This is a genomic window from Geobacillus sp. Manikaran-105 (genome assembly GCF_002809955.1).
Classification (GTDB): Bacteria; Bacillota; Bacilli; order Bacillales; family Anoxybacillaceae; genus Geobacillus; species Geobacillus thermophilus.
Genome location: NZ_PIJG01000020.1, coordinates 1 through 44,518 on the forward strand (window position 1 = coordinate 1; position 44,518 = coordinate 44,518).

The 44,518-nt window shown below is 54.1% G+C and carries 46 protein-coding genes and 1 pseudogene; 33 read left to right on the plus strand and 14 right to left on the minus strand.

Going from position 1 to position 44,518, the window contains the following annotated elements:
- Both CV945_RS07575 and CV945_RS07580 read left to right on the plus strand, forming a co-directional pair.
- A pseudogene (locus tag CV945_RS07575) lies at window positions 1-494 on the plus strand (hypothetical protein); the annotation flags it as partial.
- A 151-nt stretch (window positions 495-645) separates the two neighbouring features.
- Window positions 646-2,739 (plus strand): GDYXXLXY domain-containing protein, encoded by a 2,094-nt coding sequence (locus CV945_RS07580; RefSeq protein ID WP_100659494.1) that lies wholly within the window; start codon window positions 646-648, stop codon window positions 2,737-2,739.
- A 26-nt stretch (window positions 2,740-2,765) separates the two neighbouring features.
- On the opposite strand, the gene CV945_RS07585 is transcribed toward CV945_RS07580, so the two are convergent.
- Window positions 2,766-3,638, minus strand: coding sequence for a fructosamine kinase family protein (locus tag CV945_RS07585; RefSeq protein WP_100659495.1), 873 nt, complete (start codon window positions 3,636-3,638; stop codon window positions 2,766-2,768).
- Complete coding sequence (locus CV945_RS07590) at window positions 3,635-4,363, minus strand: NAD-dependent deacylase (RefSeq protein ID WP_050368602.1); 729 nt, start codon at window positions 4,361-4,363, stop codon at window positions 3,635-3,637. The genes CV945_RS07585 and CV945_RS07590 overlap by 4 nt, the downstream gene beginning before the upstream one ends.
- 144 nt (window positions 4,364-4,507) lie before the next feature.
- On the opposite strand from CV945_RS07590, the gene CV945_RS07595 reads away from it, so the two are divergent.
- The gene (locus CV945_RS07595) at window positions 4,508-5,059 is read left to right on the plus strand and encodes a DJ-1/PfpI family protein (RefSeq protein WP_023634140.1); all 552 of its coding nucleotides are present in this window, start codon (window positions 4,508-4,510) and stop codon (window positions 5,057-5,059) included.
- A 155-nt stretch (window positions 5,060-5,214) separates the two neighbouring features.
- Here CV945_RS07595 and CV945_RS07600 read toward each other — a convergent pair whose 3' ends face one another.
- On the minus strand, window positions 5,215-6,108 hold the full coding sequence (locus CV945_RS07600; protein WP_023634139.1) for a DMT family transporter: 894 nt from the start codon (window positions 6,106-6,108) through the stop codon (window positions 5,215-5,217).
- 313 nt (window positions 6,109-6,421) lie between these two features.
- Between CV945_RS07600 and CV945_RS07605 the strand changes: the two genes are divergently transcribed.
- The 5 genes from CV945_RS07605 to CV945_RS07625 all read left to right on the plus strand — a co-directional run bounded on the left by CV945_RS07605 (window position 6,422) and on the right by CV945_RS07625 (window position 12,061).
- Window positions 6,422-7,858 carry an NAD-dependent malic enzyme gene (locus CV945_RS07605; RefSeq protein ID WP_100659496.1) on the plus strand — a complete coding sequence of 479 codons (1,437 nt, stop codon included), beginning with the start codon at window positions 6,422-6,424 and terminating at the stop codon, window positions 7,856-7,858.
- 212 nt (window positions 7,859-8,070) lie between these two features.
- Window positions 8,071-8,562: a glycosyl hydrolase-related protein gene (locus CV945_RS17485; RefSeq protein WP_232722057.1), complete on the plus strand. Its 492-nt coding sequence runs from the start codon at window positions 8,071-8,073 to the stop codon at window positions 8,560-8,562.
- A 463-nt stretch (window positions 8,563-9,025) separates the two neighbouring features.
- Window positions 9,026-9,769 carry a CAP domain-containing protein gene (locus CV945_RS07615; RefSeq protein ID WP_100659497.1) on the plus strand — a complete coding sequence of 248 codons (744 nt, stop codon included), beginning with the start codon at window positions 9,026-9,028 and terminating at the stop codon, window positions 9,767-9,769.
- A 142-nt stretch (window positions 9,770-9,911) separates the two neighbouring features.
- A complete protein-coding gene (locus CV945_RS07620; protein WP_094238588.1) occupies window positions 9,912-11,177 on the plus strand; it encodes an MDR family MFS transporter in 1,266 nt (421 codons plus the stop codon).
- Window positions 11,178-11,314: 137 nt separating this feature from the next.
- Window positions 11,315-12,061 carry a TcaA second domain-containing protein gene (locus CV945_RS07625; protein ID WP_100659498.1) on the plus strand — a complete coding sequence of 249 codons (747 nt, stop codon included), beginning with the start codon at window positions 11,315-11,317 and terminating at the stop codon, window positions 12,059-12,061.
- Here the strand turns inward: CV945_RS07625 and CV945_RS07630 are convergent.
- Window positions 12,051-12,713 (minus strand): SIMPL domain-containing protein, encoded by a 663-nt coding sequence (locus CV945_RS07630; protein ID WP_047818251.1) that lies wholly within the window; start codon window positions 12,711-12,713, stop codon window positions 12,051-12,053. The genes CV945_RS07625 and CV945_RS07630 overlap by 11 nt on opposite strands.
- Window positions 12,714-12,733: 20 nt before the next feature.
- Window positions 12,734-12,862 (minus strand): hypothetical protein, encoded by a 129-nt coding sequence (locus CV945_RS17760; RefSeq protein WP_255350121.1) that lies wholly within the window; start codon window positions 12,860-12,862, stop codon window positions 12,734-12,736.
- 157 nt (window positions 12,863-13,019) lie between these two features.
- Here CV945_RS17760 and CV945_RS07635 point away from each other — a divergent pair, with 157 nt between their 5' ends.
- Together CV945_RS07635 and CV945_RS07640 are read left to right on the plus strand one after the other, a co-directional pair.
- Window positions 13,020-13,667: a 5-bromo-4-chloroindolyl phosphate hydrolysis family protein gene (locus tag CV945_RS07635; protein WP_100659499.1), complete on the plus strand. Its 648-nt coding sequence runs from the start codon at window positions 13,020-13,022 to the stop codon at window positions 13,665-13,667.
- Complete coding sequence (locus tag CV945_RS07640) at window positions 13,664-14,860, plus strand: toxic anion resistance protein (protein ID WP_100659500.1); 1,197 nt, start codon at window positions 13,664-13,666, stop codon at window positions 14,858-14,860. Before CV945_RS07635 ends, CV945_RS07640 begins: the two co-directional genes overlap by 4 nt.
- Window positions 14,861-15,086: 226 nt before the next feature.
- On the opposite strand, the gene CV945_RS07645 is transcribed toward CV945_RS07640, so the two are convergent.
- Both CV945_RS07645 and CV945_RS17765 read right to left on the minus strand, forming a co-directional pair.
- A complete protein-coding gene (locus CV945_RS07645; protein WP_063166132.1) occupies window positions 15,087-15,599 on the minus strand; it encodes a YndM family protein in 513 nt (170 codons plus the stop codon).
- Window positions 15,600-15,614: 15 nt separating this feature from the next.
- Window positions 15,615-15,743 (minus strand): hypothetical protein, encoded by a 129-nt coding sequence (locus CV945_RS17765; protein WP_255396856.1) that lies wholly within the window; start codon window positions 15,741-15,743, stop codon window positions 15,615-15,617.
- A gap of 148 nt (window positions 15,744-15,891) precedes the next feature.
- On the opposite strand from CV945_RS17765, the gene CV945_RS07650 reads away from it, so the two are divergent.
- The 5 genes from CV945_RS07650 to CV945_RS07670 all read left to right on the plus strand — a co-directional run bounded on the left by CV945_RS07650 (window position 15,892) and on the right by CV945_RS07670 (window position 19,927).
- The gene (locus CV945_RS07650; RefSeq protein WP_011230946.1) at window positions 15,892-16,086 is read left to right on the plus strand and encodes a YozQ family protein; all 195 of its coding nucleotides are present in this window, start codon (window positions 15,892-15,894) and stop codon (window positions 16,084-16,086) included.
- 166 nt (window positions 16,087-16,252) lie between these two features.
- Window positions 16,253-16,660, plus strand: a complete 408-nt coding sequence (locus CV945_RS07655) for a vWA domain-containing protein (RefSeq protein ID WP_063211820.1) — start codon at window positions 16,253-16,255, stop codon at window positions 16,658-16,660.
- 174 nt (window positions 16,661-16,834) lie between these two features.
- The gene (locus CV945_RS07660; RefSeq protein ID WP_100659501.1) at window positions 16,835-18,136 is read left to right on the plus strand and encodes an ammonium transporter; all 1,302 of its coding nucleotides are present in this window, start codon (window positions 16,835-16,837) and stop codon (window positions 18,134-18,136) included.
- A 17-nt stretch (window positions 18,137-18,153) separates the two neighbouring features.
- Window positions 18,154-19,206 carry a putative nucleotidyltransferase substrate binding domain-containing protein gene (locus tag CV945_RS07665; protein ID WP_047818254.1) on the plus strand — a complete coding sequence of 351 codons (1,053 nt, stop codon included), beginning with the start codon at window positions 18,154-18,156 and terminating at the stop codon, window positions 19,204-19,206.
- Entirely contained in the window at window positions 19,199-19,927 is a 729-nt protein-coding gene (locus tag CV945_RS07670) for a 3'-5' exonuclease (protein ID WP_050368609.1), read from the plus strand. The genes CV945_RS07665 and CV945_RS07670 overlap by 8 nt, the downstream gene beginning before the upstream one ends.
- 171 nt (window positions 19,928-20,098) lie before the next feature.
- Here CV945_RS07670 and CV945_RS07675 read toward each other — a convergent pair whose 3' ends face one another.
- Entirely contained in the window at window positions 20,099-20,569 is a 471-nt protein-coding gene (locus tag CV945_RS07675) for a PCYCGC motif-containing (lipo)protein (protein WP_369806429.1), read from the minus strand.
- Between the two features lie 231 nt (window positions 20,570-20,800).
- On the minus strand, window positions 20,801-21,772 hold the full coding sequence (locus tag CV945_RS07680; protein ID WP_033008723.1) for an ABC transporter substrate-binding protein: 972 nt from the start codon (window positions 21,770-21,772) through the stop codon (window positions 20,801-20,803).
- Window positions 21,773-21,974: 202 nt separating this feature from the next.
- Here CV945_RS07680 and CV945_RS07685 point away from each other — a divergent pair, with 202 nt between their 5' ends.
- The 8 genes from CV945_RS07685 to CV945_RS07720 all read left to right on the plus strand — a co-directional run bounded on the left by CV945_RS07685 (window position 21,975) and on the right by CV945_RS07720 (window position 29,362).
- Complete coding sequence (locus tag CV945_RS07685) at window positions 21,975-22,976, plus strand: FecCD family ABC transporter permease (RefSeq protein WP_100659502.1); 1,002 nt, start codon at window positions 21,975-21,977, stop codon at window positions 22,974-22,976.
- Entirely contained in the window at window positions 22,973-24,025 is a 1,053-nt protein-coding gene (locus CV945_RS07690; RefSeq protein ID WP_100659503.1) for a FecCD family ABC transporter permease, read from the plus strand. Before CV945_RS07685 ends, CV945_RS07690 begins: the two co-directional genes overlap by 4 nt.
- An 18-nt stretch (window positions 24,026-24,043) precedes the next feature.
- Entirely contained in the window at window positions 24,044-24,856 is an 813-nt protein-coding gene (locus CV945_RS07695) for an ABC transporter ATP-binding protein (protein WP_100659504.1), read from the plus strand.
- Window positions 24,856-25,593: an IucA/IucC family C-terminal-domain containing protein gene (locus tag CV945_RS07700; RefSeq protein WP_044743913.1), complete on the plus strand. Its 738-nt coding sequence runs from the start codon at window positions 24,856-24,858 to the stop codon at window positions 25,591-25,593. Before CV945_RS07695 ends, CV945_RS07700 begins: the two co-directional genes overlap by 1 nt.
- A 134-nt stretch (window positions 25,594-25,727) precedes the next feature.
- A complete protein-coding gene (locus tag CV945_RS07705) occupies window positions 25,728-27,707 on the plus strand; it encodes a putative bifunctional diguanylate cyclase/phosphodiesterase (RefSeq protein ID WP_100659517.1) in 1,980 nt (659 codons plus the stop codon).
- 77 nt (window positions 27,708-27,784) lie between these two features.
- A complete protein-coding gene (locus CV945_RS07710; protein WP_100659505.1) occupies window positions 27,785-28,084 on the plus strand; it encodes a DUF5634 family protein in 300 nt (99 codons plus the stop codon).
- 54 nt (window positions 28,085-28,138) lie between these two features.
- Window positions 28,139-28,600, plus strand: coding sequence for a GNAT family N-acetyltransferase (locus CV945_RS07715; RefSeq protein WP_100659506.1), 462 nt, complete (start codon window positions 28,139-28,141; stop codon window positions 28,598-28,600).
- A gap of 135 nt (window positions 28,601-28,735) precedes the next feature.
- On the plus strand, window positions 28,736-29,362 hold the full coding sequence (locus CV945_RS07720; RefSeq protein ID WP_100659507.1) for a histidine phosphatase family protein: 627 nt from the start codon (window positions 28,736-28,738) through the stop codon (window positions 29,360-29,362).
- Between the two features lie 249 nt (window positions 29,363-29,611).
- On the opposite strand, the gene CV945_RS07725 is transcribed toward CV945_RS07720, so the two are convergent.
- The 3 genes from CV945_RS07725 to CV945_RS07735 are packed head-to-tail and all read right to left on the minus strand — an operon-like array spanning window position 29,612 to window position 31,956.
- On the minus strand, window positions 29,612-31,006 hold the full coding sequence (locus tag CV945_RS07725; protein ID WP_094238593.1) for a nucleoside recognition domain-containing protein: 1,395 nt from the start codon (window positions 31,004-31,006) through the stop codon (window positions 29,612-29,614).
- The gene (locus tag CV945_RS07730; protein WP_100659508.1) at window positions 30,975-31,709 is read right to left on the minus strand and encodes a FeoB small GTPase domain-containing protein; all 735 of its coding nucleotides are present in this window, start codon (window positions 31,707-31,709) and stop codon (window positions 30,975-30,977) included. The genes CV945_RS07725 and CV945_RS07730 overlap by 32 nt, the downstream gene beginning before the upstream one ends.
- Window positions 31,702-31,956, minus strand: coding sequence for a FeoA family protein (locus tag CV945_RS07735; protein WP_044744400.1), 255 nt, complete (start codon window positions 31,954-31,956; stop codon window positions 31,702-31,704). The genes CV945_RS07730 and CV945_RS07735 overlap by 8 nt, the downstream gene beginning before the upstream one ends.
- A gap of 237 nt (window positions 31,957-32,193) precedes the next feature.
- Between CV945_RS07735 and CV945_RS07740 the strand changes: the two genes are divergently transcribed.
- Window positions 32,194-34,182 (plus strand): acetoacetate--CoA ligase, encoded by a 1,989-nt coding sequence (locus CV945_RS07740; RefSeq protein WP_198518489.1) that lies wholly within the window; start codon window positions 32,194-32,196, stop codon window positions 34,180-34,182.
- 376 nt (window positions 34,183-34,558) lie between these two features.
- On the opposite strand, the gene CV945_RS07745 is transcribed toward CV945_RS07740, so the two are convergent.
- Window positions 34,559-34,987, minus strand: coding sequence for a hypothetical protein (locus CV945_RS07745; protein WP_033016597.1), 429 nt, complete (start codon window positions 34,985-34,987; stop codon window positions 34,559-34,561).
- Between the two features lie 158 nt (window positions 34,988-35,145).
- On the opposite strand from CV945_RS07745, the gene CV945_RS07750 reads away from it, so the two are divergent.
- The 8 genes from CV945_RS07750 to CV945_RS07790 all read left to right on the plus strand — a co-directional run bounded on the left by CV945_RS07750 (window position 35,146) and on the right by CV945_RS07790 (window position 41,911).
- Window positions 35,146-36,117, plus strand: coding sequence for an ABC transporter ATP-binding protein (locus CV945_RS07750; protein WP_063330227.1), 972 nt, complete (start codon window positions 35,146-35,148; stop codon window positions 36,115-36,117).
- Entirely contained in the window at window positions 36,114-36,887 is a 774-nt protein-coding gene (locus CV945_RS07755) for an ABC transporter permease (protein ID WP_100659510.1), read from the plus strand. The genes CV945_RS07750 and CV945_RS07755 overlap by 4 nt, the downstream gene beginning before the upstream one ends.
- Before the next feature lie 2 nt (window positions 36,888-36,889).
- Window positions 36,890-37,678, plus strand: coding sequence for an ABC transporter permease (locus CV945_RS07760; protein WP_100659511.1), 789 nt, complete (start codon window positions 36,890-36,892; stop codon window positions 37,676-37,678).
- A gap of 364 nt (window positions 37,679-38,042) precedes the next feature.
- Window positions 38,043-39,212: an acyl-CoA dehydrogenase family protein gene (locus tag CV945_RS07770; RefSeq protein WP_082825829.1), complete on the plus strand. Its 1,170-nt coding sequence runs from the start codon at window positions 38,043-38,045 to the stop codon at window positions 39,210-39,212.
- 122 nt (window positions 39,213-39,334) lie between these two features.
- The gene (locus tag CV945_RS07775; RefSeq protein WP_063330230.1) at window positions 39,335-40,270 is read left to right on the plus strand and encodes an alpha/beta hydrolase; all 936 of its coding nucleotides are present in this window, start codon (window positions 39,335-39,337) and stop codon (window positions 40,268-40,270) included.
- Between the two features lie 95 nt (window positions 40,271-40,365).
- Window positions 40,366-41,049, plus strand: coding sequence for an SOS response-associated peptidase (locus tag CV945_RS07780; protein ID WP_011230990.1), 684 nt, complete (start codon window positions 40,366-40,368; stop codon window positions 41,047-41,049).
- The gene (locus tag CV945_RS07785) at window positions 41,049-41,453 is read left to right on the plus strand and encodes a thiol-disulfide oxidoreductase DCC family protein (RefSeq protein WP_100659512.1); all 405 of its coding nucleotides are present in this window, start codon (window positions 41,049-41,051) and stop codon (window positions 41,451-41,453) included. Before CV945_RS07780 ends, CV945_RS07785 begins: the two co-directional genes overlap by 1 nt.
- Before the next feature lie 62 nt (window positions 41,454-41,515).
- Window positions 41,516-41,911: a hypothetical protein gene (locus CV945_RS07790; RefSeq protein WP_100659513.1), complete on the plus strand. Its 396-nt coding sequence runs from the start codon at window positions 41,516-41,518 to the stop codon at window positions 41,909-41,911.
- A gap of 12 nt (window positions 41,912-41,923) precedes the next feature.
- Here the strand turns inward: CV945_RS07790 and CV945_RS07795 are convergent, their stop codons facing one another.
- A complete protein-coding gene (locus CV945_RS07795; protein WP_232722058.1) occupies window positions 41,924-42,493 on the minus strand; it encodes an MFS transporter in 570 nt (189 codons plus the stop codon).
- Window positions 42,494-42,768: 275 nt separating this feature from the next.
- On the opposite strand from CV945_RS07795, the gene CV945_RS07805 reads away from it, so the two are divergent.
- Complete coding sequence (locus CV945_RS07805; protein WP_100659515.1) at window positions 42,769-44,289, plus strand: NAD(P)H-hydrate dehydratase; 1,521 nt, start codon at window positions 42,769-42,771, stop codon at window positions 44,287-44,289.
- Window positions 44,290-44,518: the final 229 nt, after the last annotated feature.

Genomic DNA, 44,518 nt, shown 5'->3' on the forward strand with positions numbered 1-44,518 from the left:
AAGGCGAGGTGCAAGCGCTCAAGGAAGGGCAAGCGCGCCTCGAAGGCGAGGTGCAAGCGCTCAAGGAAGGGCAAGCGCGCCTCGAAGGCGAGGTGCAAGYGCTCAAGGAAGGCCAGGCGCGTTTGGTAGATGAAGTGCAGTTGTTACAGGAGGGACAAGCCCGCTTGGACCAACGGCTTCACCGGGTTGAGGAGGATGTGCGCACATTAAAGGTGGATATGAACGCGGTCAAAGGCGATGTGCAAACATTGAAAGAAGGACAGCAACGGCTTGAAGGGAAAGTTGAACGGGTCGAAGAAAAAGTTGACAACCTCACACTAGAAATGCGGAGCCACTTTCGCTATATCGAGAACATGCTCCATAAGCATCAGGCCGCTCTTGACATGGCTTCGCGGCAGTTCTCTTCGCAACAGTCATCGATCAACTATTTGATCAAAAAAGTGGCAGAGCATGATATGGACATTTTCCACTTAAAAAATGATCTCCAACCATAGTGTCCTGTACTGCAATAAAGAAAACAGTCTAAAGGGTGAGCGGCAACTAGGAAAATACGATGGAATAAGGCGTGTTTTCACTGGTCTTCTAGACAGCTTTTTCAGCATATTTTATAGAGAGAAAGATCCGAGTCACAAGGGAGGAAGCGATATGGCGGCCCGCGTCGTGAAAACGGGGTATGCGTTGGCGTTTTTGTGCATGATTGCCGGGATGGTGTATTTTTTTGCCGCCAATTGGCCGGAGATGGGGCGAGAGGTGAAAGTCGGGATCAGCATCGGCATGATGGCGGTGTTTTACATCGCAAGCGCGGCGCTTTGGGGCCGCCGTCGTTTCTTAGGGCGTTGGATGTTGATCAGCGGAGTGTTGTCATTTGGCATTGCGTTGGCGTTGGTCGGTCAAATGTACAACTCGCATGCGGACAGTTATTGGCTGTTTCTTGTCTGGCTTGCGCCAACCGCTTTGTTGGCGCTGCTGACAAAAGAACGGGCTCTGTCGGTGATCGCGCTTGTGTTGTTGCAGCTTGCGTGCTGGTTTTATTATTTTCCGTCCGCTTATCGGATTGAGTGGACGGAATGGTCTTCGTTTGGCGTGCTGTCGTTATTTGTGATCGTAAACGGTGCGCTCGTTGTGTTTGCTCGGACACCGCTCATCCGTTGTTTCGCTTACCTAGCCATGCAAGGTTGGCTGCTTGTGATGGACATAACCGGGTTTTCCTATGGGCGCGACGCATGGTGGCCATACGTGTATGCCGTGTTGCTCGCTGTGTTGCTTTATTATTTTCTTGTCATCGCCAAGCAGCGGTTGTATGTGTTGTTGACGAGTTTGTTTGCTGGACTGTTTTTGTTCATTCAATACATTCGCTTGCTCGCTGATCATTATGGAACATGGTTGCTTCTCATTGGGCTCGTGGCGGCTGCTGCCGTGTTGTACGGGGGCGTTGTGCTATTGCGGCGCACGGGGCTGTTTTCAGCAAAGACGAAAGCCGGGAAATGGTTTTTGGCGGCGTTTCAGGCGATTGTCACACTTGCGGCTTCCGCGTTGGCCATCCAAAGCCTGCTTGGCTTGTATTTTCTTTGGACAGAGTCATGGTCGCCTTATGTGCTCTTTTTCATTTCCATCTTTGGATTTGTCGTTCCCGCCTCATTGGGCCGGCATTGGAATGCGGTCGTTCGTTATACTCTGCTGGCTGTTGGTTATGGGCTCGGGGTGGCGATGGCGGGGGAGGTCTCGCGGCTGGCTCTGTTCCTCTATGCCATTGGGCTTGCGATTGGCATCATCCGGTCATCAGACAGCGGAGTGCGCCGGTTGACGACGGCGGCGCTGACGGTCTATTTCGGGATCGCCTTAAGTTCGGCGATGGATGACGGCCGGACGGTGTTGCTCACCTTGGCTTTGGTGAACGTTTGTTTGTATGCGTATGGCCGCTTTCGCGGAACGCCGTTTCTCACTCCGCTTGTCTTGGCGTTCGGAGCGCTAGGGGGTGCGACGAGCGCCGATGTATTTGCGGCTGATGGACTGTACGTGGCGTTGAATATCGTCATGGTCTTGGCGCTTGCCTTCTTTCTTTTCCGCGGTCGGCAACTGGAGCGGAAGACCGCTTGGGTGTACACGGCGCTTTATCTCGTGCTGAAATATTACGAGTTCGCCTGGAATTTGCTTCATAAATCGATCAGCTTGCTGGCGGCAGGCGTGGCGTTGCTTGCATGGACATTGTGGCTCGAGAAACGGAATGGCTTCACATGGGCCAAGGGAGTGCGCTGGGGGCGGCGCGTTTCATTGTGGACGCTCATAGTCGTGATCGCTCAATTTTCATTTTTAGGTTATACCGTGTGGCAAAAAGAGCGATTGCTGCGATATGGTGATGTCGTAAAGCTGGAGCTTGAGCCGGTGGATCCGCGTTCCATGCTGCAAGGGGATTATATTCAGCTTCGGTACGATATTTCCACCATTCCGTCGCTTGATGGAAGCGGACGGGTGCAAGTTGGGCTGCGAAAAGGAGCGGATGGGGTGCATCGTTTGGCTGGCGTATATATGGTGAATGGAAACAAAAGGCCGGGATACACGCCGCAGCCTGGGGATGTGATCATCACCGGCACGTTCCACGGCCCGCAAGTCGTGTATGGCATTGAATCGTATTTCATTCCGGAAAAAACGGGGATGACACGGCAAGAGAATGTTCGGTTTGCCTATGTGCGCGTGAGCGAAAGCGGGGATGCGCTGCTCGAAGCGATCCGTGCTGAATAAAGATGGTGCGGGGAAAGCAGGAGAAACTACTCCCCCGCATACCGTTCTAACACGCGGTCGACCGCGTTGCCGTATGTTTCGCCGAATAAATGGAGATGAACGAGCAAGTAAAACAGCTGGTAGAGTGGTTTTCGGTCATGATAATCAGCCGAGAGCGGCATAAGCTCGCGATAGCTTTCATAAAACCGGATCGGAAAGCCGCCAAACAGCTCGGTAAACGCGATCTCAAACTCATGATGGCCATATAAAACAGACGGATCGATCAAATACGGCACTCCGTCTGGCCCCGGAATCCAGTTGCCGCTCCATAAATCGCCGTGCAACAGCGACGGGAAACAGTCATCCGGAAGCCATTGGTCAAGCCGCTCGAGCAGCCATTCGAGACGTTTGTGCCGCTTGGCGGGCAGGAGGCCTCTCTCCGCCGCCCGCGTCATTTGTGGTCTAAGGCGGGCGGCGCGGTAATAGTCGGGCCAGCGGCCGTACCAGCCGTTGCGCTGCGGCAGCGTCCCGATGTACGTATCGCGGTCAAGGCCAAACGCCGGGCCGCGGCATTGATGGAGGCGGGCAAGGCCGTGTCCGAGCTGTTCGGCCGTCCGTTCCGTTTCTGCTCCTTCGACCCATTCCAAGACGAGCCAGCCCCAGCCGTTCGCTTCCCCGAAGCCGAAGGTATGCGGAACGTTGATGGCGCGTGCTTGCCTGATCAGCTCGAGGCCCATCTGTTCGGCAGCGAAAAATCCACTCGGCGGGAAACGTTGCATTTTGATAAAGTACGTTTGCTTGCCGCTTTGGACGCGATAGGCGTCATTGATGTCCCCGCCTGAGACGCGGCGCCAATGGCGGATGCGGGAGTGATCGCCGATCGATTCGAGCGCCATTTGCAACATCGTTTCTTTGTTCATTCCGCCGCCTCCGTCAACTGCCGCTCCAGCTCGTTCAGCACCTCACCGATTTTCCGGCCGTGAATGACAGCGTCGGCGAGATCGTCCAAGTCAGTCGGCTCCCAATTGATGATGACAAGCTTCGCACCGTTTCGTTTGGCGAAAAGCGGCAGTTGATTGGCCGGCGACACTTGCAGGGAGGAGCCAAGCACGAGGAATAGATCAGCCTGTTGGGCAGCCTCCCATGCTTCCGTGATGGCTTTCTCCGGCAGCGGCTCGCCAAACAACACGACCGACGGGCGCAAAACTCCGCCGCATTCGCACGTCAACACACCGTGCAAATAGACAAAGCTTGGCTTTGTTTGCCCGCACCGCTGACAATGGACGGTGCGGAGCGAGCCGTGAAGTTCGATGACGCGTCGGCTTCCCGCTTCTTGGTGAAAGCCATCGACATTTTGCGTCACAATCGTCTGCACGATCCCGCGCCGCTCCCAATCGGCCAACAAGCGGTGTCCGTCATGCGGTTGGCACTGTTGCAATGTGCGAATGCGATATTGGTAAAACTCGACGAACGATTCACGGCGATGATGCAATGCATCGATGGTCGCGAGTTCGCTCGGATTGAAACGCGCCCACAGCCCGGTGCGCGGCGAACGGAAATCGGGCAGCCCGCTTTCCGTTGACATGCCGGCGCCGGTCAGCACGACGGTTCGGCGCGAGGCGGCCAGCCATGAGGTGATGGTCATTCCGTTTCCCTCCTTACTGTCGCAACCATAGCGACTCTCATTTCTGATGCTTCATCTCTTTCCACCAATCATTTTACTTTTCCTTTTCACTCGTTTCCAGTATGATAGAAATGAAAGAAAAAATGGACAAGGAGGCGGAAATCCATGAGCAAAAAAGTGCTGATCATCACGGGTGATGCTGTTGAGGCGCTTGAAGTATACTATCCGTATTACCGCTTGCTTGAAGAAGGTTATGAAGCGACGATTGCCGCGCCGAAGAAAAAGAAACTGCATACGGTCGTTCACGATTTTGCCGACTGGGATACGTACGTGGAAAAGCAAGGCTATTTGATCGACGCCCATGCGTCGTTCGCCGAAGTCGATCCGGCGCAATACGACGGATTGGTCATTCCGGGCGGGCGCGCTCCGGAGTACATTCGCCTTGATGAGAACGTGCAGCGCATCGTTCGCCATTTCTTTGAGGCGAATAAGCCGATTGCCGCCATTTGCCACGCCTCGCTCATTTTTGAAACAATGCCGGATTTGCTGAAAGGACGGAGTTTGACAGCGTATATTGCCTGCAAGCCGGGGGTTGAGGCGCTAGGAGCGACGTATGTGTCTGACCATACAGTCCACGTTGACGGCAACCTCGTCTCCGCCCATGCGTGGCCGGATTTGCCGGCATTTATGCGTGAGTTCCTTCGATTGCTCCAATAGCCAAAAAGCGGTCTCCCTTTGGGTGAGGGGAGACCGCTTGTGCATGCAACAGGGTTTTGGGTGCGGCGGGCGGCGCTGTTTTTCATGGCTAAAGGTTCCCGCTTGTGATGGCGGGTTTTATTTTTGATGATGCTGTCCGCCAAACGGCCCGGCCGTCATCCTGCGATATCCACTTGTTCCGTCTTCACTTTCGGCGCTTTTGTCGCCAAATAGACGCCGAACAAGACGATTGCGCCGCCGGCCAGCTGCAGGACGGATAGAGCACCGCCAAGCAAAAACGTGATCACAGCGGTAAATACGGCAATTAAGTTTAAATATACACCGGCATGGCTCGGACCGACTTTTTGCACTGAGATGTTCCAAAATAAGAAGGAAAGAATGGACGGAAACAAGCAAATATAGACCAATCCGGCGAGCCCAGCTGCACTTATGTGATCAGCTGGAAACGGATAAAAGAATGCGAACGGCCACAGCAGCAGCAAGCTGAAAAAAACGGAGCACGTTGTTGCTGTAATCGGTGGGACGGGTAGTTTTTTGCCGATGATCGAATAAAGCGCCCAGACGACACCGGCGGCGAGCATCATCAAATCACCGCGGTTGTAGTTCATTCGGAAGACGTGTGCTATATGCCCATCCGTTAAAATAAACAATACACCGGCCAGCGACAACAAAAAGCCGGCAATATTGGTTTTTGACAGCCGCTCCCGCAGCAGCGCATACGACAACACGACGATGATCGCCGGATTGAGCGAATTGACGATCGCTGCGTTCATCGGCGATGTATAGGCGAGCGCGCCGTATAAAAGCAAATTATAGCCGATGACGCCAAGAATTCCGGCTGCAGCGAGCGGCAGCCAATATTGTTTGATGATGTCCTGGTAGCGCGGCCGCTCAAGCCAGTACGATACGGGCGCCAACACGATAAAAGCGGCGCACCAACGGATCAACGTCAGCCAAAATGGGCCCGTTTCCGCAATGATGGACTTCCCGATGACGTAATTGCCGGCCCAAAACAAGTTGGCCAGCACGAGAAACAGCTTTTCTCTCATTCTTTTTCGCTCCTGTCTAGTTTTTCCTTTCTTTTACGTTTACTTCATTGCTGCTCTGATTTCCTTCTTGCATGTTGTTTTTCTGCCGTCAGCCACCCCTGTTGCTGTTTTGCCAACAGCGGAACATGAACGGTGGGAAGAAGGCTGCGCTGGCTCAGGACGCATGCTGTTTCACGTTCGGCGGAAAGATGCATGCGTTTGCCGAAAGGGGTGTACAATAAGGGTTGTCTTTTTCCGGTTCATAGGATAACATTTGTACCGTAAGATGATTTACTGATTTAAACAAAAATAGAGAAAAGGAAGGACGATTGTTATGGCATTACCAGGCGGGGCAGCGATGAACATTACGATTCGTCTCCAGTTCGAAAAAGATATCGTCTCGTTCAGCGATATCGCCGCCGCAATCGGCAAAACGGGCGGGGACATTGTCGGAATTGACGTCATTTCATCAAGCAAAGTTCACACGGTGCGCGACATCACCGTCAGCGCCCTCGACACGAAGCAGTGCGATTTGATCATTGAGGCGTTGAAAAAAATTCGCGGCGTCAAAATCATCAACGTTTCTGACCGTACGTTTTTAATGCACATCGGGGGGAAAATTGAAACGAATTCGAAAATTCCGGTGAAAACGCGCGACGACTTGTCGCGGGTATACACGCCGGGTGTAGCGCGCGTTTGCACGGCCATCGCTGAGGATCCGCGCAAGGCGTATTCGCTGACGATTAAACGGAATACGGTCGCCGTTGTCTCGGACGGCACGGCGGTGCTTGGGCTTGGCGACATCGGTCCGTATGCGGCGATGCCGGTCATGGAAGGGAAAGCGATGCTGTTTAAGGAATTTGCCGGAGTGGACGCGTTCCCGATTTGTTTGGATACGAAAGACACGGAAGAAATCATTCAAATTGTGAAAGCGATCGCCCCGGCGTTTGGCGGCATCAACTTGGAAGACATTTCGGCGCCGCGCTGTTTTGAAATTGAAGCGCGTTTGAAAGAAGAGCTCGACATCCCGGTGTTCCATGACGACCAACACGGCACGGCGGTCGTGCTCTTGGCCGGGCTGCTCAACGCGCTGAAAATCGTCGACAAAAAGCTCGAGGACATTAAAGTGGTTCTCACCGGCATTGGCGCCGCTGGCATCGCCTGCACGAAAATTTTGCTTGCGGCCGGCGTGCGCAACATTATCGGGGTCGACCGCCATGGTGCCATCCATCGCGATGAAACGTATGAAAATCCGTATTGGCAAGAATATGCGCAACTCACGAACCCGGATAATCTGAAAGGAAGCTTGTCCGATGTCATCGCCGGCGCAGATGTGTTTATTGGCGTCTCAGCTCCCGGCATTTTAAAAGTGGAAGATGTGAAAAAAATGGCGCGCGATCCGATCGTGTTTGCGATGGCCAACCCGATTCCGGAAATTGATCCGGAGCTGGCCGAACCGTACGTGCGCGTCATGGCGACTGGGCGTTCCGACTATCCGAACCAAATCAACAACGTCCTTTGCTTCCCGGGCATTTTCCGCGGGGCGCTCGACTGCCGGGCGAGAGAAATTAACGAGGAAATGAAGCTCGCTGCCGCGAAGGCGATTGCCTCTGTCGTGACGGAGGATGAATTGAACGAAACATACATCATCCCGAGCGTCTTCAACAGCAAAGTCGTCGAACGCGTCAGACAAGCGGTCGTCGAAGCGGCTTACCGCACTGGGGTGGCGCGGAAGGACAATATCCCGGTTGGCGGATATACAGGGCAGTAAAGCAAGGAATGCGATGGAACCGACGGATGGCTTCCTTTATAGGGGAAGCCGTTTTTTTTTTGGCTGCAAGAGCGGGTCTAACCGTGGCTGCGGCGGGCTGCATGTAGTTTAGGAATAGCAAATACGACCCGTTTGTCCGCTATACGATCCATTTCCGCGACCGCATTCCGGCAATGGGGTACAAAGCGTACTTTGTGCAGGAAGCGGAACAGATGAACAAACAAGCGTCAATGCCGGTGGAGCAAATCGAGACGCCGTTTTATACGATCACCGTCAATGAGAATGGAACCATTAACATATATGACAAACAGCTGCAGCGAACCTTCCGCGATGTGCTGTTGCTGGAAGATGTCGGCGATGATGGGGACGAATACGACTTTTCCCCGCTGCCGGGCGATGAAGCCATCTATAATAAGGAAGTCAAAGCGACGTATTCGCTCCGGCAAAACAGCTGCTTTGCTTATGCTGACATCGCCTACCGGCTGCCGGTGCCGGCGGACCTTGACAGCATTCTCCGCTTTTACAACCCGGCGCCAAAGGCGACGACGGCGGTATTTCAATGGAACAAGCCGCTCTTGGGCGTCTTTCGCACGAATCTCAATGAGGAGCTGCTTGACTCGCTCGTGGCGGACGAATGCGGAACGTTTGCGGTCGAGGTGAAGCCGAACGAAGTGCAAACCGTGCTTGTCGTTGATAAACAATAAGATGGTCATCAAAGCTGGGGCTTGCCGCCCCGGCTTTTCTGTTTGCAACAATAGGACAAGCTGTCCGTCTGTTTTGTAACAATACTGTAACAATTGTTAAATGAAACAGCGTGTTCGAGGGGTTGTCAACTCCCTTTTTGCAAGAAAAATATAGAATGATCGGCTGATAGAAGAAAAAAAGGAAGGGAAGTGTGTGAAAGGATGACATCGCCAGCCGTTGCAGCCGGCGGCTTAGGCGTTTATTTGGCAATGAAAACAAGCCTGTTTTTTGCTCATTTTTTCCAACAGTCCTTTTTCCCAAATTTAAACCAAAAATATTACAAAAAACCCGTGTTATAATGGGGGCGCAGGCAAGAGAACAGCTGGAACTGTTCCTAAACAGAACTTAAGTGGATGGCGTGACGATGAATAGAGAAAGTCTTTGAAACTTTGAAAATAGAAACGTTAAGAAGGAGGAATTCCGATGAAGAAAAAAATGTTAGCCACGATCGCCGCTTCGGTCGCACTTGTCGGCGCTTCGTTTGCGGCAACGACGAAAACGGAAGCGGCAGGGGTGACGTGCCCGACAGCGAACGTGTATCAAGTAAAATATACAAGCACTAACATTCAAGATTTCGAGAAATGGTTGAAACAATACTTCCCGTTTGTGTCGTTCCAACCGGCGAAACCGGCCGTGCAGCAACCGGCAGTGAAACAGCCGGCCGCAGCGAAACCGCAAGCTCCGGCAGCGGTCAAACAGCCGGCGGCTGCAAAACCGGCAGCCAATACGCAAGCGCCAGCGAAAAAACCGGCAACAGCGCCAACAACAACGACACAAAAAACAACCGGCTTGAACGCTTATGAGCAACAAGTCGTAGAACTGACGAACAAAGAACGGGCAAAATACGGTTTGCCGCCGCTTCAAGGCGACTTAGCTCTCAGCAAAGTCGCCCGCGAAAAATCGCGCGATATGGCGGTCCACAACTACTTCTCGCACAACAGCCCGACGTACGGCTCCCCGTTTGAGATGATGAAAAAATTCGGCATTTCGTACACAGCCGCCGGGGAAAACATCGCCAAAGGCCAACGCACCCCGCAAGAAGTCGTCAATGCGTGGATGAACAGTGAAGGCCACCGGGCGAACATTTTGAACAAAAACTTTACGCATATCGGCGTTGGTTTTGAAGAAAACGGCTATATTTGGACGCAACAATTTATCCGCAAGTAAGGCGGATGGTTGACGGTGATCCTGCCCATCATGCAGATGGACAGGGTTTTTTTGTACAAAAATATTTCGCTAACAACTTGGGAAACTATGCTATAATGGTCAACAGGCTGTAAAAAATGAGAAGATCGCGGGGGAGACACCAATGCGAATACGCGATTGGGATCACAACTTAAAAGCCCGCCTGTATGGCGAGGCGCTGATGAATACGACTTTTTGGATGTTTTTTCCGTTTATGGCCATCTATTTTGCAGACTCGTTTGGCAAAGAAACAGCCAGTATGTTATTGATTGTGTCGCAATTGTTTTCCGTGGTCGCCAATTTGATGGGTGGCTATTGCGCCGATGTGTTCGGGCGCAAGCGAATGATGGTGTTATCCGCTTACGGGCAGGGGGCGGCGTTTTTCGTCTTTGCCTTGGCCAGTTCCCCATGGTGGTCGTCGCCGCTTGTCGGTTTTCTTTGTTTTACGTTTGCCGGCATTTGCGTCGCCTTTTATTGGCCGGCGAGCCAGGCGATGGTTGCTGACATCGTGCCAGAAAAAGACCGGAGCTACGTGTTCGCGGTGTTTTATACGTCGGTGAATATTTCGGTCGTGATTGGCCCGACGGTCGGCGGGCTGTTTTATGCTGATCACCTGTTTTGGCTGCTGCTTTTGGCGGCGTGCTCCTGTTTAACGATGGCGGCTGTGTTGGCCAGACGGCTGCGCGAAACAGCCCCGCATTCGGCGGGAGGGCGGCGAACCGTGCCGTGGCTGCGGTTTTGGCGGGAACAAATAGGGCAGTATGCCGTCATTGTCCGCGACCGCACCTTTTTCTTGTTTATTATAGCCGGGGTGCTTGTCGCACAGACGTTTATGCAGCTTGATTTGTTGCTTCCGGTCTATATGAAAGAGACGCTTCATAAAGAAACGTTATGGGCTGGCTGGACGGTGGACGGCGCCAATGCTTTTGGCCTGCTCATTGCGGAAAACGGGCTGCTTGTGGCGCTGTGCACGGTCATGGTGACGCGGCAGATGGCGCGTTTTTCGGAGCGGTGGGCGTTTATCGGCTCGGCTGTTTTATATGGCATCACAATGTGGCTGTTTAGCCAAACATCGTCGTTTTTCGGATTTGCGGCGGTCATGGTGCTGTTCACCTTGGCCGAGCTGATGACGGCCGGTCTGCAGCAGTCATTTGTATCCAGGCTGGCACCTGAAGACATGCGCGGCCAATATTTTGCCGCCGCTAGCCTCCGCTTTACGATCGGGCGGATGGTGGCGCCGATGTCGCTTGCAGCCGCGACGTGGGTCGGCTATACATGGACGTTTGTTGGCCTTGGAATGCTGGCGCTCGCCAGCGCGGCGCTCTATGCATGGATGTTTCACCAGGCCAGGCAGCAAACAGAGCGGCCGGACATTTCCCTTTCCCAATGACGGGGGCTATGCAAATGGCTACCCGTTTTTTTGTGTTCCCCGGTATAATAAAAAGCGTGTCGTTGTTCGTGTAACATATATTCCCTGTCTCTGACATAAAGTGGAACTAGACAGAGAGAAGGAGAGGGGAAGCCGTCATGAAACTGCAACGGTGGGAAACGAACATAAACGGGGGGGAAGCGGACAACCGCGGCGGACAAGACGGCGCGGCGGCGTTGGCGCGTTATGAGAAACGGCAGCAAAAGCGCCTATTGTCCTGGGAAAAGAGAAAAAAACAATACCGTTTCATCGGCTGGCTTCTTTTGGCGGTCGCTGTCGCATGGGGGGCGGGCACGCTCGTTTGGAGCGGGTACGGAACATTAAAGACGGCAGCGAGCCGAGAGTTGGCCATCACGCGGTTGAAAGAAGCGATCGAAGACCGCGATGCGGCTGCCTTGCAAACGATGCTGAGAACGACCGATGAAACGGTGCCCATTAATGAGAAAACGCTCGCGCCGTTATTCGCCTATTTTGAACGGCATCCTGAGGCGTACGAAGCGCTCGATCAGGAGTTCGACCGCCAGCGTGAGGGGGGGCACGTGTATATTAAAGGATTGACGTCCCGCCCGCCGGTGTTTACGATTCATGTGTTTGAGGATCGGTATGTGTTTGAGCCAGCCCTCTATTTTCTCCATGTCCGCGTCGATGATCCGGAGGCGTCGCTTGTCGTCAATGGGGTGAAAGCGGAAGAGGAGGCGACGAAAGACCCATTTGTCAAAAAAATCGGCCCGTATTTGCCGGGCGCGTACACTGTAACCATTGTCCATTCGAATGGGAAAAAGAAAACCATCCGCGTTGAGCTGTTTGGCGGCGCCCGCGTCCATGAGGTCGATATCACGAAATGAACGAATAAGCAAATACCGCTTCCACGACGGCGGTAATGACAACATCTTGCGTCTGTACAGGCGGCGCTGATGAGGAAATGCTGAGAACAGCCGGATTGTATGGCGCCGGCCGAGGCGATGACTGTTCTTTCAGTTCAATCGGCGTGTCATAAAGAGGCAAGCTGAGAGCGCGGGCGATGGCCAGCGCTTTTTCTTTGGCGTGTTTCACGGCCAATGCCAACGCTTGCTGGTAATAGGCTTGTTCGTTTGCTAGACGGAATTCCAAGCCGCGGGCGAGGTTTGCTCCACGGGCAACGGCCGCCTCGTAAATGGCGCCGGCTTTTTTAGGATCGCGGACGGTGATTTCCAGCCAATGTTCGACTTCATAGCCAGATAAAGCGGTTGTTCCGTTATGATGTTCGTATGTTGGCCGGATGGAAAACGATGTCGTTTCAATGTCTTCTATTGGAATGTCAAGCGCCTTTAATGCTTCGATGACGGCATTGGTGCGTTTGGCATTGTCAGTCAGGGCTTCTTGGATGTTGTGATGTTCTGTATGAACGCCGATTGCGATGAGGACGGTATCCGGTTTGGCGATGACGGTTCCTTGGCCAGTGATGGTCAGTGTGGGGCGAGAAGCGGCAGGGGGAGCGGGACGATGCCATGACTGCATTTCATTCCCTCCTTCCACCATTAGGCAGCTTTTTGATCCTCGTCCGCCGCTTGCCAATAGTAGACGCGCGGCAGGCCGACATAGCACCAATATTCCTTCAACAGCGAGATCACGACAAAGGAGGCAAATTGCCAGTCGATCGAATTCATCCCCATTTCTCCTTTCGATGGTTTCACTATAGCTTATTCGAAGCGGCCATTGTCCTATGCGCGCCGTCCAGTTGGTGATGAAACTTCTTTGGGCGCTTGTACGTATCATGGCGTGGACATGTTATAATGGAAGAAAAGATGAAGAAAGGGATGGACAATGAAGCAACTGCTTCGCACGATATGGCGCTGGTTCGTTTCATGGAACGTTGGGATCATCGTTGCAGTTACGGTATTTATTGCCGCCGATTTTCACGTCTTGCCCTCGCTTTTATCAGGAATGGGAGCGATGTGGGGGGTGTCCGCTGTGATGAAAAGGCGGCATCGCCGTTTGGCAGCTGACGTACCGACCGAGGAGCAGGCATACGTTCGCAGCCAGCTTGGCGAGGCGCGCGCGTTATGGAAGCGGCTGCGCCGGGCCCGCTATCGGCTTCGTTCGGTGGCGATGTGGCAAACCGTTTCCCGATTGAGTGCCATCGTCGATCGGATCATTCGCGCGGTCGAGCAGCAGCCGCACCAGCTTCGCCTCGCCCAGCCGTTTTTCTTAAATGAGTGGCCGACGGCGGTGGAAATGGTGGAAAAATACGTATACTTGTCGCAGCAGCCGGTGCAAAATGCGGAAATGGCCGCGGCGCTGCAACAAACGGAGCGGTTGCTTGGCGAGCTGACCGAAGCGGCGGAGCGGCAGCTGCTCGAAGTGTTATCAAACGACGTTTGGTCGCTGCAAACCGAAGCAAAAATGCTTGAGCAGTCGTTGCATCAATCATCGGCCCGGCTTCATTTGCCGTTGTCAAAGAAAGGAGAATGACGGTGGACGAACGGAATCATGAGATGGAGTCACTCGAACAGCTTCATGAACGGAAACGGACAAGCATGCTTGACGATCTGCTGGCCCAGCCGTTTTCCCCGCCGGCCGCCCCCCAGCTTGAAGAAGGGGAAACGACGGCTAACGCGCTCGATGCGCTCAAACCGGAGCATCGGGAAAAAGCATTGGCGCTGGCCCGACAAATCGATCCGGCCAACCACCAGGCCATTTTGCAATACGGGGTGGCGGCGCAAGCTGAGCTGTCCAAGTTTTCCCATACGATTTTGCATCATGTGCAGACGAAAGACGCCGGTCCGGTCGGTGAAGTGATCAGCGAGCTGATGGCGAAAATTAAGGAAGTCAATCCCGATGATTTAATGCCGGCGAAAAAAGGGTTTTTGTCCCGCTTGTTTGGCACAGTGGCCAAGCCGCTGCAAGGGATGGTGGCGAAATATCAAAAAATCGGCGTTGAAATCGACAAAATCGCCGACCAGCTGGAAAAACACCGGCATTTGTTGTTTCGCGACATCATGATGCTCGAGACGCTTTACGAGAAAAATAAAGAGTATTTTGAGGCGCTCAATATTTATATTGCGGCCGCGGAATACAAGCTGGAGGAGCTGCGGACGAAAACGATCCCGGAAAAGCAAGCGGCCGCCGAGCGCTCCGGCGACCAAATGGCTTGGCAAGAGGTGCAAGATTTGCGCCAGTTTGCCGACCGGCTGGAAAAGCGGGTGCACGACTTAAAGCTCAGCCGGCAAGTGACGATCCAGACCGCGCCGCAAATCCGCATGATCCAGCATATGAACGAAACGCTTATTGAGCGCATCCAGTCATCGATTTTAAATGCGATTCCGCTTTGGAAAAACCAAGTCGTCATCGCGTTGACGCTGTTTCGACAACAAAAAGCGGCGGAGGCGCAAAAACAAGTTGCTGAAACGACGAATGAGCTGCTGTTGCGCAACTCCGAGCTGTTAAAAACGAACAGCATCGCAATCGCCAAGGAAAATGAGCGCGGCTTGGTCGACATCGAAACGCTGAAGCGGACGCAAGAAAACTTGATCGCTACGCTCGAAGAAACGTTAAAAATTCAAGCCGAGGGCCGCTTGAAACGGCAACAGGCCGAACGCGAGCTGGCGGCGATGGAGGCGGAACTAAAGCAGACGCTGCTCTCGCTGAAGCAGCCGGAACAATAAAAAAGACGCTATGGTTTTTGCCATTGGCCGAACGGGCAGAGGGCGGCCCGTTGAGTGCGGAAACAAGCGATTAGGGTGAATATCACCATAATAAAACGGGTGTCTCGCAGGCGAGAAGACACCCGTTTTTTGCTGTTATAACGTTCCGATTGGCGGAGAAGCGAACAGACCGGCCGGCGTTCGGCCATCGCTGATGAGCGTTGGTTATTTGGCGTCTGTTCGCTGCTTACAAAATAGGGGGATGGGGCGGTTCTTGTTCCCGTCGGTCGCCTTCTTGTTTCACCTGTTCGCCTTCCCGATCGTCAGGGTCGGCGGCACGGACGTCAAACTCTTCCGCCGCCTCCGTTTGCCATTGGCGGCCGACAAGTGGCACGTCTTCCTCTCCGTGTTGGCCGATGACAAAGCGCAGCACGTAAGCGTGAAACAGCAACTCCCCGAACGCAGCGAGCAAGGCGGAGAAAAACGCTGCGCTTAAAATGGCGCCGCCGGCGATGTCATAAAACGCGCCGATGCCAATCCATGTGGCGACAAATACGAGGCCAAAATCGGCGATCGTCGCCGAAACGTTGCCGAGGCGCGGCAAAACGTACAAGTCGCCGAGCGCATAGGCGACAAGCGTCAGCCAAAGGCTGAACCATAGCAGTTCCGCCGACGAAATGCGCAAAAACAGCGGCAAAATGGCGAACATGACGGTCGCCGTAAGCAAATATTTGAGCGCCAACGCAAGCAAATGTCTCATCTTGCCCTGCCGCCTTTATTCCGCCGGGTAGTTCGGGCCCTCTAGTTTTTTATCCCCGTATCCCGGCTGCTTTTCCATCTCTTTTTCCGGCTGTTGTTTTTTCCGTTGTTGTTCAAGGCTGTCGTTTGGTTTTGGCTGTCTCATTGGCCATCATCCTCTCTTTCCGTCGTTTATCGTTAGTTTGCCGCATTTGTCTTGATGTATACATGTATTATCCATAAACTTCCTCTTTTTATTTTTCATCCCTGTTTCACATTAATATAATGAACGATGTGAACAGGGAGGAAAGCGAATGGCAGAGAACAAACAATCGCTTGAGGTGGCCGGGCGCCAGTATGATCCGTCTGATTACAAGTCAGCCGCGGCTCTCGGCGCCGGGTTGGCCGAGACGCATGAACAAGTAAGCGACGTCTACGCGGAAGGGACGATCGAGGCGGCGGTCGAGCAAGAAAACGCGCCAGACATTCCCCTGTCCCCGCCGGAGTAAAAGCCGAAACGCCAAGGATTCGCTCCTTGGCGTTTCCGCTGATGGCTAAGGCTGTCCATCGGTGAGAAATGAAAGGGCAAAAGGAAAGAAAAACAGTTCGTACTTTCTGATTTCGCTGTCTATACTAGTAATGCGCACGGCGATTTACACAAGGGGGATGATCATCGTGAGATGGCAGCGGGCTTTATTGGCGTTGCTCAAAGAGCGGAAAGACCATTCCATCGCGCTGGCGATTGACACGTCGAACCGCCCGGCGCGGCCTGTGCTTATTCAAAACATTGTGAAGCTGTTTGAAAAGCTGCGCCCGGACACGCTGCTCGTCCAAGCGGATTTTAAAATTCGCGATGTCTCTCCGGTTGGCGTGGCGACGATTAAATATTTCAAGCACGGGAAATCGTCGTACACCGAAGTGCTGGAATGGGCCGCTGCGCAAAAAATCGATACGTTGTTTTACATTACCGATGTAACCGGCTATTTTTATGAAGAACTCGAAGTCGACTATGAAGTGTTTTGGCTTGTGCCGGACGATTATATGCCGCGCGTGCCGTTTGGCAAACCGATCCGCGTTGCGTAACAATGTAGGAATGCCCTTCGTGATGAGGGGCATTTCTTTTTTGTTAGGAAATATAACAATTTTTTTGTGATTGAAATCGGTTTCAACAAAAAATAAGCATTGCTTTCGGTTTGTTAATGTTATATATTATGACATATACAAGGAAAAACAAATGACAAGTAGGGGGAGATGCAAATGGATGAGAAAACAGTGATGCTTGGACTGGATGCCCTCTGGGTCATGCTTTCGGCGGTGCTCGTCATCGGCATGCAGGCAGGGTTTGCTTTGCTTGAGGCCGGATCAACGCGCATGAAAAACTCCGGGCATGTGGCTGGCAAACAAATTTTAAGCTTTGCTATCGCCTCATTGGCGTTTTGGGCGTTCGGCTTTGCGATTACGTTTGGGGCTGGGAATAGCTTCATCGGGACGGAAGGATGGTTTTTAAAAGAAGGAAAAGGAACGTTTGACTCGTTGTCGTGGGCGAATGTGCCGCTCGAGCTGAAATTTTTGTTCCAGCTTGGGTTTGCCGGTGTATCGCTCGCCATTGCTTGGGGCGGTTTCGCTGAGCGGGCGAAGTTGTCGGTCTATTTTCTGTTCGGGGCGATTTTCACGATTGCCATTTATCCGGTGGTCGGCCATTGGGTGTGGGGCGGCGGCTGGCTCGGGCAACTCGGGATGCAAGATTTTGCCGGTTCGACGGTCGTCCATTTGCAGGGGGCGATTGCGGCGCTCATCGCCACGGTCTTGCTCGGCCCGCGCATCGGTAAGTTCAATAAAGACAAGACGCCAAACGTCATTCCTGGGCATAACCAAGTTTATACCGTGATTGGCGGTTTGATTTTATGGATCGGCTGGTTTGGATTTAACGCTGGCAGCACGATGGCGGTTGGCGATGGGTTTTTCGGCTATGTTGCGCTGACGACGAATTTGGCTGCTGCGGCAGGGGCGGTTGCTGCGATCTTGACGGCGAAAATTTTGGTCGGCAAAGCGGACATTCCGGCGATGGTCAACGGTGTGTTGGCGGCATTGGTTGCCATTACAGCGGCGTGCGCGTTCGTTGAACCGTGGGCGGCGGTCATCATCGGGGCGGCAGCCGGGTCGTTGACGTTCTGGACGTCCATCTACTTCGAACGCAAAGGGATTGATGATCCAATTTACGCCTTTTCCGTCCACGGCATTGCCGGCATTATCGGCACGATTTCAACCGGATTTTTCGCCTCGCCGCGCTTAGTGGAAATAACCGGCGTCGGCAAGGCCGGTCTCGTGTACGGCGGCGGGTTTGACCAATTGATTGTACAAACGGTCGGCGTGGTGGGCGCAGCGATATATGTAGCGATCGTCTCGTTTGTCATCTTATTTGTCATGAAGAAAACGATCGGACTGCGTGTGACGGCGGAACAAGAAATTTCAGGTCTTGATATTAGCGAGCACGGCTCTTATGGCTATCCGGAACAGCTCGATCCCGCGTATCAGCCGAAGACAGCTGCCCAGCAATAGCCAAGGGGGAAAAGGAGGTGGAATCGTTGGCGGAAAAGGTGGCCGAACGACTAAGTGCAGCCGAGTCGGCCGCCGAACTTCGTTTTTGTCATGATGAACTGGCGCGTGAACTGCGGCGCTGTTTGACGCTTGAACAAATGGAGCAGCTTGCAAGCGACATCGTTTGTGTGCATGAAGCCATCCTTCGCCGCGCGTTTTTCCTTGCGGAGCGGGAGACGATGAAACAGTCGGTCGGCATTCGTCCCCCGGCGTGGTGCTGGTATGTGATGGGAAGCATCGGCCGGCGTGAGCCGACGATCTGGACGGATCAGGATCACGGCGTTTTATTCGACTGTCCCGAGGAAGTGGAGGCGGATTGTTATGAATTCATCCGCCATATGGCGGCGATTGGGGTGGACATGTTGCATGAGGCTGGGTATCCGTACTGCTCCGGTTACGTGATGGCGACGAACAAGCGGTGGGCGCAGTCGGTCCGCGGTTGGGAGCAACAACTTTCTTCCTATTTCGAAAGCGGGTGGCCGAACGACATTCGTTTTTTGTTGATCGCGATGGATATGCGGCCGCTTTATGGAGACGCCGAACTGGCCGAGGCGGGGAGGCGGACGCTGTTTGCCGAGATCGCTGACCGGCCGCCGCTGTTGGCGCGCATGGGGGAGCACGTTCAATTCCCTCCGGTTCCGCTCGGTTGGCTGGGCAACGTGCAAACGGAGCGATGGGGGCCGCACAGTGGGGCCGTTCATATGAAACAAAGCGGCTACGTGCAACTCGCCAACGCCTTAAAATGGTTAGCCTGTTTTGCGCGAGTCCCAGCGGCGGACACGGCAGAGCGGCGGCGGGCGCTTGAGGCGGCGGGCGTATTGACGGCACCGCTTTCCACCGCCGTTGGCGAGGCGCTGTCTGTTTACTATTCGATTCGTCTCAAGTACAGCACCGAGGCGAGGGATGGTCGTGAATATGTGTTATGGCGGACGCTTGAGCGGACAGAGCAAAAGCAGCTGAAGCAAGCGATGCGCACCGCAAAACGGTTGCAGCGCTTTGTCGCCCGGCAGGTGGCTCGCATTCATGCATGAGCGGCACCGTTTTTGGCAGCGGGCGCTCCGCTTGTTGTCGCTTGGCATCCCTCGTGAAGCATCGTCCGCCCTATTCGGCAACGATCATTCGCTGCAGCAGGAAATGTGGCTGCGCTCGCTGCAAAAGGAAAAACAGCACATCATCAATTGGCATGACCGTTTGACTGACATCCCGTTTGTCATCATCGATATGGAAACGACCGGCTTTTCCCCGGAGCAAGGCGATGAAATTTTGGCCATGGCGGCAGCGAAAACGGTCGGAGGAGCCGTGACCGATATGTACATGACGCTCGTCAAGCCGGAAAAGCCGATCCCGCAACACATCTCCGCCTTGACCGGCATTGAGGCGAAGGATGTGGTGTTCGCTCCGCCGCTTGCCGAGGCGCTGCGCACGTTTGTGCCGTTTATTGCCACAGGCGTTTTAGTCGGCTATCATATCGGCCATGATTTGGCGTTTTTGCGCCATGCCCTTTGGCGCCATTATCGGCAAAAATGGAGCGGACGATTTCTTGACTTGCAGCCGATGATGACGCTGATCGGCCATTCGTGCCCGACGTTTGACGATGCGTTAGCTTGTTACGGCATCCGTTGCCCGCGCCGCCATACGGCCGACGGCGATGTCGAAGCGATGACGAAGCTATGGGCGATTTTGCTTAAGGAGCTTCACGGGCGCGGCATCGATACGTTGCACGATTTGTACGCGGCGCTCAGCCGCCACTGACGCTCCTAGGCAGGGCAGAGGGCTGGAAGGTTGGTGGAGAATGGTCATTGTTCGCCAAGCGATCGAGTTCGCCGTGAACAAAGAGTTGATTTTACAGGATCAATGTCGTTTTGGCCTAGGGCATCGGCTGAACGAAAAAAAGCGCCAAGTTTGGCGCTTTTTTTGCTGGTATTAGAGCGGTTTGGTCGGCGTCGGTTCGGCGTAGCCTTCTTTATATTTTTGATCGATCATATGCCGAATGTCTTTGATCGATTTCCCTTGATCGTAAGCGGCGATCGATTCGGCGGCGATCTCCAAGCAGACGCCGCATTTGGTCGCATGATCATCCCAGACGACCGAGCCGTCTTGTTTATTTTCATAGACGAAGCAGTCGTAATTGTTCTTATGGCCAGCTGATTGCCCGCAGCCGCAATAGCAAGGGATATTCTCAAGCAGCTCGCGGTGTTCGGCCGCCTGCTGGTACAAAACCGCCATCTCTTCTTCAAACGCGCTCAAAAAGCTTGGCAAATGCTCGATCGATTTTGTTGTTTCGCGAATATCGCCAGTAGCTGTTTTCGTTATATGCGAATGGCTTTGTTCTTGGCTGTTGCCATCTGCGCAGCCTGACAGAAGAACGCTAAACGACAACATACATGCCGCCATCCATACTGGACGTCTCAAATTTCTTCTTCCTTTCTTTTTGGTCGTTTCCTGGCTCGGTTATTGACAGTTTGAATGTATCATACTTTGTCTTGGGCGGCAACCATCTTGTAGCTAGGCGCGCTGCGCTCACCATTCCGGCATAAAAATGGCTGATCAAGGCAAGTGCGTTTTCAATAAGAAAAAAGAAGACGATGCAAAGGAAGAAGAGGCTTTGCATCGTCTTTCACTGCATTACTGGCCTTGCAGAAAATATTTTTCAATATCATCCAACATCAAGTGGGCCGCAAGTACTCCGCCAGCCGTGTTCCAAATCGTGTCGCTCACTTTGTACACTTTGCCTTGTTTCGCGACGTTTAAGTTTTGAAAGAGCGGGTCGTTGATCCATTCTTTTTCGATTTCGCTCGCTTTGCCGTCGCCGGTTTCATATGTAAAGTAGAACAAGATATCGCCATCCATGGCTGGGATGCGTTCTTTTGTCACGCCGGTTTCCGCAAAGTCGTTTACGTTTTGCGATTCCGGGCGGGCGAAGCCGAGTTGGTCTAAAATGACGCCGGAGAACGAGTCTTTATGGTAAATGCGCACATCGCCGGCCATAAAGCGGACGATCGATACTTTCATCTTCAGCTTATCGCCAAGTTTCGCTTTTAAGTCTTCGATGCGCTTGTCGTATTCAGCGATGACTTGCTTTCCTTTCTCTTCTTTGTTCACGGCTTTTGCATAGAGCATGAAGTTGTCTTTCCAGTTGCCGCGCAGCGTTTCTGAGAACACGGTCGGGGCGATTTGTTTCAGTTGCTCGTAAATTTTTTCATGGCGCATTTTGTTTCCGATGATTAAGTCTGGTTTTAACGCGGCGATCGCTTCCACGTTTGGCTCCGATTCGAGACCGAGCTCTTTGACGCCATCCATTTGGTCTTTAATGTGGTCGTACCACGGATCGCCCGTCCACGATTTGACCGCGCCGACCGGCTTCACGCCTAGCGCGAGCAGCGCTTCCGTTCCTTCGTTCGTTAAAATGACGACCCGTTTTGGCGTCCCTTTGATTTCTGTTGTTTCCATGGCGTGTTCGACCGTATAGCTTCCTTCAGATTTCGGTTCCTTGTTTTCCGCCGGCTCGGCCGTTTCTTCCTGTTTTCCGCCGCAGCCGGCAAGAAGAAGGAGAGAAAGGATGAAGGCGGACAGAAGAGTGAGATGTTTCCGTTTCACAGAGAAACCCCCCTTTATTGTTGATAATGAGTTTCATTTACGCTAATATCATAAATAACAGCGATAATCATTGTCAATAAAAAATGAAAAAATCATGAGAATATCATAAAAAGATGGTGAAAAATATTGACGATGAGAGTCATTATCAAATAGACTTAACGTATAGATATAGAATGAATGAAGCAAGGGAGATCGCGGGAGAATGTTCGCAACAAACCGTCAAAAAATGATTGGCCTCATCGGTTTGCTGATAGTGCTGCTTGCCGCCATGTGGATGAGCATCGTTTGTGGATATACCGACACGAGTTGGCGGCAGGCGGTGGCGGCTCTTATCGACAATGATGGATCGAACGCCCATTTAGTCGTGGCGACGGTTCGGCTGCCGCGAGCGTTGATTGCGGCAGTCGTTGGCGCAAGCCTAGCGATGGCCGGGGCGCTCATGCAAGCGCTGACGCGAAACCCGCTCGCTTCGCCAGGCATTTTTGGCATTAACGCCGGGGCCGGTTTTTTCATTGTTGTGATGGTCACCTTTTTTTCCATTTCTTCATTGCAAATGTTGTCATGGATCGCGTTTATTGGGGCGGCGGCCGCGGCGGCGATCGTGTTTGTGATCAGCGCCGCAGGGAAAGACGGGCTGACACCGCTGAAGATGACGCTTGCCGGCACAGCAGTCGCTGCCTTATTTGCCTCGCTGACGCAAGGAATGTTGGCGATGAACGAAAAGGCGCTCGAAGAAGTGCTCTTTTGGTTGGCTGGGTCAGTCGCTGGACGAAAGCTGGAGCTGTTGGCCGCCGTTTTTCCATATTTGGCTGCCGCTTGGCTTGGGGCCATGTTGCTGGCGCGCCATGTCAACATCTTAATGATGGGAGACGATGTAGCGAAAGGACTCGGGCAGCGGACGAATGTGATCAAGGCTGCTGCCGCCCTGTTAGTCGTGCTGCTTGCTGGCGGTTCGGTCGCTGTGGCCGGCCCGATCGGCTTTGTCGGCATCATGGTGCCGCATATGGCGCGGGCGTTGGCCGGCGTTGACCACCGCTGGCTGCTTCCATACTGCGCCTTGCTCGGTGGAATTTTGCTTTTGGCTGCTGATATTGGGGCGCGTTACGTGCTCATGCCGCGCGAAGTGCCGGTCGGCATCGTCACGGCGTTGATCGGCGTTCCGTTTTTCGTCTACATTGCCCGCAGGGGGATCACCGCAAAATGAAAAAACACGTCACGGTTCGGATGGGAAACTATGTATCGTTTTTGTATGACAAAAAAGCTGCCGTCGTGATCACCGCGCTCGGGGCGGCGGCGATTCTGCTTTTTCTCGTCAGCATCGGCAGCGGGGAGATGCGCATTTCGCCGTTTGAAGCGGCCGCTGCGCTGCTCGGATACGGGGAGGAAATGCATCAGACGGTCATTTTGACGTTCCGCCTGCCGCGCGTGTTGGTTGCCTGGCTGGCCGGAATGGCGCTTGCGGCCGCGGGCGCGATTTTGCAAGGGATGGTGCGCAATCCGCTTGCTTCGCCGGATGTGCTCGGCATCACCGGCGGGGCGGCGGCCGCGGTCGTCGCTTTTTTGGCGCTGTTTAGCGATGAAAACAACTCCCTCACCGTCAGCATCCACTGGCTGCCGCTTGCCGCCTTTCTCGGCGCTGCGGCCGCTGCTTGGTTCGTGTATATGCTCGCGTGGAAAAACGGTCTCGCCCCGCTTCGGCTTGTGCTGATCGGCATTGGCATTTCCGCGCTCATGCAGGCAGTGACGACGCTGCTCATGATCGTCGGGCCGATTTACCGGGCGAGCCAGGCGAACGTTTGGATCACCGGCAGCGTATATGGCGCATCTTGGCAGCACGTTTCGCTCATGGCGCCATTGGTCATTGGGCTGCTCCTTATGGCCATGCTCGCAGCCCGACACGTCAATGTGCAGGAGTTAGGAGGCGAGCTGGCGGTTGGGCTTGGCAGTGCAGTCGAACGGCAGCGGCTCGGGCTTGTGCTGCTGAGCACCGCGCTCACCGGGGGGGCGGTGGCGTTTGCCGGCGGCATCGGGTTTGTCGGGCTGATGGCGCCGCATATGGCACGCCGGCTTGTTGGTTCGGCGTTTGGTGCGCTGCTTCCGACGGCGGCGCTGTTAGGCGGCGTGCTCGTCATGGGGGCGGATCTCGCCGGGCGGATGCTTTTGGCGCCGACGGAAATCCCGGCCGGCGTATTTACGGCCGCACTTGGTGCGCCATATTTTATTTATTTGTTGTACCGAACCCGGAAACCATAAATGAAGGAGGGGGCAAACATGCACGCGCTGCAGGCGAAAGAATTGACATTGTCGTACGGGGATGCGCTCATTATCGATCGGTTGAACTTGACGATTCCAAAAGGGAAAATCACGGTGTTCATCGGCGCGAACGGCTGCGGCAAGTCGACGTTGCTGCGCGCCTTGGCTCGTCTGTTGAAGCCGGCAGGCGGCGCTGTCTTGCTTGATGGAAAAGAGATTGCCAAGCAGCCGACCAAGGAAATCGCCCGCCGTTTGGCCATTTTGCCGCAGTCGCCTGTGGCTCCGGAAGGATTGACGGTCCTTCAGCTCGTCAAGCAAGGGCGTTACCCATATCAAACGTGGCTCAAGCAATGGAGCGACGAAGATGAGCGCGCCGTTGCGCGCGCTTTGTCAGCAACAGGACTGACAGAGCTTGCCGAGCGGCCGATTGATTCGCTGTCCGGCGGCCAGCGCCAGCGCGCATGGATTGCCATGACGCTGGCGCAAGAAACGGACATCATCTTGCTTGACGAGCCGACCACTTACTTAGATTTGGCGCATCAAATTGATATTTTGGATTTATTGTTCGAACTCAATGCAACAGAACAGCGGACGATCGTCATGGTGCTTCACGATTTAAATTTGGCGTGCCGCTATGCGCATCATCTCGTCGCCATTCGCAACAAAACGGTGTACGCCGAAGGGAAGCCGGAGGATGTCATTTCCCGCCAGCTCGTGAAAGATGTGTTCCAAATGGACTGTCAAATTACGTACGATCCGCTCTTTGGCACTCCGCTTTGCATTCCGTACGGCAAAGGGCGGCGCATCCTACAGAAAGAAGGCGTATCGTGATGAGGTTAAGTGAAGAAGAAGTGAAAGCGTTGGAAACGTACCGTTTTTCGAGCGAAGCTGCTGATGTCTCGTCATCGATGTTGTTGGCCCGGCTGCTGAATGATGACGGGCAGCTCGCGAAGTATGTGGCGCACGTCCGCGCCGAGATGGGGGCGGCAAACGACGCGGTTGCCGCTTCGATGCTCGTCAAGCGCCTAAGCTTTTTGGCGCCGATGGCCTTATACGCCATGTCGGTGTGGAACAAGCGGCTTGTGCTCGATCCTGAGCGAATTTGGCTTGATACGGACGGCGAAGGGGAAATGTGGATGCCGCGCTTTCGCCTTGCGCCGCCGGAAGCGGAGATGTGCGGCATTGAGCGCAGCGGTTGGCGCGAGCAGGCCGTTCGCGACGTGTTCGCCGGCTTGTTCGCTCCGCTCATCGTCCGGTTGCGGCGCCTGACGCGTGTATCGCCGCTCATCTTATGGGAAAATGTCGCGATTTATGTGTACTGGGTATATGAACGTTGGCTTGAGGATGAGTCGCTTGCCCCGGTCGCCGACCGGCTGCGCGATGATTTTTATTTCCTTGTTTATGACGCAGACGGCCGCCTGTTTGGCCAAAAAGACAATCCGCTCCGTCGCTTTTGGAAAGGCGCGAGCGGCATGCAGCGGACAACGTGCTGCCTATACGTGCAAACCAACGGGGGGACATGCTGCCAAACGTGCCCACTCAAAGCCCGCCAGCGGCAAACCGGATGACCGGGAGGCCGCCGGTGGGCAGTTTCATGTTTTTGACAAAATGTTTGCGAAATTTGTTGATTTTTGCCGGTATTTTCGTGAAAATGGAAGTGTGGACATCGCTTATTTTGGTGAAACGGCGAGGTAGCAATTGCATGGACAAATATACGGCCTTTTTCCATCACTTCACAGAAGCAGTGGTCATCTTGAATTTGCAAGGCGTGATCATTTACAACAATCCGGCTTTTGCCGGCTTGGCGCTGAGTGAAGAAGAACAGAGGACGCTGTCCGTCGAAGGACGGGCGTTGGTTGAACGGGTGAAACAGCGCCCGGCTGCCTTTCGCTGGGAGTTGCTTGGCGGCTTATTGGTTGCGGGGGTGTCGCCGATCATTGACGAAAACGGACAGGCGGCAGCCGTCTTATGCGTCCTGCGCCGTCAAGCGGAAGAGAGCGGGCTGCAGGAGCGGCTGGCCGAAGCGGAAAGGCGCTTGCAGCTGATCGTCGAACATTCGAGCGATTATGTATTGATTTTTTCCCGCCACGGTGAGTTGGCGTACATTCCGCCGTCGTGGAAACACAAAACGGATGAGCGCCATCCGATAACGTACAAAGATGTGCTGGCGTTTGTCCATCCGGATGATGCACCGGCGGTGGCGCAAAAACTGGCTGAGCTGTACGATACATATGAAACGCAAGCTGCAGAGTTTCGCAAACAAGGGGAGCAGGGCGAATGGATTTGGGTCGAAGCGCAAGGGAAGGCGATTCTCGACGAGGCAGGGGCATTGGATTGCGTCATTGTAACCGTGAAAAACATCAGCGAGCGGAAACGGTATGAAGAGAAGCTCTGTCAGCTTGCCTACTTCGATTCGCTTACCGGCATCGCCAACCGCAGCTATTTCGAGCGGCATATTCATGAGCTGATCGCGAGTCAGACGCCGTTTGCCCTTTGCTATTTGGATTTTGACAAATTCAAATGGATCAACGATCATTTTTCCCATCAAGCCGGCGATTACTTTTTGCGCGAGGCGGTCAAGCGCGTCGAGCGGGCGTTGCGTCCCGGCGACTTTTTTGCCCGCATCGGCGGTGATGAGTTTGTTCTCTTGTTGCCGAACATAACGAAAACAGAGATGACCGCCTTGGCGGAGCGGCTTGTCAGTTCGTTTCACGAGCCGTTTTATTACGACAAACAGCTCATCCAATCGACCTTATCGATTGGCATCGCTTTTTTCCCGAAAGACAGCGATCGGATCGAGCAAGTGATGAAATACGCTGATCAAGCGTTGTACGAAGTGAAAGAGCGGGGGCGGAACGGCTATGCCTTTTACCGGCCGACCGAGCATCGGCAGGCGGTGATCGAGCAAGATTTGCCGTTTGCCGTTATGCGCGGGCAGTTTTATTTATGCTATCAGCCGAAAGTGAGGCTTGCCAAAGGCCGGGCAATGGGGGTTGAGGCGCTGTTGCGCTGGCGCCACCCGGCGCTTGGCGACATTCCGCCGCTCGATTTCATTCCGTTGGCGGAGGAAAGCGGGTTTATTTTTGAAATTACATTATGGGTGTTGGAACAGGCGTCCCGTCAAGTGAAAGAGTGGGAAAGAAAATCTCCGGGCCTCAAGCTTGCCGTCAACTTGTCGCCGTTTTTGCTCAATCGTCCGGAGCTCATCGAGCATGTGAAGCGCATTTTGCGCGAGACGGGGCTAGCGCCTGATCGACTCATTTTAGAGGTGACAGAAAGCGGGCTGATGGAAAACATTGAGACAGGAAGACACATTTTAACCGAACTGCAGCGACTTGGCGTACAGGCGGCGATCGATGACTTTGGCACCGGTTTCTCTTCGCTCGCGTATATCCGCAATTTGCCGGTGTCGCTGTTGAAAATTGATCGCAGTTTTATTCAAGGCATTGCGGAAAATTCGAAAGATGCGACGATTGTCGATACGATCATTCATTTAGCCAAAAGTTTGGATATTGAAGTGTTGGCGGAGGGAGTCGAGACGGAGTCGCAAGTGGCGCTTCTGTCGCAAATGGATTGCGACTACGCGCAAGGATTTTATTTCAGCCGTTCGCTTGAAGCGGAAAAGCTGCAACAATGGCTAGAAGAACACAACCGCAACGCTTGCGGCGAACCGCCGGCGTAGCCGATCATTTCCGTTCATTCTTTTCCTCGTTTTGCCGCACACTAACATTGAGCATGGGCAAAGAGGAGGAAAAGAAGATGGAATTTGTGCCAAGAAGCGTCGTGATCGACGAGTTTATCGACACGCTTGAGCCGATGATGGAAGCGTATGGCCTCGACCAAGTCGGCATTTTTGAAGCGCATGGTGAAGGCAATCGCTATTATATCGGTTATACGATCAACAAAGACGACGAGATGATCACCATTCACATGCCGTTTGTCAAAAACGAACGCGGTGAACTGGCGCTTGAGAAGCAGGAATGGACCGTTCGAAAAGACGGTCGGGAGAAAAAAGGCTTTCATTCGCTGCAAGAGGCGATGAAAGAAATCATCCATTAACAAGCAGGCGGCCCAGCTCGGCCGCTTTTTTGGCTGACGGAAGGGGAGAGGAGCATGATTGCGGAACTCCGCATAGCAGATGAAAAAATGGCCGCTATGGTGCTGCGCCTGCAGCGGCGCGCGTATGCGATCGAGGCACAGCTCATCGGCAGCACAGCGCTCCCGCCGCTTCACGATACGATCGCTTCTCTGCAACGATGCGGCGAGCGCTTTTTCGGCTATTGTCAAGGCGGGCGGCTCGTTGGGGCGATCGCCTATGAGCGAAGCGGCCCGACGCTTCACCTTTGCCGGCTGATGGTCGATCCAGATTGTTTCCGCCAAGGGATCGCCAGTGCGTTGCTTGCCTTTGTCATCAAGCAAGAGCCATCGGCATGCGAAATGGTTGTAACGACCGGCAGCGGCAACACGCCGGCCATTCGTTTTTACAAACGTCATGGGTTTCAAGTGATTGAGGAGAGGGAGACGCCGGAAGGAATCAGACTGACAAAGCTTGTGAAAAGGAATATCAAAAGCTGAACATTACTTGTGTCGAGGCGCTAGGTCCGGCGGCCGCGTTGCCAACGGCATTCAAGCGGCAGTGGAAACGGACAATAGCGAATCGGCTGCACTTCGTCTGTAGTAGATTGATAGAGGGGAGACGTACGGAAGGATATGACGACAACATTGTATTTAACAAGACATGGGGAAACAAAGTGGAACGTCGAAAAGCGGATGCAAGGCTGGCAAGACTCGCCGCTCACGGAAAAAGGGCGGCAAGACGCCATGCGGCTTGGAAAGCGGCTTGAAGCGGTGGAATTGGCCGCGATTTACACAAGCACAAGCGGCCGGGCGCTGGAAACGGCCGAGCTCGTCCGCGGCGGGCGGCTCATTCCGATCTATCAAGACGAGCGACTGCGCGAGATTCGTCTTGGCGATTGGGAAGGCAAGACGCATGACGAGATCCGGGAAATGGATCCGATCGCGTTCGACCATTTTTGGAACGCCCCCCATCTGTACGCTCCAAGGCGAGGCGAGCGGTTTTGCGACGTGCAACAGCGGGCGCTTGAAGCGGTGCGGCGCATCATCGAGCGGCACGAGGGAGAAACGGTGTTAATCGTCACCCACGGCGTCGTGCTGAAAACGCTTATGGCGGCGTTCAAGGGCGCGCCGCTTGACCAGCTGTGGGCGCCGCCGTATATGTACGGCACGAGCGTGACGATTGTGGAGGTGAATGCGGACGTGTTTCGCCTGGTTGTGGAAGGCGATGTTTCCCATCTAGAAGAAGTCAAGGAAGTATAGATAGGGAAGAAGGATGGAGAATTGGAGGCGGCGCTGTTTCTTCGGTTCATCGCCATAATATGCGCTTGGCCAATCGGATCGGTTTCTTTCGCCATCATGCAACCTCATTCATGATTCAAGAAATGGATGAAAGACATGAGTGGGCGCCTTCCAGTACAACGTTTGGTGAAGAACTGCTTTTTCTTATCAAGTCTAGTTGTCCAAAAAAACAGCCCCGTTTCCCTCGATCGGGAAGCGGGGCTGCGCCGTTTATACGAGCCCGAGCCATCTCGCCAGCTGTGCGGTCGTAAAGGTGACCGCAATGGCAATCGCTGTCGGCAAGGCAAAGGCGACGAACGTCCATTTTGCGCTTTTCGTTTCTTTGTAAATGTTGACGAGCGTCGTGCCGCATGGGTAGTGAAGCAGGGAAAACAGCATCATATTAAGGGCGGTGAGCCACGTCCAGCCGTGGTCGAGCAAAAGTTGTTTAAGAGAATGCAGACCATCGGCTTCGATGAGCGCCCCCGCGGATAAATAGCCCATCAGCAAAATCGGCACGACAATTTCATTGGCTGGCAAGCCTAAAATGAACGCCATCAAAATGTAGCCATCCAATCCCAATGATTGGGCAAATGGGTCAAGCCAGTGGGCGAAAGCGGCCAGCGCGGTTGTGTCGCCGATATGAAGATTGGCGAGAATCCATGTGATTACGCCGGCTGGCGCCGCAACCGTTACCGCCCGTTTCAGCACATAAAGTGATTTGTCGAGGGTGGCCCGGATGATCGTCTCCATGATTTTCGGGCGTCGGTACGGCGGCAGCTCCAGCGTGTAATGGGTCGGAATGCCGCGCAAGGCCGTCTTGGATAAGACCCATGAAACGGTCAACGTGACGACGATGCCAAACAACACCATGGCGACGACCACACCTGCTGTCACGAACGTGTTCCATCCACCTGTATAGCCGGCTGCCATAAATAAGGAAGAAAGCAAAATCAGCGTTGGCCAACGTCCGTTGCACGGGACGAAGTTGTTCGTCAAAATCGCAAGCATCCGCTCGCGCGGCGATTCGATAATGCGCGTCGACATGATGGCCGCCGCGTTGCAGCCGAAGCCCATGGCCATCGTCAGCGATTGTTTGCCATGCGCTCCCGCTTTTTGAAACAAGCGATCCATGTTGAAGGCGACACGGGGCAAGTAGCCGTAGTTTTCGAGCAACGCGAATACGGGAAAGAAAATGGCCATCGGCGGCAGCATCACGCTGACGACCCAAGCCGTGCCGCGGTATAGGCCAAGTACAATGAGGCCGTGCAACCAGTCGGGGGCGTGAATCGCTTGAAAGGCCATGGTGAGATACGTTTCGATCGTTCCGAACAAGCGGGCGAGCGAATCGGAAAAGACGTTGGCGCCGGCGATCGTCATGTAAAGGACAGCGGCGAGAAGCGCCAGCATAATCGGAAATCCCCACCGCTTCGACGTGACGATCCGGTCAATTTGTTCCGTTCGATCGCGTTTTGCGGCCGCTGTATGCGTGACACATTCTTGAGAAAGCGCAGCGGACGTTTGGAAAATGGCAGAAACGATCTGTTCACGCGTGTCAGCCGGTGCTAATGACTTGGCTTCTTTCATTAGCTGGTCAAACTGATTTGACAGATCCGCAGCAGGCATACGCGTTCCCCTCCTTGATCAATCGTTGCGGCGGTTGTTTCAGCGCTTGAAGCAGCGATGTATCGCCGTCAAGGAGACGAAGAGCGATCCAGCGAGCAGGATGCGTGTCACCCATCAGTTCCTTGACAAGGGGCAAGAGCTTGGCAATGCCTCGTTCGATTTCCGGACTGTACCGGATGGAAAGCGGGGTGGTGTGAATGCGGCCATGCGCCATGGCATCCACCGCATCAAGCAGTGCATCGATTCCTTCCCGGTTGCGGGCCGAAATCGGCACGACCGGCACACCGAGTTTGGCGGCTAATTTTTTTGTATTGATATGAATGCCTTTCTTTTTCGCTTCATCCATTAAATTGATAGCGATAATGACGCGGTCGGTCATTTCCAATACTTGAAGCGCTAGATTCAAGTTGCGTTCTAATGCCGTCGCATCGACGACAACGACCGTGACGTCAGGACGTTGAAACAGAAGAAAATCGCGCGCCACCTCTTCATCGGCTGAATTGGAATAGAGCGAATACGTTCCCGGCAAGTCGACGATCCGGTACAACGTGCCGCGGTGGCGGCATTCTCCTTCCGCATGAGTGACCGTTTTCCCGGGCCAGTTGCCGGTATGTTGGCGCAGGCCCGTTAAGACATTGAACAACGTGCTTTTGCCGGTGTTCGGATTTCCCATTAGGGCAACTGTATACGTCCTATCAGTCATGGTGAATCTTCTCCCCGTAAATATAGTCGCTTTCTTCTTTCCTTAATGCGATCGTCGTTCCACAAACGCGATAGGCGGTCGGGTCGCCAAGCGGGCTTCTTTGTCCAACCTTCACTTCCCCGCCGGGTACAAATCCCAAATCAAGCAACCGCCTTTTTAACACAGGATCAGGAACATCAACCTTTTCGATGCGAAAGCGATCACCCGGTTTCGTATCGGAGAGGCGGCAGTGTTTTGCTTTTGCCATAAAAGTTTCCCTCCGGTTAATATTTTTTGTTAAGGACATTTTTTTGGATTAGACCAACTTTTGAATTTATCATATTCCAGTTGCCTCGCTGTTGTCAACCCATTTGCTTCTTCTTTTTCTGACAGAGTTGTCGAACCGACAACTATTCAAAACAGTAGGAAATCATGTTATCATATGAATAGTCTGAACAAACTATTGGCAGAAAGGCGGTGACGGCGTCCATTGACGCACGATGAAATGAAAGCGATTACGGAAGGGACGATTCTTTGGCAGCCGACGGAGGAACAAATCAAAAACTCCAACCTTTATCGATATATGGAGTGGTTGAGAGAACAGAAAGGGCTCTCCTTCTCTTCGTACCGCGAGCTATGGACATGGTCAGTTGAGCATCTTGAAGAATTTTGGGAAACGGTTTGGGAATATTGTGGTGTTCAGGCGGCAACGCCATATGAGTGCGTGCTGCGGGAGCGGAAGATGCCAGGGGCGGAATGGTTTCCAGGCGCTGCGCTCAACTATGTGAAACATATTTTCCGGCATGCGCGCGCCGACCGCCCGGCCATCATTTTCCGTTCAGAGCGCGTGCCGTACCGGGAAGTGTCATGGCAGGAGCTCAGCGAAAAAACGGCGGCGATCGCCAAAGCATTGCGAGCGATGGGAGTGAAGCGCGGCGATCGCGTCGTCGCGTATATGCCGAATATCCCCGAGACAGTGATGGCGTTTTTGGCGTGCGCCTCGATCGGCGCCATTTGGTCCAGTTGCTCGCCGGATTTTGGCGCCGGCAGCGTCATTGACCGGTTCGCGCAAATCGAGCCGACCGTGTTGTTTGCGGTCGACGGCTGCCAATACAACGGCAAAGAATTTGACAAAATGCCGGTCGTATCCGAATTGCGCGCCAAGTTGCCGTCATTGAAAAAGACCGTGCTGCTTCCGTATTGGCGAGGGCAGATGGAGGCTCCGGATGAGGGCGTTGTGCTGTGGGATGATGTCGTGGCGGACAAGGCGGAGCTCGTCTATGAAGGCGTTCCGTTTCGTCATCCGCTTTGGATTTTGTATTCCTCGGGAACGACCGGCTTGCCGAAGCCGATTGTCCAGGGGCATGGCGGCATTTTGCTTGAGCATTTAAAAGCGCTCACGATTTCCGAAAACTTGACGAAAGACAGCACGTTTTTCTGGTTTACGACGACTGGATGGATGATGTGGAACTTTTTGATCGGCGGGTTGCTGGCCGGGTCGACCATCGTGCTTTATGACGGCAGTCCGACGCACCCAGACGGCAATGTCTTATGGGATCTTGCCGAGAAAGCAGGCATCACCCATTTCGGCACGAGCGCGGCATTTATCAACATCTGCATGAAGCTCGGCCTGAAGCCAAAAGAGCAATATGACTTGTCAAAGCTCGAGGCCGTGCTCTCGACCGGTTCGCCGCTGACGGTCGAAGGGTTCGCATGGGTGTATGAAAACGTCAAGGACGATATTTGCCTCGCGTCATGCAGCGGGGGAACGGATGTGTGCACCGCGTTTGTCGTCGGCTCCCCCATTTTGCCGGTGCGCGCCGGCGTCCTCTCGTGCCGCGCGTTGGGCGCGGATGTGCAGGCGTTTGACGAAAACGGCCGGCCGCTTGTCAATGAAGTCGGTGAACTTGTCATCACAAAACCAATGCCGTCGATGCCGCTCTTTTTCTGGAACGATCCAGACGGCGAACGGTATCGGAACAGCTATTTTGACACGTACCCGGGCGTCTGGAAGCACGGCGACTGGATTAAAATTGACGAACAAGGGGGATGCGTCATTTACGGACGCTCCGACTCGACGATCAACCGTGCCGGCGTCCGCATGGGCACGAGCGAAATTTACCGTGCGGTCGAAGCGGTCGACGGGGTGTTCGAAAGCCTCATTGTCGATTTGGAAATGATGGGCAAGCAGTCGTTTATGCCGCTGTTTGTCGTCCTCAAGCCGGGCGCGGTGCTCGATGACGAGCTGAAAGAGCGCATCCGCCAATCGATTCGGCAGCACGTCTCGCCGCGCTTTGTTCCAGATGAAATTTACGAGGTGAAGCAAATTCCGAAAACGCTAAACGGCAAGAAAATGGAGATTCCGATCCGCAAGCTGCTCCTTGGCTTCCCGCTCGAAAAGGCGGTCAACCCAGGCTCGATGGCCAATCCGGAGGCGCTCGACTTTTTCCGCGAGCTGGCGAAGACGCTGGCGGCAAAGACGCAGACAAGCTGAAATGCGAAAGGTTGTTATTAAGTGACGATGCTTAATAACAACCTTTCTATGTATTAGTGAATTATAAATAGAGGAGTCGGGGGCATGGAAGAAAGCAAGCGGACTAGGCTAGTTTGGAAATCCATCGGTGATTGAGGAGCGGACGACGGTGAAAGAGATGTTGGGGCGATGAGACGAGACGGTGTCCGTTTTCATGATGAGAAAGTCCGGAAGATCTGTTTAGGAGAACCTTCCGGGCTTCATTTGCGGCGACGATGATTCGGAGTTTTAGTATGACGTAAGCAGGAGGATGTTGTTTGATGATGGCTATGTTCACACAGGATATGGAACAAGCGTTCAACGTCGAAGAGATCAACGAGATGGAGCGGACTGACGTCTAGTACATATTGAGCGCCGTCTTGACCCGCCTGATCTCCTTTTTGTTTTCGAACAGCTCTTCAACTAAAATGTTTTGGCCGTTGGCGACATCGGTGATCCGTTTGTCCATGTCGGCCACTTGCTGGCTTAATTGGTTGAGTTGTTCATTCGTTTGTTGCACTTGTTTGGCGAGCTGGTCGACTTGCTCATGAGTTTGCTGTACTTGGTGATTCAGCTGCTGCACTTGGCTGTTAAGGTGTTGGACTTGTTGGCCCAGTTGCTGCACTTGCTCGTTTGTTTGTTGCACCTGTTGACCGAGCTGTTGCACTTGCTCGTTTGTTTGTTGCACCTGTTGGCCCAGTTGCTGCACTTGTCCGTTCGTTTGTTGCAGCTGCTCGGCAAGTTCTTTAATGGCTTGCCAAATCATTTCATTTGTAATATCCCCCATTCGACAATCTCCTTTCTCGTTCGATTCTCTCTCTATTATACATGACGAAAGATGGGAACGATAGAGAAAAGATGGCGAAATGTTTTTCTTTGCGGCGCGCCCCCTCGATGTGATATAACAAAAGAATGTCAACAGTACACTATTGGAGGATGGGCACTGTGATTCGTGTCAGCCATTTGCATAAATCGTTCCGCGTCCATCGCCGCGATGCGGGATGGCTTGAGGCGGTGCGTCATTTATGGCGGCGCGACTATCGCGTCATTGAGGCGGTGAAGGACGTTTCGTTTACGATTGAGAAAGGGGAAATCGTCGGCTTTTTAGGGCCAAACGGGGCGGGGAAAACGACGACGATGAAAATGTTGGCCGGCCTCTTGCATCCGACGTCAGGGGAGATCACGGTCGGCGGGTTTGTGCCGTTTGAGCAAAAGCCGGAGTTTAAAAAAATGATGAGCTTGGTGATGGGGCAAAAAAGCCAGCTCATTTGGGACATTCCGCCAATGGAGACGTTTTTGGTCAATAAAGCGATTTATGACATCGACGATCGGTCGTTCCGCCAGACGCTTGAGGAATTGACGGAACTGCTCGACTTGGCCCCGCTTCTTGATAAGCCGACGCGCAGTCTGTCGCTTGGCCAGCGGATGCGCTGCGAGCTGGCAGCGGCGCTGTTGCATCGGCCGCACGTGTTGTTTTTGGACGAACCGACGATCGGGCTGGACGTTCATACACAAGAAAACGTGCGCCGTTTTATCGTGGACTACAATCGCGAGCATGAGACGACGATTTTGTTGACGTCGCACTATATGGGCGATGTCGCGGCGCTTTGCGACCGGGTGATGATCATTAACTACGGGCGATTGATTTACGATGGGGAGCTGTCGGTGCTGACGGAGAAGCTGGCGCCGTACAAGCGATTGGAAGTCCGGTTTTCACGAGTTCCGGACATGGATTGGGGAGAGTATGGCGAAGTGGCGGAAATCGAAGAAGGAACAGTCGTATTGCGGGTGGCGCGCGAGAAGGCGGCGGGGACAGCAGCGCGGTTATTGGAACGGTTTGATGTCCGCGACATCAATATTGAAGACCCGCCGCTTGAGGAAGTGATTACGCGCGCGTTTTGGGAGGAACACGTATGATTCGCAAATATATCGCCCTATTGCGGATGAAATACATCGAAATGCTTGCGTATCGGCTTGCGACGTTCGTCTGGATGACGGGCGCCATCACGCAGCCGCTCATTACGATGTTTGTCTGGATGAACATTCATCCGGAAGAGAGCGAGTCGTTTCTGTTCTATTTTATGGCGGTCATTTTTGTCGAGCGGATGACGAGCGCGTGGGATGTATGGGAGCTGGACCGTGAAATTCGCGAAGGGACGTTTTCGAATTTGCTGCTTAGGCCGCTTCACCCGATCCATTGGGCGATCGCGGAAAACATCGTTTACAAATGGCTGTTTGCCGTCATTTTAGTGCCGGTTTGGCTGGCGGGGGCGGTGTTTTGGCCTGCGCTTCGCCCGCATATGACGGCAGGGCAAGCGGTGCTGTTTTTGGCGGCGGTCGTATTGGGTGCGGCGCTTCGGTTTTTGTTGAGCTACTCGTGCGGGCTGCTCGCGTTTTGGGTCACAAAGGTGGCGGCGGTGTACGGGGTGATCGATGTGATGTCGCTGTTTTTGTCAGGGCGAATCGCGCCGCTTGAGTTTTTGCCGCCGGCGCTTCGCGAATGGAGCGAGTGGCTGCCGTTTCGCTATATGATCAGTTTCCCGATTGAAATCGCCACCGGGGCGGCAGGCGGCGGAGAAATAATGCGCGGTTTTGCGATTGCGGCGGGGTGGATGATGGCGCTGATTGGTGCTTTGCAATGGCTGTGGAAAGCGGGGATGAGAAAAAATCAGGCGGTAGGTGGATGAACATGCGGCGATACGGGCGGGTGTTCCGCGAGTTTTTCCGCGCTTGTTTGGTTGAGGAATTGGAATATCGAAGTGAATTTTTCGGCAATTTCATCGCCAGCTTTTTTGGCCTCGGCATCGCCCTGCTTACGATCCATATCTTTTTTTATCAGACGGACCGGTTAGGCGGCTGGACGTATGGGGAAGTGCTTGTGCTGCTCGGCGTCTTTAATACGCTGCGCGGATTCATTGACTTTGCGCTCCGCCCGAACATGCCGCGTTTGCTTGAGCATGTCCGGCGCGGCACGCTCGATTATATTTTGACGAAACCGGTCGACAGCATGTTTTACGTCAGCTTCCGCCATCTTGTCTTTTGGCGGCTGATCGATGTAGCGCTTGGCCTCGGCGTCATCGGCTACGGCTTGTATGTCGAACGCTACGTGCCGTCGGCGGCGGACGTGCTGATGTTTTTGATCGTGATGGTTGCTTCGCTTTTGCTTATTTATTCGTTATGGATGATGCTTATGACGACGTCGTTTTGGGTGGTGCGCATTGATGATTTGTCGTTTATTTTCGATTCGTTTTTTGACACGGCCCGCTTCCCCGGCAGCATGTACCGGGGCGCAGTGCGATGGGTGATTACATACATCTTGCCGGCGGTGTTGATCACCAATACGCCGGCTTTGGCGCTGCTTGGAAAATGGCGCATCCCGACAGCGCTGGCGGCTTTGGCTGCGGCCATTCTCTTTTTATGGCTGGCCCGTCGCTTTTGGCGGTTTGCCTTGCGCTTTTACACCGGGGCGGGCGGGTGAGGAAACGGCTCCTTAGACAGGGGCTTTTTTCTTTTGTCATGGTGATTTCGCCAGGGAATCAGCGGCGCGTATATCGACCCATGCCGTCCGATTCGCTTCTGGCCGCCATGAATAATGGAAAAGCGTTTCAGTGCTGATGACCTGTGCGTTCGGTCGACTGTCTCTTTCTTTGCATTGGCTTAGGATGTCTCCTTTCGCCGACGGCTCCCAGATCCATTTTTTCCATATTGATGGTTGGATGGCGGAGAGAATGGACACGGAGAAGGGGGAGGATGACTGTTTCTTTGCTTTCATATTCGTTGACTTTTACGTAAACGTCAATTAAAATAAAATTCAGAATATTGATTCTAGAAAAGGGATGGCCATGCACTATTTCACCATTTCCGATTTGGCGCAAGAGTTTGATGTGAGCACACGGACGATCCGCTATTATGAAGAACGCGGATTGCTCTCCCCAATCCGGACCGAGTCAGGGCAGCGGCTGTATACGAAAAAGGAGCGGGCGAAACTCAAGCTCATTTTGCGCGGCAAACGGTTCGGCTTTTCGCTTGACGAAATTCATGAGATGATTGCGCTGTTTGATGAGGATCGCACGGGGAAGAAACAGCTTGAAAAAACGGTCGAATACGGGCGGCGGAAATTGAAGGAGGTGAGCGAGCGGATCGAGGATTTGCTTCAGCTGAAGGCGGAGATGGAAGCGCTTAATCTCTCGCGCGTCTGCAATGCGGTTGCTTCCGTCGGCATCATGAAGCGGGCGCTTGAAGAGGCGAAACAATACGCCGAGCGGCGCACGGCCTTTGGCCATGTGTTGACGAATTACCCGATGGTGCGCGGGACGCTCGCCAATTTGACAGCGAGACAGGAAGTGGAAACGAGCGCCTGCTTTGACATGATCGCCTTGTTTGACCGCGTCATGGCTGCGCCGCATGAAGCGAGCGAGGCGGAGAAAGCATGGCTCAGGCTTTTGATCGCACTTCTTAAAATGCGCACCGCCGAAGAGGCGATTGCCTTTAGCCATGAGGCGATTGAACTGCACGGCGGCAACGGGTATATTGAAGATTTTGTTACGCCACGCCTGTTGCGCGATGCGCAAGTGCTGACGGTTTGGGAGGGGACGGCGAACATTTTGGCGCTCGAGGTGCTGCGTTTGATGCGCAAATACCGCATTCACGAGCGGTTCATCGCGGAGATGAAGGAGCGGCTTGAGCGGTTGACGGCTAAGGTTAAGCCGCTTGCCCGCCCGGCTGAAGAAGGGTTGAAGGAGTTGGTGGCCGCGCTCGCCCGTCTTGGCGGCCAAGCGGATGAGGTGCAGACGTTCCACGCGAAAGCGATTGCCAATCGGATGTGTGATCTGTATTTGAGCATCATCGCCCTTGAACGCGGGCAAGAAGACGAACGGAACAGGTTGATCGCTGAGCTGTTTTTGCGCCATGTTTGGGAGCGCGGGCTCGTCGATGAACGCATGACGTCGGTGCGCGAGTTTGACTTGATCGTCAGATGTAAAGGAGCGTCTGTGCCGCTCGCGCATTCGTAAGTTGGCGGCATGAAGCGGGCCATGGGCGAAAGGGATGTTCGTTTTTGGCGGACATCTCTTTTTTTGACTGCCAAATGAGCAATTCAACAAGTAGGATGAAAGAAAGGAAGGGGAAAACGGACATGGAAGTGGTGCGCACGCCGCGCCGGACAAAACGGCGCGTTTGGATTTCTGCGGCCATTGGCGTTGTCATTTTGGGGTTGCTCGCCTGCGTCGGTTTGTCCGTTTATGTCGGCTGGCAGCTGACGCATAAACCGCGCGAGCCGGTTACCATGACGCCGAAAGACTATGGCATGGCGTATGAAAGTGCGACATTTACAAGCAAAGATGGGAAAACGGCGCTCGAAGGCTGGATCATTCCGCCTAAAGGAGCGGCGAAGATGACGGTCATTTTTGCCCATGGGTATGCCGGCAACCGGATTCAGAAAAACGTGCCGTTTTTGCCGCTCGCCAAGCGGCTTGTTGACGACGGATACCGCGTCATCTTGTTCGACTTTCGCGCGAGCGGCGAGTCGGAAGGCGATATGATTACGATCGGCGTCAAAGAGAAAGACGATCTGCTTGGCGTCATTGATTACGCGAAAAAGCACTTCGATGAGCCCATTGCCCTGTATGGTGTTTCAATGGGGGCGGCGACATCGATTTTGGCGGCGGCAGAGGACCAGGATGTGCGCGGGGTGATTGCCGACAGCCCGTTCAGCGACCTCGAATCATATTTGCGCGCCAATATGCCGGTGTGGACGCACTTGCCGAACGTGCCGTTTACGTATTTGATTTTGGCGATCATTCCGGCGCTGGCTGATTTGGATTTGGGCGTGTCTTCGCCCATCCATGCGGTCGATCGTGTCGCGCCGAGGCCGATTTTGTTCATCCACAGCAAAAACGACCGTTCGATTCCGTATGAAGAAAGCGTAAAACTGTACAAAACCCATCCGGATGTGTTTCAGCTATGGCTGACGGACAAAGCGGATCATGTGAAAAGTTTTTCTCTCTACAGCGATGAGTATGTAGAAAGAGTGTCGGCGTTTTTGCGCTCATTGGTAAAAACTTCTTCGTAAGGCGGCTGCGATTCGTGTTCGGCCGCTTTTTGTATTATAATGGAAGAAATAGAGAATGAAGATGGCATTGATCAACGAATCGAGGAGTGAATGCCATGTGCGGTCGGTTTACGTTGACAGTTGATTTGGAAACATTGCGGGCGTTGTTTCGTTTCCGTTATCAAGGTTCGCTTGCGCCTCGGTTCAACATCGCCCCGAGCCAGGAGGTGTTGACGGTCATTGTGGAAGAAGGGGAGCGAATCGGCAAAATGATGCGCTGGGGGCTTGTGCCGTTTTGGGCGAAAGATGATCGCATCGGTGTCAAAATGATCAACGCCCGGGCGGAAACAGTCGATGAGAAGGCGAGTTTTCACCATGCGTTCAAGCGGCGGCGCTGTTTGATTTTAGCCGATGGATTTTATGAGTGGAAAAAAGAGGGATCGAAAAAAGTGCCGTATCGGTTTACGCTTGCAACGGATGCGCCGTTTGGGTTTGCCGGTCTGTGGGAGCGCTGGGAGGGAGCGAGCGGGCCGCTTGAGACGTGCACGATCATGACGACGAGGGCGAACGAGCTCATCGCCCCCATTCACGATCGGATGCCGGTCATATTGCCTCCCGAGCAGCATGAAGACTGGCTGGATCCGCGTTTAGACGACAGCGAGTATTTGAAATCGTTGCTGCGTCCGTATCCGAGCAGCGAGATGCGCATGTACGAAGTGGCGCCGCTGGTCAACTCGCCGAAAAACGACGTGATCGCCTGCATCGAGCCGGTCGACAGCCGGTCAATGGAGGGAACGTGATGCATCCTGTCATCTTATTTGATGGCGATTGCCTGTTTTGCCATGCGAGCGCACACTGGATCGCCGCCCGCGACCGCCAGGCGGTGTTCCGCTTTGCGGCGCAACAGAGCGCCGTTGGTCAAGCATTGTTAGCCAAGCAGGAGATGTCAGCGGGAGACAGCGTCGTCCTCATCGAGAACGGGTGCTGTTATGTAAAATCTGATGCTGTCCTGCGCATCGGACGACATCTGGCCTGGCCGTGGAATTGGCTGGCAGCCGTCGGGTTTCTCGTTCCGCGGCTGTTGCGCGATCATATGTATGATCAGATTGCGAAACGTCGGCATCGTCTCGCACCGAAGCACGATCATTGCCAGTTGCCGCCTCCTGAACTGCGGGCTCGTTTTCTTGATGAATTGCCGCGGTAAAGAAGGAAAATATGTTTGTTTGTCGTATTGAAAAGAGAAAGAAATAAGGGAGGGGAAATGGCATGGCGAACGAAACAAAACGGTGGCTCGAACAATGCACGGCTGCGGCGCTTGAGCAGTTCGCCGATGATTTGGCAGTCGAAGCAGAACAAAGCGAGGAAGAAGCCCGCCGTCGATTTTACGAAGGCATGGCAGTAGCAGCCAAGCTCGTGGCATTGCGGTGGGAGGGAAAATGCGCGTACATCGACGACGATTTGGTCGACAATGTGTATGAAGCGATTGCCGTCTTTTCTCTTGAAAAGCTGGAGGAAGAGTTGACGGGTGAAACGCAAACCGATCCCAACGAGCGCTGTTCGTTTTGCCTGAAAGAAAAGCCAAGGCTGGCCAAAGGTCCGCTGGCGGCCATTTGCGATGATTGCCTGCAGTTTGGGCTGCAAGTGATCACCAAGCAATCATGACGGAGGCGGCGGTCATCGCGAAGGCGATGGCCGCCGTTTTTCCGCATAGAAGATAAGCGGGCCGGACAGGGCGAGGAGTGCGATGACAAAAGCGATGACGCCGCTCCAATGGAAATGCGTCCAGACGCAGCCGCCGGCTGTTCCGGCAAGGCTTGACCCTAAATAATAGAAAAGAAGATACAAGGAAGACGCCTGCGCCTTATAGACGTGCGCCTGTTCGCCGATCCAGGCGCTGGCGATGGAGTGGCAGCCGAAAAAGCCAAACGTAAACAGCGCCAAACCGGCTATTTTCACGAGCACGGACGGAGCGAGCGTGGCGAGCGCCCCGATCGCCGTCAAAGCGACCGACAAACGCAAGGTGCAGGCGTGGCCGCGAAGATCCGCCCGCCGTCCCATATAGACAGAGCCGATGCCGCCAAATATGTAAACGATAAACAAAAAGCCGAGCACGGATTGTCGGAATGAATACGGAGGCTCGCTCAGCAAAAAGCCGATGTAATTGTACAGCGTCACAAACCCGCCGAAAAAGAGCGATATGCTTGCTTTCAGATAGGTGATGCTTCCCTTTTCGATGTATGTCAAGGTCGGTCGCCTCTTTTTTTCGAGTGAACGAAGACTGAACATTTCTACTTTCTACTATACTGCTTTTCCCGATTGATCGTCTACAAAAAGAAACACCCGCCGCCCGCAAGGCGGCAGATGTTGGTGAGATTTGAATTTGTCCGAGTCAATGCCCATCGGGGCGGTCGGTGCAACGATGGCCTCTAAAAGATCTAAGTGGTATTCTTTTGCGAAGTTTCCTGGTAAAATTGTACAATTTATATGTATGGGAAGAACAATCGAAAGGGGCAACGTATATGATTCCGATCGTAACGGCTGAGGAAATGTACGCCATTGACCGGGAAGTGACGGAGCGGATCGGCATCAGCGCTGACTCGTTGATGGAAAACGCCGGACAGGCGCTGTTTTGGGCGCTGAAGAAGCGGATTCCGCCCGCTGCCAAGGTGGCGGTGCTCGCGGGCACGGGCAACAACGGCGGCGATGGGTTCGTCATCGCGCGCATGTTGAAAAGTTATGGCTATGAAACCGATGTCTGGCTCGTTCCGCCAAAGGAAAAGGTGAAAGGGGCGGCGCGCACGGCGCTTGAGGTGTACGAGCGGTCCGGTTATGCATGGATCGCTTATGAAGGAAAAGAGCGGGAGTTGGCGGCGCTCTTGCCGCATTATGACATCATCATTGACGCCTTGCTTGGCATCGGCGTCAAAGGGGACGTACGTCCGCCATATAAGGAAATCATCGAGCAAGTGAACCGTTCGCCGGCGGTCGTTTATGCGATTGACGTGCCGAGCGGGGTGCCGGCGGACGGTGGGGAAGCCGGCATGGCGGTCCGCGCTGATGCGACACTGACGGTGCAATGCCCGAAACTTGGGGCGTACACGTTCCCGGCGGCCGATTATTACGGAGAGCTCACCGTCGTGGATATCGGCATTCCGCCGGCGGCGGTGCAGGCGAAGGCGGCTGCTCGGTTTTTGTGGGAAAAGAGCGATGTGGTGCGGACGATGCCGAAGCGAACACGGTCATCGCATAAAGGAACGTACGGCAAGCTGCTCATTGTCGGCGGGTCCAAGGCGATGGCCGGCGCGGTGACACTCGCCGCGAAGGCGGCGCTTCGCAGCGGGGCGGGGCTGGTGACGATCGCCGTTCCGGAAGCGATGTATGAGGCGGTCGCCAACCGCGTGCCGGAGGCGATGTGTCGATTATGGCCGGCCGAGGGCGGCGCGTTTGCCGGCGCGGCCGATTGGGACGGGCTTGAGATCGATGCGATCGCGGTCGGCCCAGGGATGGGCCGGACGGAAGGGGTTCGCCGCTTGGTCAATGAGCTTGTGCGCCAGCCGGTGCCGCTTGTCATCGACGCCGATGCCTTGTTTTTTTGGGGCGACTACGCCGAGCTGGTGCGCGAACGGAGCGCGCCGACGGTGATCACGCCGCATCCGGGGGAAATGGCGCGCCTCCTTCGCCGCCCGGTCAGCGAGGTGGAACGCGACCGGTTTGGCGTGTCGAAGCGGCTGGCGATGGAATATGGCGTCTATGTCGTGTTGAAAGGGCCGTATACGATTGTGACAGCGCCGGACGGGGCGCAATATGTAAACGCGACCGGCAATCCGGCCTTGGCGAAAGGCGGGAGCGGCGACGTGTTGACGGGCATCGTGGCGGCGTTTTTGCTGCAGCACGAGGCGGTGCAGCCGGCGGTGAGCAATGCAGTGTTCGTGCATGGAAAGGCTGCTGATTGGCTTGTTCAACACGGTCATTCGTCCTGGGATGTATTGGCGTCGGACGTTGTGGATGCCTTGCCGGCTGTGCTCACTTCGCTGACGTGATCAACCGGCCCATTGAAAGGGACAATGGGGGATGAACACGATTCCTGCCGGTTTGCGATGACCGGCTGGCGTATGGGCTGTGTCAACTACCCCCACTTAGCTAACGCTTGAAGTGGGGGCTTGCAACTCTCCAGAAGTACAAGCGGACTTCGTCCTCCTTCCTTGACTTGGGGTTGCATCAGGGCAGGTTGACAACTACCCAACGACGCAGGTCATGCCTGCATCGTTA

Coding starts and splice junctions, on each gene's coding strand:
- CV945_RS07755 (WP_100659510.1), top strand. CDS start 36,114: ATGATTCGCAAATATATCGCCCTATTGCGGATGAAATACATCGAAATG.
- CV945_RS07720 (WP_100659507.1), top strand. CDS start 28,736: ATGACGACAACATTGTATTTAACAAGACATGGGGAAACAAAGTGGAAC.
- CV945_RS07785 (WP_100659512.1), top strand. CDS start 41,049: ATGCATCCTGTCATCTTATTTGATGGCGATTGCCTGTTTTGCCATGCG.
- CV945_RS07725 (WP_094238593.1), bottom strand. CDS start 31,006: ATGCCTGCTGCGGATCTGTCAAATCAGTTTGACCAGCTAATGAAAGAA.
- CV945_RS07805 (WP_100659515.1), top strand. CDS start 42,769: ATGATTCCGATCGTAACGGCTGAGGAAATGTACGCCATTGACCGGGAA.
- CV945_RS07675 (WP_369806429.1), bottom strand. CDS start 20,569: ATGGCGGCATGTATGTTGTCGTTTAGCGTTCTTCTGTCAGGCTGCGCA.
- CV945_RS07585 (WP_100659495.1), bottom strand. CDS start 3,638: ATGAACAAAGAAACGATGTTGCAAATGGCGCTCGAATCGATCGGCGAT.
- CV945_RS07685 (WP_100659502.1), top strand. CDS start 21,975: ATGTTCGCAACAAACCGTCAAAAAATGATTGGCCTCATCGGTTTGCTG.
- CV945_RS07670 (WP_050368609.1), top strand. CDS start 19,199: ATGCATGAGCGGCACCGTTTTTGGCAGCGGGCGCTCCGCTTGTTGTCG.
- CV945_RS07580 (WP_100659494.1), top strand. CDS start 646: ATGGCGGCCCGCGTCGTGAAAACGGGGTATGCGTTGGCGTTTTTGTGC.
- CV945_RS07740 (WP_198518489.1), top strand. CDS start 32,194: ATGAAAGCGATTACGGAAGGGACGATTCTTTGGCAGCCGACGGAGGAA.
- CV945_RS07600 (WP_023634139.1), bottom strand. CDS start 6,108: ATGAGAGAAAAGCTGTTTCTCGTGCTGGCCAACTTGTTTTGGGCCGGC.
- CV945_RS07690 (WP_100659503.1), top strand. CDS start 22,973: ATGAAAAAACACGTCACGGTTCGGATGGGAAACTATGTATCGTTTTTG.
- CV945_RS07745 (WP_033016597.1), bottom strand. CDS start 34,987: ATGGGGGATATTACAAATGAAATGATTTGGCAAGCCATTAAAGAACTT.
- CV945_RS07705 (WP_100659517.1), top strand. CDS start 25,728: ATGGACAAATATACGGCCTTTTTCCATCACTTCACAGAAGCAGTGGTC.
- CV945_RS07715 (WP_100659506.1), top strand. CDS start 28,139: ATGATTGCGGAACTCCGCATAGCAGATGAAAAAATGGCCGCTATGGTG.
- CV945_RS07710 (WP_100659505.1), top strand. CDS start 27,785: ATGGAATTTGTGCCAAGAAGCGTCGTGATCGACGAGTTTATCGACACG.
- CV945_RS17760 (WP_255350121.1), bottom strand. CDS start 12,862: ATGAATTCGATCGACTGGCAATTTGCCTCCTTTGTCGTGATCTCGCTG.
- CV945_RS07630 (WP_047818251.1), bottom strand. CDS start 12,713: ATGCAGTCATGGCATCGTCCCGCTCCCCCTGCCGCTTCTCGCCCCACA.
- CV945_RS07595 (WP_023634140.1), top strand. CDS start 4,508: ATGAGCAAAAAAGTGCTGATCATCACGGGTGATGCTGTTGAGGCGCTT.
- CV945_RS07660 (WP_100659501.1), top strand. CDS start 16,835: ATGGATGAGAAAACAGTGATGCTTGGACTGGATGCCCTCTGGGTCATG.
- CV945_RS07605 (WP_100659496.1), top strand. CDS start 6,422: ATGGCATTACCAGGCGGGGCAGCGATGAACATTACGATTCGTCTCCAG.
- CV945_RS07620 (WP_094238588.1), top strand. CDS start 9,912: ATGCGAATACGCGATTGGGATCACAACTTAAAAGCCCGCCTGTATGGC.
- CV945_RS07730 (WP_100659508.1), bottom strand. CDS start 31,709: ATGACTGATAGGACGTATACAGTTGCCCTAATGGGAAATCCGAACACC.
- CV945_RS07700 (WP_044743913.1), top strand. CDS start 24,856: ATGAGGTTAAGTGAAGAAGAAGTGAAAGCGTTGGAAACGTACCGTTTT.
- CV945_RS07650 (WP_011230946.1), top strand. CDS start 15,892: ATGGCAGAGAACAAACAATCGCTTGAGGTGGCCGGGCGCCAGTATGAT.
- CV945_RS07635 (WP_100659499.1), top strand. CDS start 13,020: ATGAAGCAACTGCTTCGCACGATATGGCGCTGGTTCGTTTCATGGAAC.
- CV945_RS07780 (WP_011230990.1), top strand. CDS start 40,366: ATGTGCGGTCGGTTTACGTTGACAGTTGATTTGGAAACATTGCGGGCG.
- CV945_RS07645 (WP_063166132.1), bottom strand. CDS start 15,599: ATGAGACATTTGCTTGCGTTGGCGCTCAAATATTTGCTTACGGCGACC.
- CV945_RS07640 (WP_100659500.1), top strand. CDS start 13,664: ATGACGGTGGACGAACGGAATCATGAGATGGAGTCACTCGAACAGCTT.
- CV945_RS07770 (WP_082825829.1), top strand. CDS start 38,043: ATGCACTATTTCACCATTTCCGATTTGGCGCAAGAGTTTGATGTGAGC.
- CV945_RS07790 (WP_100659513.1), top strand. CDS start 41,516: ATGGCGAACGAAACAAAACGGTGGCTCGAACAATGCACGGCTGCGGCG.
- CV945_RS07615 (WP_100659497.1), top strand. CDS start 9,026: ATGAAGAAAAAAATGTTAGCCACGATCGCCGCTTCGGTCGCACTTGTC.
- CV945_RS17765 (WP_255396856.1), bottom strand. CDS start 15,743: ATGAGACAGCCAAAACCAAACGACAGCCTTGAACAACAACGGAAAAAA.
- CV945_RS07775 (WP_063330230.1), top strand. CDS start 39,335: ATGGAAGTGGTGCGCACGCCGCGCCGGACAAAACGGCGCGTTTGGATT.
- CV945_RS07625 (WP_100659498.1), top strand. CDS start 11,315: ATGAAACTGCAACGGTGGGAAACGAACATAAACGGGGGGGAAGCGGAC.
- CV945_RS07590 (WP_050368602.1), bottom strand. CDS start 4,363: ATGACCATCACCTCATGGCTGGCCGCCTCGCGCCGAACCGTCGTGCTG.
- CV945_RS17485 (WP_232722057.1), top strand. CDS start 8,071: ATGAACAAACAAGCGTCAATGCCGGTGGAGCAAATCGAGACGCCGTTT.
- CV945_RS07760 (WP_100659511.1), top strand. CDS start 36,890: ATGCGGCGATACGGGCGGGTGTTCCGCGAGTTTTTCCGCGCTTGTTTG.
- CV945_RS07695 (WP_100659504.1), top strand. CDS start 24,044: ATGCACGCGCTGCAGGCGAAAGAATTGACATTGTCGTACGGGGATGCG.
- CV945_RS07735 (WP_044744400.1), bottom strand. CDS start 31,956: ATGGCAAAAGCAAAACACTGCCGCCTCTCCGATACGAAACCGGGTGAT.